The 56,054-nt window shown below is 66.4% G+C and carries 55 protein-coding genes (2 of these 55 cut by a window edge); 28 read left to right on the forward strand and 27 right to left on the reverse strand.

From position 1 onward, the window contains the following. The 3 genes from ACM61V_RS00980 to ACM61V_RS00990 all read right to left on the reverse strand — a co-directional run. Positions 1–200 carry the 5' portion of a hypothetical protein gene (locus ACM61V_RS00980; RefSeq protein ID WP_419713748.1) on the reverse strand. 133 nt of this gene lie to the left of the window's left edge, so the window shows 200 of its 333 coding nt (coding positions 1–200); it begins with the start codon at positions 198–200; the stop codon falls past the left edge of the window. A gap of 120 nt (positions 201–320) precedes the next feature. Further along, entirely contained in the window at positions 321–725 is a 405-nt protein-coding gene (locus ACM61V_RS00985) for a hypothetical protein (protein ID WP_137785239.1), read from the reverse strand. 105 nt (positions 726–830) lie between these two features. After that, positions 831–3,089 (reverse strand): NADP-dependent malic enzyme, encoded by a 2,259-nt coding sequence (locus ACM61V_RS00990; protein WP_137785240.1) that lies wholly within the window; start codon positions 3,087–3,089, stop codon positions 831–833. A gap of 297 nt (positions 3,090–3,386) precedes the next feature. Between ACM61V_RS00990 and mutS the strand changes: the two genes are divergently transcribed. Further along, positions 3,387–5,957: a DNA mismatch repair protein MutS gene (gene mutS / locus ACM61V_RS00995; RefSeq protein ID WP_137785548.1), complete on the forward strand. Its 2,571-nt coding sequence runs from the start codon at positions 3,387–3,389 to the stop codon at positions 5,955–5,957. A gap of 55 nt (positions 5,958–6,012) precedes the next feature. Here the strand turns inward: mutS and ACM61V_RS01000 are convergent, their stop codons facing one another. Together ACM61V_RS01000 and ACM61V_RS01005 are read right to left on the reverse strand one after the other, a co-directional pair. Then, positions 6,013–6,702 (reverse strand): PEPxxWA-CTERM sorting domain-containing protein, encoded by a 690-nt coding sequence (locus tag ACM61V_RS01000; protein WP_137785241.1) that lies wholly within the window; start codon positions 6,700–6,702, stop codon positions 6,013–6,015. Between the two features lie 135 nt (positions 6,703–6,837). Further along, entirely contained in the window at positions 6,838–7,653 is an 816-nt protein-coding gene (locus ACM61V_RS01005) for an LD-carboxypeptidase (protein ID WP_137785242.1), read from the reverse strand. Between the two features lie 57 nt (positions 7,654–7,710). Between ACM61V_RS01005 and ACM61V_RS01010 the strand changes: the two genes are divergently transcribed. The 9 genes from ACM61V_RS01010 (at position 7,711) to ACM61V_RS01050 (ending at position 16,348) form a co-directional block, all read left to right on the forward strand. Then, the gene (locus tag ACM61V_RS01010; RefSeq protein ID WP_419713749.1) at positions 7,711–9,117 is read left to right on the forward strand and encodes a glutamate ligase domain-containing protein; all 1,407 of its coding nucleotides are present in this window, start codon (positions 7,711–7,713) and stop codon (positions 9,115–9,117) included. A gap of 84 nt (positions 9,118–9,201) precedes the next feature. Then, positions 9,202–9,906 carry an alpha/beta hydrolase gene (locus tag ACM61V_RS01015; RefSeq protein ID WP_137785244.1) on the forward strand — a complete coding sequence of 235 codons (705 nt, stop codon included), beginning with the start codon at positions 9,202–9,204 and terminating at the stop codon, positions 9,904–9,906. After that, positions 9,903–10,628: a tetratricopeptide repeat protein gene (locus ACM61V_RS01020; protein ID WP_137785245.1), complete on the forward strand. Its 726-nt coding sequence runs from the start codon at positions 9,903–9,905 to the stop codon at positions 10,626–10,628. Before ACM61V_RS01015 ends, ACM61V_RS01020 begins: the two co-directional genes overlap by 4 nt. 23 nt (positions 10,629–10,651) lie before the next feature. Continuing rightward, on the forward strand, positions 10,652–11,101 hold the full coding sequence (locus ACM61V_RS01025) for a VOC family protein (protein WP_137785246.1): 450 nt from the start codon (positions 10,652–10,654) through the stop codon (positions 11,099–11,101). A gap of 5 nt (positions 11,102–11,106) precedes the next feature. Further along, complete coding sequence (locus ACM61V_RS01030; protein ID WP_137785247.1) at positions 11,107–12,165, forward strand: NAD(P)H-dependent flavin oxidoreductase; 1,059 nt, start codon at positions 11,107–11,109, stop codon at positions 12,163–12,165. Continuing rightward, positions 12,162–12,899, forward strand: coding sequence for a hydroxyacylglutathione hydrolase (gene gloB / locus ACM61V_RS01035; protein ID WP_137785248.1), 738 nt, complete (start codon positions 12,162–12,164; stop codon positions 12,897–12,899). Before ACM61V_RS01030 ends, gloB begins: the two co-directional genes overlap by 4 nt. Positions 12,900–12,941: 42 nt before the next feature. Then, positions 12,942–13,352, forward strand: a complete 411-nt coding sequence (locus ACM61V_RS01040; RefSeq protein ID WP_137785249.1) for a hypothetical protein — start codon at positions 12,942–12,944, stop codon at positions 13,350–13,352. A gap of 81 nt (positions 13,353–13,433) precedes the next feature. Further along, positions 13,434–14,753, forward strand: coding sequence for a cystathionine gamma-synthase family protein (locus ACM61V_RS01045; RefSeq protein WP_419713750.1), 1,320 nt, complete (start codon positions 13,434–13,436; stop codon positions 14,751–14,753). Positions 14,754–14,887: 134 nt separating this feature from the next. After that, positions 14,888–16,348: a flavin-containing monooxygenase gene (locus ACM61V_RS01050; protein ID WP_137785251.1), complete on the forward strand. Its 1,461-nt coding sequence runs from the start codon at positions 14,888–14,890 to the stop codon at positions 16,346–16,348. 4 nt (positions 16,349–16,352) lie between these two features. On the opposite strand, the gene ACM61V_RS01055 is transcribed toward ACM61V_RS01050, so the two are convergent. Then, complete coding sequence (locus ACM61V_RS01055; protein WP_137785252.1) at positions 16,353–17,081, reverse strand: class I SAM-dependent methyltransferase; 729 nt, start codon at positions 17,079–17,081, stop codon at positions 16,353–16,355. A 1-nt stretch (position 17,082) separates the two neighbouring features. Further along, complete coding sequence (locus ACM61V_RS01060) at positions 17,083–17,511, reverse strand: GtrA family protein (RefSeq protein WP_249341374.1); 429 nt, start codon at positions 17,509–17,511, stop codon at positions 17,083–17,085. Between the two features lie 99 nt (positions 17,512–17,610). On the opposite strand from ACM61V_RS01060, the gene ACM61V_RS01065 reads away from it, so the two are divergent. Beyond that, complete coding sequence (locus ACM61V_RS01065; RefSeq protein ID WP_137785550.1) at positions 17,611–19,389, forward strand: AcrB/AcrD/AcrF family protein; 1,779 nt, start codon at positions 17,611–17,613, stop codon at positions 19,387–19,389. Positions 19,390–19,404: 15 nt separating this feature from the next. Here the strand turns inward: ACM61V_RS01065 and ACM61V_RS01070 are convergent, their stop codons facing one another. From ACM61V_RS01070 to ACM61V_RS01115, 10 genes are all read right to left on the reverse strand, one after another. Beyond that, complete coding sequence (locus tag ACM61V_RS01070; RefSeq protein WP_137785253.1) at positions 19,405–20,022, reverse strand: MarC family protein; 618 nt, start codon at positions 20,020–20,022, stop codon at positions 19,405–19,407. 10 nt (positions 20,023–20,032) lie between these two features. Beyond that, complete coding sequence (gene folD / locus ACM61V_RS01075; protein ID WP_137785254.1) at positions 20,033–20,896, reverse strand: bifunctional methylenetetrahydrofolate dehydrogenase/methenyltetrahydrofolate cyclohydrolase FolD; 864 nt, start codon at positions 20,894–20,896, stop codon at positions 20,033–20,035. Next, on the reverse strand, positions 20,893–21,195 hold the full coding sequence (locus tag ACM61V_RS01080; protein ID WP_283214512.1) for a DUF167 domain-containing protein: 303 nt from the start codon (positions 21,193–21,195) through the stop codon (positions 20,893–20,895). Before ACM61V_RS01080 ends, folD begins: the two co-directional genes overlap by 4 nt. Beyond that, the gene (locus ACM61V_RS01085; RefSeq protein ID WP_137785256.1) at positions 21,192–21,497 is read right to left on the reverse strand and encodes a YggT family protein; all 306 of its coding nucleotides are present in this window, start codon (positions 21,495–21,497) and stop codon (positions 21,192–21,194) included. Before ACM61V_RS01085 ends, ACM61V_RS01080 begins: the two co-directional genes overlap by 4 nt. Positions 21,498–21,651: 154 nt before the next feature. Continuing rightward, on the reverse strand, positions 21,652–22,287 hold the full coding sequence (locus ACM61V_RS01090; RefSeq protein ID WP_137785257.1) for a PEPxxWA-CTERM sorting domain-containing protein: 636 nt from the start codon (positions 22,285–22,287) through the stop codon (positions 21,652–21,654). A 140-nt stretch (positions 22,288–22,427) separates the two neighbouring features. Continuing rightward, positions 22,428–23,327 carry an acetylglutamate kinase gene (gene argB, locus ACM61V_RS01095; protein WP_137785258.1) on the reverse strand — a complete coding sequence of 300 codons (900 nt, stop codon included), beginning with the start codon at positions 23,325–23,327 and terminating at the stop codon, positions 22,428–22,430. A 32-nt stretch (positions 23,328–23,359) separates the two neighbouring features. Continuing rightward, a complete protein-coding gene (locus tag ACM61V_RS01100) occupies positions 23,360–24,001 on the reverse strand; it encodes a queuosine precursor transporter (protein WP_137785259.1) in 642 nt (213 codons plus the stop codon). Between the two features lie 89 nt (positions 24,002–24,090). Further along, on the reverse strand, positions 24,091–24,546 hold the full coding sequence (locus tag ACM61V_RS01105) for a GNAT family N-acetyltransferase (RefSeq protein WP_137785260.1): 456 nt from the start codon (positions 24,544–24,546) through the stop codon (positions 24,091–24,093). Positions 24,547–24,551: 5 nt separating this feature from the next. Continuing rightward, positions 24,552–25,661: a M14 family metallopeptidase gene (locus tag ACM61V_RS01110; RefSeq protein ID WP_137785261.1), complete on the reverse strand. Its 1,110-nt coding sequence runs from the start codon at positions 25,659–25,661 to the stop codon at positions 24,552–24,554. After that, positions 25,658–26,266: a hypothetical protein gene (locus ACM61V_RS01115; protein WP_137785262.1), complete on the reverse strand. Its 609-nt coding sequence runs from the start codon at positions 26,264–26,266 to the stop codon at positions 25,658–25,660. Before ACM61V_RS01115 ends, ACM61V_RS01110 begins: the two co-directional genes overlap by 4 nt. Positions 26,267–26,397: 131 nt before the next feature. On the opposite strand from ACM61V_RS01115, the gene ykgO reads away from it, so the two are divergent. The 3 genes from ykgO to ACM61V_RS01130 all read left to right on the forward strand — a co-directional run bounded on the left by ykgO (position 26,398) and on the right by ACM61V_RS01130 (position 29,428). Continuing rightward, positions 26,398–26,523: a type B 50S ribosomal protein L36 gene (gene ykgO, locus ACM61V_RS01120; RefSeq protein WP_003046794.1), complete on the forward strand. Its 126-nt coding sequence runs from the start codon at positions 26,398–26,400 to the stop codon at positions 26,521–26,523. A 26-nt stretch (positions 26,524–26,549) separates the two neighbouring features. Beyond that, on the forward strand, positions 26,550–27,164 hold the full coding sequence (locus ACM61V_RS01125; protein WP_137785263.1) for an HAD family hydrolase: 615 nt from the start codon (positions 26,550–26,552) through the stop codon (positions 27,162–27,164). A gap of 101 nt (positions 27,165–27,265) precedes the next feature. Then, positions 27,266–29,428: a TonB-dependent receptor gene (locus ACM61V_RS01130; RefSeq protein ID WP_137785264.1), complete on the forward strand. Its 2,163-nt coding sequence runs from the start codon at positions 27,266–27,268 to the stop codon at positions 29,426–29,428. Positions 29,429–29,446: 18 nt separating this feature from the next. Here ACM61V_RS01130 and pyk read toward each other — a convergent pair whose 3' ends face one another. Then, complete coding sequence (gene pyk, locus ACM61V_RS01135; protein ID WP_137785265.1) at positions 29,447–30,901, reverse strand: pyruvate kinase; 1,455 nt, start codon at positions 30,899–30,901, stop codon at positions 29,447–29,449. Between the two features lie 43 nt (positions 30,902–30,944). Between pyk and ACM61V_RS01140 the strand changes: the two genes are divergently transcribed. The 3 genes from ACM61V_RS01140 to ACM61V_RS01150 all read left to right on the forward strand — a co-directional run bounded on the left by ACM61V_RS01140 (position 30,945) and on the right by ACM61V_RS01150 (position 33,058). Beyond that, positions 30,945–31,265, forward strand: a complete 321-nt coding sequence (locus tag ACM61V_RS01140; protein WP_419713751.1) for a DUF1244 domain-containing protein — start codon at positions 30,945–30,947, stop codon at positions 31,263–31,265. 108 nt (positions 31,266–31,373) lie between these two features. After that, entirely contained in the window at positions 31,374–32,681 is a 1,308-nt protein-coding gene (locus tag ACM61V_RS01145; RefSeq protein ID WP_137785266.1) for a metal-dependent hydrolase family protein, read from the forward strand. A gap of 137 nt (positions 32,682–32,818) precedes the next feature. Continuing rightward, positions 32,819–33,058: a DUF2312 domain-containing protein gene (locus ACM61V_RS01150; RefSeq protein ID WP_137785267.1), complete on the forward strand. Its 240-nt coding sequence runs from the start codon at positions 32,819–32,821 to the stop codon at positions 33,056–33,058. A gap of 62 nt (positions 33,059–33,120) precedes the next feature. On the opposite strand, the gene ACM61V_RS01155 is transcribed toward ACM61V_RS01150, so the two are convergent. Then, the gene (locus tag ACM61V_RS01155) at positions 33,121–34,416 is read right to left on the reverse strand and encodes a hemolysin family protein (RefSeq protein WP_137785268.1); all 1,296 of its coding nucleotides are present in this window, start codon (positions 34,414–34,416) and stop codon (positions 33,121–33,123) included. Between the two features lie 127 nt (positions 34,417–34,543). On the opposite strand from ACM61V_RS01155, the gene ACM61V_RS01160 reads away from it, so the two are divergent. Continuing rightward, complete coding sequence (locus ACM61V_RS01160) at positions 34,544–35,230, forward strand: OmpA family protein (protein ID WP_137785269.1); 687 nt, start codon at positions 34,544–34,546, stop codon at positions 35,228–35,230. A 15-nt stretch (positions 35,231–35,245) separates the two neighbouring features. On the opposite strand, the gene ACM61V_RS01165 is transcribed toward ACM61V_RS01160, so the two are convergent. After that, on the reverse strand, positions 35,246–36,091 hold the full coding sequence (locus tag ACM61V_RS01165; protein ID WP_137785270.1) for a LysR family transcriptional regulator: 846 nt from the start codon (positions 36,089–36,091) through the stop codon (positions 35,246–35,248). A 129-nt stretch (positions 36,092–36,220) separates the two neighbouring features. Between ACM61V_RS01165 and ACM61V_RS01170 the strand changes: the two genes are divergently transcribed. Genes ACM61V_RS01170 through ACM61V_RS01190 form a run of 5 tightly spaced genes read left to right on the forward strand, consistent with a single transcriptional unit; the run spans position 36,221 to position 41,784 of the window. Then, positions 36,221–37,336 carry an isovaleryl-CoA dehydrogenase gene (locus tag ACM61V_RS01170; protein WP_137785552.1) on the forward strand — a complete coding sequence of 372 codons (1,116 nt, stop codon included), beginning with the start codon at positions 36,221–36,223 and terminating at the stop codon, positions 37,334–37,336. Further along, a complete protein-coding gene (locus ACM61V_RS01175; RefSeq protein ID WP_137785271.1) occupies positions 37,333–38,934 on the forward strand; it encodes a carboxyl transferase domain-containing protein in 1,602 nt (533 codons plus the stop codon). Before ACM61V_RS01170 ends, ACM61V_RS01175 begins: the two co-directional genes overlap by 4 nt. An 11-nt stretch (positions 38,935–38,945) precedes the next feature. After that, the gene (locus ACM61V_RS01180) at positions 38,946–39,425 is read left to right on the forward strand and encodes a nuclear transport factor 2 family protein (RefSeq protein ID WP_249341376.1); all 480 of its coding nucleotides are present in this window, start codon (positions 38,946–38,948) and stop codon (positions 39,423–39,425) included. Next, positions 39,422–41,332: an acetyl/propionyl/methylcrotonyl-CoA carboxylase subunit alpha gene (locus ACM61V_RS01185; RefSeq protein ID WP_137785272.1), complete on the forward strand. Its 1,911-nt coding sequence runs from the start codon at positions 39,422–39,424 to the stop codon at positions 41,330–41,332. The genes ACM61V_RS01180 and ACM61V_RS01185 overlap by 4 nt, the downstream gene beginning before the upstream one ends. Next, positions 41,332–41,784, forward strand: a complete 453-nt coding sequence (locus tag ACM61V_RS01190) for a MaoC family dehydratase (protein WP_137785273.1) — start codon at positions 41,332–41,334, stop codon at positions 41,782–41,784. Before ACM61V_RS01185 ends, ACM61V_RS01190 begins: the two co-directional genes overlap by 1 nt. Before the next feature lie 46 nt (positions 41,785–41,830). On the opposite strand, the gene ACM61V_RS01195 is transcribed toward ACM61V_RS01190, so the two are convergent. Both ACM61V_RS01195 and ACM61V_RS01200 read right to left on the reverse strand, forming a co-directional pair. Next, positions 41,831–42,259, reverse strand: coding sequence for a nucleoside deaminase (locus tag ACM61V_RS01195; RefSeq protein WP_137785554.1), 429 nt, complete (start codon positions 42,257–42,259; stop codon positions 41,831–41,833). A gap of 64 nt (positions 42,260–42,323) precedes the next feature. After that, complete coding sequence (locus ACM61V_RS01200) at positions 42,324–42,554, reverse strand: hypothetical protein (RefSeq protein WP_137785274.1); 231 nt, start codon at positions 42,552–42,554, stop codon at positions 42,324–42,326. A 137-nt stretch (positions 42,555–42,691) separates the two neighbouring features. Here ACM61V_RS01200 and rpmB point away from each other — a divergent pair, with 137 nt between their 5' ends. Then, positions 42,692–42,985 carry a 50S ribosomal protein L28 gene (gene rpmB / locus ACM61V_RS01205; protein WP_137785275.1) on the forward strand — a complete coding sequence of 98 codons (294 nt, stop codon included), beginning with the start codon at positions 42,692–42,694 and terminating at the stop codon, positions 42,983–42,985. An 80-nt stretch (positions 42,986–43,065) separates the two neighbouring features. Here the strand turns inward: rpmB and ACM61V_RS01210 are convergent, their stop codons facing one another. Further along, positions 43,066–44,067, reverse strand: coding sequence for an esterase-like activity of phytase family protein (locus ACM61V_RS01210; protein WP_137785276.1), 1,002 nt, complete (start codon positions 44,065–44,067; stop codon positions 43,066–43,068). 91 nt (positions 44,068–44,158) lie between these two features. Here ACM61V_RS01210 and ACM61V_RS01215 point away from each other — a divergent pair, with 91 nt between their 5' ends. The 4 genes from ACM61V_RS01215 (at position 44,159) to infC (ending at position 50,464) form a co-directional block, all read left to right on the forward strand. Then, a complete protein-coding gene (locus ACM61V_RS01215; protein WP_137785277.1) occupies positions 44,159–44,533 on the forward strand; it encodes a glycine zipper 2TM domain-containing protein in 375 nt (124 codons plus the stop codon). 341 nt (positions 44,534–44,874) lie between these two features. Then, a complete protein-coding gene (thrS, locus tag ACM61V_RS01220) occupies positions 44,875–46,860 on the forward strand; it encodes a threonine--tRNA ligase (protein ID WP_419714236.1) in 1,986 nt (661 codons plus the stop codon). Between the two features lie 159 nt (positions 46,861–47,019). After that, the gene (locus ACM61V_RS01225; RefSeq protein WP_419713752.1) at positions 47,020–49,800 is read left to right on the forward strand and encodes a TonB-dependent receptor; all 2,781 of its coding nucleotides are present in this window, start codon (positions 47,020–47,022) and stop codon (positions 49,798–49,800) included. Between the two features lie 130 nt (positions 49,801–49,930). Next, complete coding sequence (infC, locus tag ACM61V_RS01230) at positions 49,931–50,464, forward strand: translation initiation factor IF-3 (protein WP_137785280.1); 534 nt, start codon at positions 49,931–49,933, stop codon at positions 50,462–50,464. A gap of 40 nt (positions 50,465–50,504) precedes the next feature. Here the strand turns inward: infC and ACM61V_RS01235 are convergent, their stop codons facing one another. The 4 genes from ACM61V_RS01235 to ACM61V_RS01250 form a co-directional block, all read right to left on the reverse strand. Next, positions 50,505–53,252 (reverse strand): [protein-PII] uridylyltransferase, encoded by a 2,748-nt coding sequence (locus tag ACM61V_RS01235; RefSeq protein WP_137785281.1) that lies wholly within the window; start codon positions 53,250–53,252, stop codon positions 50,505–50,507. 116 nt (positions 53,253–53,368) lie between these two features. Then, the gene (gene phbB, locus ACM61V_RS01240) at positions 53,369–54,091 is read right to left on the reverse strand and encodes an acetoacetyl-CoA reductase (RefSeq protein WP_137785282.1); all 723 of its coding nucleotides are present in this window, start codon (positions 54,089–54,091) and stop codon (positions 53,369–53,371) included. A gap of 33 nt (positions 54,092–54,124) precedes the next feature. Beyond that, positions 54,125–55,129: a ferrochelatase gene (gene hemH, locus ACM61V_RS01245; protein WP_137785283.1), complete on the reverse strand. Its 1,005-nt coding sequence runs from the start codon at positions 55,127–55,129 to the stop codon at positions 54,125–54,127. Then, positions 55,126–56,054: the end of a xanthine dehydrogenase family protein molybdopterin-binding subunit gene (locus ACM61V_RS01250; RefSeq protein ID WP_137785284.1), read on the reverse strand. Its footprint extends 1,285 nt past the window's final position; 929 of the gene's 2,214 nt are visible here — the last part of the coding sequence; its start codon lies off the right edge, out of view; it ends in the stop codon at positions 55,126–55,128. Before ACM61V_RS01250 ends, hemH begins: the two co-directional genes overlap by 4 nt.

Here is a 56,054-nt window from a genome sequence, read left to right on the forward strand (position 1 = left end):
CCCTGCAGATCGCGTAGTTGCCCACGCAGACGCAATGCCTCCGCACGGTTCAGGCTGCCAGAGCGAAGTCCTTGGTCTATCCGGGTGTCGAGGTTGCCGACGCGCTGGCTGATCGGCACCCACCGCCCCGGCTGGGCGACACTAGGCACAGCCGAGACTGCAAGACCGATCCCGGCCGCGATCATCGTCAATTTCTTCATGTTCATACTCCCTACACGGCCGATACGACGGCCACGGGCGAACCTGACTCAACACTGTCGCGCACATGTGCCGGGACGGCGACAAAATTGTCGCAATATGTCGCCGTCCTGGCGCTTAGATCAGCGGCAACGCACGTTGCTCTTGTCGACAGACTTGCCGAGAAGCGCGCCGCCCGCGCCCCCCAGCAGCGCGCCGAGCACGCCCGAACCGCCGGGCGCGATCGCCGCGCCCAACGCACCGCCGGCAATGCCGCCGACGATCAGGCCGGTGGTGCCGTCGTTGCGGCGGCAATAATAGCGGCCGTCCTGCCCGACATAGACGCGGTCGTTGTTGCTGAGACGACGCTCGCGGTAGCGCGGATTGTCGCGATAGTAACGATCGGCGTAATAGCCGTTATACGCGGGATCGGGACGGTTGTAATCGTAGCGGCGGTAGCCGTCGCCAGCGTAGCCGGGGCCTTCATCGCCGACACAACCCGTCACCATCACCGCCGCGCCAAGCGCGGCCAGAGCAACCTTCCTCATCACCTGTTCTCCATCGTTACCGACGGAAACAAAATGGTTACGCCCGCGAAAGGTTGCGCCGGCCAAATGGATTGCGGATGAATTCGGCCGTCGCCCGCAGCCGGCTCAACGGGCGATCCCGCCCGCCGCAAGCACCGCGAGCGTCACCAGCTCGCTGGCGGTGGATGTCATCGTCGCGATCTGCACCGGCTTTTCCATGCCGATCAGCATCGGGCCGATCATCGAATCCCCGCCCAGTTCGCGCAGCAGCTTGGCGGAGATGTTGGCCGATTGAAGCCCGGGCATCACCAGCACATTGGCCGGGCCAGACAGACGGGCGAACGGATAGTTGGCAAGCTGCTTCGGATTGAGCGCGACATCCGGCGCCATCTCGCCTTCATATTCAAAGCCCACCTTGCGCTCGTCGAGCACCCCCACCGCCGCACGGATATTCTCCAGCCACTGCCCCTCGGGATTCCCGAAGGTGGAATAGCTGAGAAAGGCGACGCGCGGCTCATGCCCCATGCGCCGCGCGACCTGCGCGGTCTGCTCGGCGATGTCGGCGAGTTCTTCCGGGCTCGGGCGTTCGTTCACTGTCGTATCGGCGATGAACACGGTGTGGCTCTGCCCGACGAGGATATGGATGCCGAACGGCGTGCGGCCGGGCTCGGGATCGATCACCCGCTTCACCTCGCGCATCGTGTGCGCCCACGTGCGCGTGATGCCGGTGATCATCGCGTCAGCCTGACCGAGCTGCAGCATCACGGAGCCGAAAATGTTGCGATCCTGGTTTATCATCCGCTCGCAATCGCGGCGCAGATAGCCGCGCCGCTGGAGCCGCTGATAGAGGAAGTCGACCATCCGGGGCACCAGCGGGGAATGGCGGCTGTTGTGCAGCTCATATTCCTCGGGGTTGTTGACGCCCAGTGCGCGCAGCCGGTCGGGCACGTCGTCCCGCCCGACGAGCACGGGCGTGCCATAGCCGCCTTCCTTGAACTGGATCGCGGCGCGCAGCACCACCTCTTCCTCGCCCTCGGCAAACAGCACGCGCTTGGGATGCGCGCGCGCGCCTTCATAGGCCAGGCTGAGGACGGAATTCGTCGGGTTGAGCCGCCCGCGAAGCCGCTGGCGATAGCCATCCATATCGAGGATCGGCTTGGTCGCGACGCCCGAATCCATCGCCGCGCGGGCCACGGCGACGGACACCACCTCCATCAGGCGCGGGTCGAACGGGGCGGGAATGATATAATCGGGGCCGAACACGTGGCGCACGCCATAGGCAAGCGCCACTTCCTCCGGCACGCGATCGCGCGCCAGCTCCGCGATCGCCTGCGCCGCGGCGATCTTCATCTCCTCGTTGATCGCCGAGGCGCGCACGTCGAGCGCGCCCCGGAAGATGAACGGGAAGCCCAATACGTTGTTGACCTGATTGGGATAATCCGAACGCCCGGTCGCGATGATCGCATCCGGTCGCGCGGCCTTGGCCTCCTCGGGGCGGATTTCCGGTTCCGGGTTGGCCATGGCGAAGATGATCGGCGCCTTCGCCATATCCTTCACCATTTCCGGCTTCAGCGCGCCGGCGGCGGAAAGGCCGAGGAACACGTCCGCGCCGACCAGCGCCTCGGTCAATGTGCGCCGCTCGGTAATGGCGGCGTGCGCGGACTGCCACTGGTTCACGCCGTCACGGCCCTGATAGATCACGCCCTTGCGATCGCACATCAGCACGTTGTCGTGCCGCACGCCCATCGCCTTGATAAGCTCGGTGCAGGCGATCGCGGCGGCGCCCGCGCCGTTTACCACCACCTTCACCTCGCTGATGTTCCGCCCGGTCAGCAGGCACGCATTGATGAGGCCAGCCGCCGTGATGATCGCGGTGCCATGCTGATCGTCATGGAACACCGGGATGTTCATCCGCTCGCGCAACGTCTGCTCGATGATGAAGCATTCCGGCGCCTTGATGTCCTCCAGGTTGATCCCGCCGAACGACGGCTCCAGCAGCGCAACGCAGTTGATGAAGGCGTCGACATCCTCGGTCGCCACTTCCAGATCGATCGAGTCCACGTCGGCGAAGCGCTTGAACAGGACCGCCTTGCCCTCCATCACCGGCTTGGAGGCCAGCGCGCCGAGATTACCAAGCCCCAGGATCGCCGTGCCGTTTGAAATCACCGCGACCAGATTGCCCTTGGTCGTGTAATCATATGCCGTCGCAGGATCCCGCGCGATCGCCTCCACCGGCACCGCCACGCCGGGCGAATAGGCCAGCGCCAGATCGCGCTGCGTCGCCATCGGCTTGGTCGCGACGATCTCGATCTTGCCCGGCCTTCCCTCGGAATGGAAAAGCAACGCTTCGCGCTCGGAAAACTGGACGCTGGTGGGCTCGGACATAGGGCAACCTTGCTGCGAGGGATTGGCAACGATCCTTTAGGCGCACCCCGTCATGATGCAACCGCTCGACGCCTGAAACAATCGTGCGCCTGATGCATGCCGAAGCGGGCCGCCTGTGTTACGCCCGGCGTTGTGGCAACGCACCGCCGCGTTCCCGGTGTGGAAAGCCGGTTGGGGCGAGCCGTTTCGCGCCGGCGAGCGGCGCCGTGGCTGCCGGGCATCGTCAACTCGCTGTTTCCCGGCGCCGATCGTCGCGGTATCGCCATCTGGATGACCACCGCCGCCGCACCCACGCCGATGATGGCGCAATATCTCTCGCTGAAGGGCGAGGCCGGCGATTGCCTGCTGTTCTACCGGATGGGCGATTTCTTCGAGCTGTTCTTCGAGGATGCGAAGATCGCCAGCGCGGTGCTCGACATCGCGCTGACCGCGCGCGGCGAGCATGATGGCCAGCCGATCCCGATGTGCGGCGTGCCCGTCCACGCCGCTACCGCCTATCTCCAGCGTCTCATCAAGGCCGGCCACCGCGTCGCCATCGCGGATCAGACCGAATCGCCCGAGGAAGCGCGCAAGGCGCGCGGATCGAAGGCGCTGGTCAATCGCGCGATCGTCCGTGTCGTTACCGCCGGCACGCTGACCGAGGAGGCGTTGCTCGACGCGCGCGCCACCAACTGGTGCGTCGCCATCGGCGAGGCGGCGGGCGAGATCGCGCTGGCGGCGGCGGATATCTCCACCGGCCGGTTCGAGGTGATCGCTTGCGCCCCGCAGGCGCTCGATGCCGAGCTGGCGCGGCTGGCGGCGGCGGAAGTGGTGGCGGCGGAGGGGAGCGAGGCGCCCGCCACCGTCTGGCGCCCACGCGCCGATTTCGACAGTGGCGCCGGCGACGCGCGGATGAAGCGGCTTTACGGCGTCGCCACGCTCGACGGATTCGGACAGTTCAGCCGCGCGATGCTGGCGGCGGCGGGCGGCCTCGTCGCCTATCTCGATCATACCGCCAAGGGCGCGCTGCCGTTCCTGCGTCCGCCGCGCGTCTCCAGTGCGAGCGCGGCAATGGCGATCGACGCCGCCACACGCGAGAGCCTCGAACTCACGCAAACGAGCTCCGGCGCGCGCAAGGGCAGCCTGCTCGACGCGGTGGACCGCACCGTTACGGGCGCGGGCGCGCGGCTGCTCGCGGCCGATATCGGCGCCCCGCTGATGAGCCGCACGGCGATCGATGCGCGGCTCGATCTGGTCCAGCTTTTCCATGACGACGGCGCGCTGCGCGAGCGGCTGCGCAGCGCGTTGCGGGCGTTGCCCGATGTCGGCCGCGCGGTCGGCCGGCTGGCGGCGGGGCGCGGCTCACCCCGCGATCTGGCCCAGCTCCGCGACGGGCTGGATGGCGCATGGATGCTGGGCGAGATGCTCGACCGGGTGGAGGCGGCCCCGCCCCTTCTCGCCGAACTGGCGCCGCAACTTCGCGGGCATGGCGCGCTCATCGACGTCCTCAAGCGCGCGATCGTCCCCGCGCCGCCGATCGAGGCCTCGGCGGGCGGCTATATCGCGGCGGGCTATGACGCCGCGCTCGACGATCTGCGCGATGCCGGCGCGGGCGGCCGCCGCGCGATCGCCGCCCTGGAGGCGCGGTATCGCGCCGACACCGGCACGCAGACGCTCAAGATCCGCCATAACGGCGTGCTCGGCTATCATATCGAGGTGCCGGCCAAATCAGCCGATGCCCTGATGAAGCCCGATTCCGGCTTCACCCACCGCCAGACGCTGGCCGGCGTCGTACGCTTCAACGCGCCCGATCTGCACGAGGTCGCCGCGCGCGTCACGCAGGCCGGGGCGCACGCGCTCGCCGCCGAAGCCGCGCACCGCGAAGAGCTGACCGCACAGGCGCTCGTCCGCTGCGAGGAGATCGCCGCCACCGCCGATGCGCTCGCCCGGCTGGATGTCGCCGCCGCCGCTGCCGAGCGCGCGGCGGAGGGCGCATGGGCGCGGCCACATCTGGTCGAGCATCCGTGTTTCGAGGTGTCGGGCGGCCGTCATCCGGTGGTCGAGGCGGCGGTGGCGAAGGCCGGCGAGCGCTTCGTCGCGAATGACTGCGCTTTATCCGAAACCTCGCGACTGTGGCTCGTCACCGGCCCCAACATGGGCGGCAAATCCACCTTCCTGCGGCAGAATGCGCTGATCGCAGTGCTGGCGCAGGCCGGCTGCTACGTTCCCGCGAACAAGGCAACGCTCGGGCTGGTCGATCGCCTGTTCAGCCGCGTCGGCGCGTCGGACAATCTCGCGCGCGGGCGCTCCACCTTCATGGTCGAGATGGTCGAGACGGCCGCGATCCTTGCGCAGGCCACGCCACGCAGCTTCGTGATCCTCGACGAGGTGGGACGCGGCACCTCCACCTATGACGGCCTCGCCATCGCCTGGGCGGTGGTGGAGGCGATCCATGAGGAAAATCGCTGCCGCTGCCTGTTCGCGACGCATTATCACGAGCTCACCCGGCTCGCCGAACGCTGCGACGCCCTGAGCCTTCACAATGTTCGCGCGCGGGAATGGAAGGGCGAGCTGGTGCTGCTCCACGAAGTGGCCGATGGCCCGGCTGACCGCAGCTATGGCCTCGCGGTGGCGCGCCTCGCCGGCATGGCCCCCGCGACCGTGGCACGCGCCAAGGCGGTCCTGGCGAAGCTGGAGGCCGGACGCGCGAAAACGGGCGGGCTGGCGGCCGGGCTGGATGACTTGCCCCTGTTCGCCGCTTCCCTGCCGGAGCCTGAGCAGGAAGCCGATGCGATCCGGCGCGAAGTGGAGGCGCTCGACATCGACGCGCTCACCCCGCGCGAGGCGCTCGAGACGCTATACCGGCTGAAGGCACTGGCACGGGAATAGAAAAAGGGCCGTGGATCGCGCCACGGCCCCTTCTGTGGTTCGTGTCGCGAGCCGATCAGGCGGCGATGGTGGCAAGCTGTTCGGCCTTGCGGCGACGCATCGCGCCACCGACCACGCCGAAGCCCAGGATCATCAGCGCCCAGGTGGCAGGCTCCGGCACAGCGCCGCCCGCAGCGCCGGAGCCGAAATTGTCTGCCGCGGCCGCGCCGTAGAAGCCAAGGCCGATTCCGGTGCCGCCGGGAGTATAGCGATAGTCATACGTGTAGACCTGCTGCGTGCCGCCAGTCGGATCGATCGTCAGCGTCGCGACGGTTCCCACGAATGACGCGGTGACGTGTGCGGAGGTGAAGGTACTGTTGAGGCTGCTAAAGATACCGGTAGAGTTATTATTGCCGGTATAGAAGCCGTAGGTGTTGAACGCGCCGCCGCCGTTGTTCTGCACCTTGATGAAATAATTGTCCCCCGCGCCATAGCCGAGCACCGCCGCGATATAGCTGGTGCCGCTGGTCAGCGATGACAGATCGAAGCTGACGGTGTTGCCCGATCCGCCGTTGAACGTCGCGAGTGACAGGCTTGAACCGGTCGCCTTGCCATCGACGATTGACGAGCTTCCGGACTGCTGGGTCCAGCCCGAACCGAGCGTCGCGGCGTCGGGACGGTTGAAATCATCGAGCGTCGCCGCGCCTGCTGCGGTGGAAAGCATGGTGGCGGCCGCAAACGCGACGGCAACAAGATTCTTCTTCATCGCTACATTTCCCTGTTGTGACGAGAAGACCGCATAAGCAACTTACGACATGCTTCAAATCGTATACTTGTTGTTAATGATGCTGGCATTTCCCATATTGACACATGATTACCCTGGCTTAGCAGTCGACCACCATCACCCCAACCCGAACGGCACCACGCAATTCGCTTGCGTATGCCCGATCTCGGCATGCCCCAGAAACGGCACCCCCATGTCGCGACACCAGCGCTGCAGCATCGCATCGAGCGGCTCGCCCCATGGCGGGTCATTCTCCTTGACGTCGCTCACCGCGCCCAGTCGCACCCCGGCGATGCCGCGCAACTGGGTGGCGTTCGCCATCGTGAACAGCATCCGATCGATATTGTAGAGCGGCTCGGACACTTCCTCGATCAACAGCACATGGTCGGCGAGGTCTGGCAGCCACGGCGTGCCGATCAGGCTGTTGAGTATCGCCAGGTTGAATGCCACCGCTGGTTTGGTGCCCAGCCCCGGCTCCAGCCCCTGCCGATCGCCGGTCAGCCAGCCCAGGGTGCGCGCGATCGTGCGATCGCCGCCGTCGCGCAGCGCGTCGATCGGCATCGGCCCATGCGCCGGCCGCCCGATCCGCCGCGCGTAGAGCGCCGCGAGCATGAAGCCCATGTCCGAATAGCCGATATAGGCCTTGCTCCGCGCCGCCGCCGAAAGCTGCGGCATCGCGGCGGCGAGAATGCGGTTCGAGCCATATCCACCGCGACCAAACCAGATCGCGTCGAACGCGGCGTCGTTGGCGAATTCCACGAACGCCGCCGCGCGGCGCGCGTCCGGCCCGGCGAAATGGCCGCCGTCGCTTTCAAAACATTGCGGGTGGAAGACGAGATCGACCGCGGGATAGGCGAGCGCCGCGAATGCCGCGGTGCGCTCGGCGGCAAGTGGATCGAGCGACTTTGCCGGCGAGACGATCCCGATGCGCACTGATCCAAAACCCCGCTGACGGTTGAGCCAATTCCCGATCCGGGATAGCGCCGCACGATGCACGACGGCAACCTCGCAGCCACGCGTTACTTCCTCGTCGGGATCGGCGGATCGGGCATGATGCCCCTCGCGATGATCCTCGCGGGCCGTGGGGCAAGCGTCGCCGGATCGGATCGCTCGCTCGATCAGGGGCGCGTGCCCGCCAAGTTCGACGCGCTGAAGGCGCTGGGGATCGCGCTGCACCCGCAGGACGGATCGGGGATCACCACGCCCGACCAGATCGTCGTCGCCTCGGCGGCGGTGGAGGCGACGGTGGCCGATATCGTCGCGGCGGAGCGGCTCGGCTGCCGGCGCCTGTCGCGCGCGGCGCTGAACGCGCGGCTGTTCAACGAAAGCGCGCTGCCGATCGGCGTCGCCGGCACCTCTGGCAAATCGACCGTCACCGGAATGATCGCGACGATCCTGCACGCGGCCGGGAGAGATCCCACGGTGATGAACGGCGCGGTGATGAAGGATTTCGCCGCGCCCGATCGCCCCTTCGCCAGCGCCTTGGTCGGCGCCGGGGATGCCTATGTCAGCGAGGTGGACGAGAGCGACGGATCGATCGCGCTCTATGCGCCGCGCATCGCGGTGCTCAACAACGTCAGCCTCGATCACAAGTCGCTGGACGAGCTCAACCAGTTGTTCGGCGATTTCATCGGCAAGGCGGCGCACGCGATCGTCAACATCGACAATCCCGACGCGGCGACGCTCGCCCTCGCCGTGCCACGCGGGCGGGTGACCAGCTTCGGTATCGCGCACGATGCCGATCTGCGCGCCACCGATATCGTCGAGGAGCCGTTCGCGGTGCGCTTCATGCTGGGCGGCGCGCCGGTCCGGCTTGCGGTGCCGGGGCGGCATAACGTGTCGAACGCGCTCGCGGCGATCGGCGCGGCGATGGCGGCGGGGGTGACGCTGGAACAGGCGATCGCCGGGGTCGAGCGCTTCACCGGGCTCAAGCGCCGCTTCGATCTGGTCGGGCAGGCGGGCGGCGTCGCGGTGATCGACGATTTCGGGCACAACCCGGACAAGATCGCCGCAACGCTCGATACGCTTCACGCCTTCCCCGGCCGATTGCTGGCGCTGTTCCAGCCGCATGGCTACGGCCCGCTGAAGGTGATGCGGCGCGAACTGGTGGCGATGTTCGCGGAGAAGCTGGCCCCGGGCGATCACCTGGTGCTGCCCGATCCCGTCTATCAGGGCGGCACCGTCAATCGCGAGGTGACGAGCGCGGATATCGTTCGCGATATCGCGCAGGCCGGTGCCGATGCGCGCCATATCGCGGATCGCGACGCGGCGGCGGCGCATCTTGTGGCCACGGCGCGTCCGGGCGACCGCATCGTGGTGATGGGTGCGCGCGATGATACGCTGCCGCTGCTCGCGGCGAGGATGGTGGAGGCGCTGGCTGCTCACAAAGCCGGTTGACCTGCAATCCTGGCACCGCTTGATCGGCTGTATGACGAGCGGGGCGGGTAGCGCTTCCCATGCCCGCATCCTAGATACGCCGTCATGCGCCCTCGTCTCGCTTTCCGCCACACTCCGGGCACCGGCCCGACCGTGATCTTCCTGCCCGGCTACGCCTCCGACATGGAAGGAACGAAGGCGGTTGCGCTGGAACATTGGGCAAAGGCGCGCGGACAGGCATATCTCCGTTTCGATTATGGCGGCTGCGGCGCGAGCGAAGGCACGTTCGAGGAGCAATCCTTCGCCGACTGGCGCGACGATGCGCTGGCGATGATCGACGAGGTGGCGCATGGCCCGGTGGTGCTGGTCGGCTCCTCGCTCGGCGGCTGGATCATGCTCTCCGTCGCGAAGTTGCGGCCCGATCGAGTCGTCGGTTGCGTCGGCATCGCGCCCGCGCCGGATTTCACCGATTGGGGCTTTTCCACCGACGAGAAGATGCGCCTGCTTCAGGAAGGGCGGATCCGGCGCGCCAATCCCTACGGCCCCGAACCGACCGTCTATACCGCCCGCTTCTGGCAGTCGGGCGAGGCCAACCGCCTGATGTTCGGCGAAATACCGATCGATTGCCCGGTGCGGCTGGTGCAGGGGCAGCGCGATCCCGACGTGCCGTGGCACCGCGCAGGGCGGCTGGCGGAACTGCTCCGTTCAGCCGACGTGCAGACCGTGCTCATCAAGGATGGCGACCACCGCCTGTCGCGCGATGGCGATATCGCGCTGATCGTTCGCGCGGTGGAGGAAGTGCTCGGATGATCGCGATGCTCGCGCTGCTGCTCGCCGCCGACGATCCGGCCACGCGTTGCCTGCCGCTGTCGCGCGCCGATCCGGTCGCGGCGGAGCGGATGGCGGAACGCTGGTCGCTTTCCGGCGGGGCGGCGAAGGCGAAGCAGTGCCTCGGCCTAGCGCTCACCGAACAGGGGCGGTTCGGCGAGGCGGCGGCGGCCTTTGCCGATGCCGCGAGACAGGCGGAAGCGGCGCACGATACGATGGCCGCGACCTACTGGGCTGAGGCCGGCAATGCCGAACTCGCGGCGAACCAGCCCGCCAGGGCGCGCACCGCGCTCGATGCGGCGCTCGCGGCCGGAACGTTGCAGGGAATGGAGCGCGGCGAGGCGCATCTCGATCGTGCCCGCGCGCTGGTCGCCGTCGGCGATCTGGCGGCGGCGCGCACCGATCTTGACGACGCCACGCGCGACGCGGCGGACGATCCGCTGGCCTGGCTGCTCTCCGCCACGCTCGCGCGCCGAACGAACGATCTGCCGCACGCCAGGCTCGCCATCGCGGAGGCGCTCAAGCGCTCGCCGGATGATGCGCAGGTGCAGCTCGAGGCCGGCAACATCGCCGCGCTTTCGGGCGATGCCGCCGGCGCCAGAACCGCATGGAACGCGGCGCACCGGATCGCCCCCACCGCCCCGGCGGGGGTTGCGGCGGCGCAGGCGCTGGCCCAGTTTGAGGGCGAAAAGCCCGCGAAATGACCCCACCGCAACGGGAGCCGAGCATGAAATATCTCCACACGATGATCCGCGTGAGCGATCCCGACAGGACGATCGCCTTCCTCGAGGTGCTCGGGCTGAAGGAGGTTAGGCGGATGGAGAATGCCGCCGGGCGCTTCACGCTCATCTTCCTTGCCGCGCCCGGAGACCTGAACGCCCCCGGCGAGCGCGCCGAGGCGGAGGTTGAGCTGACCTACAACTGGCCGACCGAGGGCGAAGCGCCGGAAACCTATACCGGCGGCCGGAATTTCGGCCATCTCGCCTATCGTGTCGATGATATCTACGCCACCTGCGAGCGGCTGATGGCGGCAGGCTATACGATCCACCGCCCGCCGCGTGACGGCCACATGGCGTTCGTGAAAACGCCCGACGGTATCTCGATCGAGCTGTTGCAGGAAGGCGTGCTGCCGCCGCAGGAGCCGTGGGCATCGATGGCCAATACCGGAACTTGGTAATCCCCATGCGCGCGTCGGACGATTTCTTCACCTCGCTCGGCGCGCGCTGGCCCGTCATTCAGGCGCCGATGGCGAATTTCGCCGATTCGGCGCTTGCGATCGCCACGATCCGGGGCGGCGGGGTGGGATCGCTCGCCGGCGCGATGTTCGCGCCGGACCGCTTACTGGCCGAAGTGGCCACGGTGCGCGCCGCGGCGCCGGGTCCGCTCAACCTCAATTTCTTCTGTCACGCGCCCCCGCCCGACACCGACGAGAGCGCCTGGCGCGCCACACTCGCGCCATTCTACGCGCAAGAGGGCGTGCGCGATGACCCGGCGACCACGCCCGTGCGTCGCGCGTTCGATGCCGATGCCGCCCGTATCATCGAGGAGGTCAGGCCGGAGATCGTCAGCTTCCATTTCGGATTGCCTGATCCCGCGCTGCTCGCCCGCGTCCGCGCGACCGGCGCGCGGGTGACCGGCAACGCCACCACCGTTGCCGAGGCGCGCTGGCTGGTGGCGGCGGGCTGCGATGCGATCATCGCGCAAGGATTCGAGGCCGGTGGCCATGCGGGCTACTTTCTCGCCGATCATCGCCCGGTCGGCACGTTCGCGCTGGTCCCGCAGATCGTCGACGCGGTGGGCGTGCCGGTGATCGCCGCCGGGGGGATCGCCGATGCGCGCGGCGCGGCGGCCGCAATCGCGCTGGGCGCGTCCGGGCTTCAAGCCGGCACCGCCTATCTGCTCACCCGCGAGAGCAACGCCAGCCCCGTGCATCGCGCCGCGCTGGCGGCGGCGGGGAGCGAGGGCAGCGTTTTCACCAACGTCTTTTCCGGCCGGCTCGCGCGTGGCCTGCGCAACCGCCTGATCGACGCGATCGGCCCGGTGAACTCGTCGGCCCCACCCTTTCCGCTCGCCGGCAGCGCGATCGCGCCGCTCCGCGCCAGCGCGGAGGCCGATGGCCGCGGGGATTATTCGCCGCTGTGGGCAGGGCAGGCCGCCCCGCTCGCGCACATCCGCAGCGCCGCCGACCTCACCGAAATGCTGGGCGCCGCTGCGCTCGCCGCCCGAAGGAGCCTTGCATGACGAACCGCCTCGACGTGATTCGCGTACCCGTCCTCAGCGACAATTACAGCTGGCTCGTCCACGATCCCGACACCGGGGAGACGATGGTGATCGATCCGGGCGAGGCGCAGCCCGTTCTGGATGCCGCTGCCACGCGCGGGTGGACGATCACGCAGGTGTGGAACACGCACTGGCATCCCGATCATGTCGGCGGAAACGGGGCGATCGTCGCCGCGACCGGCGCGATCATCACCGGCCCCGAAGCGGAGCGGGCGAAGATCGGCCATCTCGATCGCGGGGTCGGTGAGGGCGATGTGGTGACGCTGGGCACGCACGAGGCTGTGGTGTTGGCGGTGCCGGGTCACACCGCGGGCCACATCGCCTTTCACTTCGCGGGCGACGGCGCGGTGTTCACCGGCGATACGCTGTTCGCGATGGGTTGCGGACGGCTGTTCGAGGGCGATGCGGCGCAGATGCTGGCGAATATGCGCCGCTTCGCCGCGCTGCCGGATGAGACGCTGGTCTATTGCGGACACGAATATACCCAGTCGAACGGCCGCTTCGCACTGGTGGCGGAGCCGGATAACGACGCTATCCGTGAGCGGATGGTGGCGGTGGATGAAGCGCGCGCGGCGGGCGAGGCCACCGTGCCCACCACGATCGGGCTGGAGCGCGCCACCAATCCCTTCCTGCGCGCGCCCGATGCCGCGACGCTCGCGGCGCGGCGCCACGCAAAGGATGAATTTCGCGGCTGATGTCGCTATATCGTCGGGTGCGGGGCCGAAGGAGTTGATACCATGCGTATGATCCTCATTCCACTGGCCGCCGCCGCGATCGGGGCGGGCGCGATCGCCATTGCCGCCCCGGGCAACCGGAATGATCGCGCGGCCGCCGATGAAGCCGCCTTTCAAAAGGAGGTATCCGGGCTTGTGCCGGGCAAGCCGGTTGACTGCATTGGCACCCGCCTCAACAACGGCTCGGTAAAGGCGATCGGTTCGCGGCTGATCTACCGCATCAACAGCAAGCGGGTTTACGTCAACGAGACCAACGGCGGCTGCGAGGCGGTCGCACGCGGCGACGCGCTGGTCACCCGGCAATTCTCCACGCAATTGTGCCGCGGCGATATCGCGCGCACGGTGAACATGCCCGCGCGGATCGACAGCGGCACTTGCACGATGGGCAGTTTCATACCCTATCAAGCACGCTGAATTTCCGGCAGAGACCCGATCATCACGGGCCGCGCGATCGCTTGCACGGCAAGCTGGCGGCCCCTCGTTCGGAGATCATGAATGACCAATGAAACCGAAGTCGATCTGACCTGCATTGCGGCGCGCGTATCGCCCCGGCCGGAAATCGAAAAGATCGGCGGCCGCAAGCTCAAGCCGTCGACGCTGATGATGGGGCACGGCTATGATCCGGCGCTGTCCGAAGGCGCGCTGAAGCCGCCGATCTTTCTCACCTCCACCTTCGTCTTCCCCAATGCCGCTGCCGGAAAGCGTCATTTCGAGGGGGTCACCGGCAAGCGGCCCGGCGGCGCCGAGGGCTTGGTCTATTCACGCTTCAATGGCCCGAATCAGGAGATTCTGGAGGATCGCCTGGCCATCTGGGAAGAGGCCGAGGATGCGCTCGCCTTCTCCTCCGGCATGTCGGCGATCGCCACGCTGTTTCTGTCGATGGTCGAGCCGGGTGACACGATCGTCCATTCCGGTCCGCTCTATGCCGCCACGGAAACGCTGATCGGCCGCATCCTCGGGCGGTTCGGGGTCAAATGGCTCGATTTCCCGGCCGGCGCGACGCGCGAGGAAATCGACGCGGTGATGAAGGAGGCGGCGAAGGGCAAGGTCGCGCTGATCTATCTGGAAAGCCCCGCCAACCCGACCAACGCGCTGGTCGACGTGGAGGCGGTGGCGGCGAGCCGGGATGCGATCTTCGCCGACGCCGAGGCGAAGCCGCCGATCGCGATCGACAACACCTTCCTGGGCCCGCTGTGGCACAAGCCGCTGCGGCATGGCGCGGATATCGTCGTCTATTCGCTCACCAAATATGCCGGCGGCCACAGCGATCTTGTCGCCGGCGGGGTGCTGGGCACGAAGGCGCACATCAACACGATCCGGCTGATGCGTAACACGATCGGCACGATCTGCGACCCCAATACCGCGTGGATGCTGCTGCGCAGCCTGGAAACGCTGGAACTGCGCATGAGCCGAGCGGGCGAGAACGCGGAGAAGGTATGCGCCTTCCTCGCCGATCATCCCAAGGTGGAACGTGTCGGCTATCTCGGCTTCCTGGAGGGCGGGAAGGATGCGCGCCAAGCCGATATCTATCGGCGCCACTGCTCCGGCGCAGGCTCCACCTTCTCCTTGTACCTCAAGGGCGGCGAGGCCGAATCGTTCCGCTTCCTTGACGCGTTGCGCATCGCCAAGCTGGCGGTGAGCCTGGGTGGCACGGAAACGCTGGCGAGCCATCCCGCCGCGATGACGCATCTGTCGGTGCCCGATGCGCGCAAGCAGGCGCTCGGGATCACCGACAATCTCGTCCGTATCTCGATCGGCGTGGAGGATGCGGACGACCTGATCGCCGATTTCGCCCAGGCGCTCGACGCGATCTGATCGCAACGGCGGGGCGGGGAAGCACCCCCGCCCCGCTATTTAACGCGAGCGACTTAATCCCTCTTCCCTCTTGGGCTTTGACACGGCATCCTGCGCATCAACGCGGCGATGACCGCGCACGGAGAGCGAAGAGAATGGCGAAGCGAATCGCAGTGGTCGGCGCGGGCATGGGCGGGCTGTGCGCCGCAATCCTGGCGCGACAGGCCGGCCATGATGTGACCATCTACGAACATGCCGATTCGGTCGGCGGCACCTGGCGCGCCAATCGCTACCCCGGCGTCGCCTGTGACGTGCCGGCGATCCTCTATCAGTTCAGCTTCGCGCCCAATCCGATGTGGAGCCATCACTACGCCCGCGGGCCGGAAATCCACGCCTATACCAAGTCACTGGTGGATCAATTCGGGCTGGCCCCGTCGCTCCACCTTAACGAAGGGGTGACGAAGGCGACGTGGGACGAGGAGACGCGGCAGTGGACGATCGAGACTGAAAAGGGCGCGACCGGGGCGTTCGACGTGATCGTACCGGCGCTGGGGCAGCTCAGCCGCCCGACTTTTCCCGATATCGCCGGTGTCCACGATTTCGCCGGCGCGAAGTGGCACGCCGCCGACTGGCCCGAATCCCCCGATCTCAAGGGCAAGCGCGTGGGCGTGATCGGCTCGGCGGCGAGCGCGGTGCAGCTCATCCCCGAAATCGCCAGGGAAGCCGGGCATCTCGTCGTGTTTCAGCGGACCGCCAACTGGTGCGTCCCGCGCAACGACGTGCCGCTGACGCCCGAGGCCAAGACGCTGCTCGCCACCAATATCGACGTGGCGATGAAGCTCGGCGCGATGCAGCGCCAGATGATCTTCGATCAGGCGGACAATTTCTCGTGGCAGGCGTTTCAGTGGACGCCGGAGGGCCGCGCCGCGTCCACCCGCACCGCGCTCGATCATCTCGAGGCGCAGGTGCCGGACGCGGAGCTGCGCCGCAAGCTCACCCCCGATTATCCGATCGGCTGCAAGCGCATCCTCATCACCGACGATTTCTATCCCGCGCTGATGCGCGACAATGTGACGCTGGAAACCGCGCCGATCGAGCGGATCGAGGCTGGCGGTGTGCGCGTGGCGGGTGGATTCCACGATCTGGACGTGCTGGTCTTCGCCACCGGCTTCGAGACGACACAATGGAATTGGTCGATGGCGGTGACGGGCAAGGGTGGGGAGACGCTTGCGCAGCGCTGGCAGGACGGGCCGGAAGCCTATCTCGGCATCATGGTCTCGGGCTTCCCCAACATGTTCATCCTCTATGGCCCCAACACGAACCTCGGCCACAATTCGATCAGCTTCATGATCGAGGCGCAGGTGAACTACATGCTCAGGACGCTTGCCGCGCTGGAGAATGAAGGCGCGGCGGCGGCGGATGTCACGGCGGAGGGGCAGCGGCGCTTCTATCAACGGATCGAACAGGCGTTGTCCGCCACCGTGTGGGCCGATCCGCATTGCAACAGCTGGTACAAGGCTTCGAACGGGCGCATCTATCAGAACTGGTCGGGCAATTGCGCCAGCTACGCCGAGGCGACCGCCACCATCGATCGGGAGGAAGTGGCCTTCGCCTGAAGGCTCAGGCCGGCTCCGCGAACGTCGCGATCGATACGCCCGGCGGCATCGGAACGCGGCCGACGAGATGCCGCTCCAGCCGGAAGATCGTCTCGAACAGGCGGTTGAGCGGCGCGGGCGGCGGCGTGTCGTCGCTGTCGTCGCGGCCGGTGATGCGGCCGGCTACCCGCGCGCCCGCCGCGAGCGGAAACAGCAGGGAATTGAAATAGCCCAGCTTGCGCGGCTTGAGCCCGGCGTCGGTGATCGCCTTCGCCAGCGTCGCCTTGGAATAGCGGCGATGGTGGTGGTTCACCACGTCGTGTGCGCTCCACATCCATTGATGCGCCGGCACGGTAATGAGGATGCGGCCCCCCGGCGCGAGCCGCTCGCGCATCGCGCGCAGCGCCGCTACGTCATCCTCGATATGCTCCACCACGTCGAGCACGGCGATCAGATCATAATGCGCCTTGGGCACCCCCGGCAGCACCGGCAGCGGCGCCTCGCCCACGTCCCTGCCCAGCCGCTGGCTCGCGATCGCGCGGGCGGCGGGGTCGATCTCGATCGCATCCACCTCGCCGAACTGCGCCAGCATCGGCAGATTGTGCCCGGTGCCGCAGCCGATCTCCAGGATCTTCGCCTGTCGCGGCAGCCTGCCTTCGCGCGTGATGAAGTCGGCGAGGATGTCGCGGCGGGCGCGATACCACCAGTGCGTGGAATCGTGCGCCGCCATGCGGTCATAGATTACGCGATCCATATCAAGCGAACACCAGCCAGCGATTGAGGATGAAGGTGAAGATCGTCGCGAGCGCGACCGCCGGAAGCAGCGGCGCCCATGCCGGGAAACCCAGCCACGCGGTGCCGATCCAGGTGATGACGGCGTTGAGCGCCATGCCCGACGCCTGCACCGCGACGAACTTCACCTGCTGCGCGGCGCCGGGCTGGCGCGTGCCGTGCCCCCTGAAGCTCCAGCGGCTGTGCAGGAAGAACCCCGCCGTCACCGCCACGGCGAACGCGAACGGCACCGCATAGACGGCGTGCGCGCGGGAGAAGACGAAGAAGGTGAGCGGCAGATAGACCGCCGAATAGATCACCGTCGACAGGCCGCCCGCGATCCCGAAACGCACCAGTTGCCAGAATATCTCGCGCGTGCGCGGTGATCGGAAATGCCTGCGAACCGCTTCCACGCCTTGCCCTTTGCGCCGGCCGCGATACAGCGGCGAACCGGCATTTCACCGCCCCGGCGTCTAGAGGCACCGGAGCCATGAGGAAAGTCCCCTTTGACGATGCGCGACGCACGGTCGTTTCTGCCGGCACTCGACAGGCACTGGCTCCGCCTCACCCTGCTCGCATGGGCGGTTATCGCGCTCTGGTATGTGATCCAGCGCTGGGCGGCGATCCACTGGCTGTCGCTGGGCGACACCGACGACAATATGCGCCTGATGCAGGTCCGCGCGCTGCTCGATGGCCAGGGCTGGTACGATCTGCGCAATTACCGGCTCAATCCGCCGGGCGGCTTCAACATTCACTGGACCCGCCTGGTCGATCTGCCGATCGCCGCGCTGATCCTGCTGTTCCGTCCATTCCTCGGCACCGGCGAGGCGGAGCGGCTTGCCTGCGGCATCGCGCCGCTGCTGCCGCTGTCGCTTGCGCTGGTGGGGCTGGCGGCGACGACGCGTCGGCTGATCGCGCCGGTCGCATGGCCGCTGGCGATCGTGTTCATGCTCTGCTCGACGGTCGCGCTGATGATGTTCATGCCCGAGCGCATCGATCATCACGGCTGGCAGCTCGCCATGCTTAGCCTGACGCTGGCGGGGCTGTGCGATCCGAAAGGCGCGCGCGGCGGCGCGGTCGTCGGCATCGCCAGCGCGGTATCGCTGACGATCGGGCTGGAAATGCTGCCTTACGCGGTGATCGCCGGCGGGATCATCGCGCTCCGCTGGGTGTGGCAGGTGGAGTCGCGTGATCGGCTCACCACCTATGCGTTGACGATCGCGGGCGGATCGGCGGCGGGCTATGCCGCCTTCGCTTCCTACGACAATCGCGTGGCGCGATGCGACGCGCTGACCCCGGTGTGGCTCTCCGTGATGGTGCTGGCGGGCGCGTTCCTGCTCGTCATGGCGATGCTTTCCCCCCGTCGCGCGGGCGTGCGGCTGACGCTGGCGGTGATCGCCGGTGCAGTGATCGCGGGCGCGTTTGCGCTGGTATTCCCGCAATGCCTCGGCCGCCCGGAGCAGGTTTCGGACGAACTATATCGCAACTGGCTCGGCAATATCCGTGAGGCGAAGCCGATCTACCAACATGCTTTCCGCATCGGCTTTCCCGTCGCGGCGCTGCCGGTGATGGGGCTGATCGGCGCGGGAGTGGCGACATGGCGCGCGCGGCGGACCCCGGAGCTGCTGATCGGCTGGGCCTGCGTCGCGCTATTCGCCGCCTTCGCCTGCGCGATGTTGCTGTGGCAGATCCGCGCGGGGCCAGCGGCGCAGATGCTGGCGGTGCCGGGCGTCGCCGCGCTCGCATGGCTGATCTTCCCGTGGCTGCTCGGCCATCATTCCGTGTTCGTGCGGGTGTTCGGCACGGTTGGCGGTTTCGTGATTATCTCCGGTCTGTTCTCGGGCCTCGCCTTGCGCTGGTTCGATATCGACAAGCCCAGCCCCTATGTGAACCGCGTCAACAAGGCGTCTGGCCGGTGCGTCACGCTGCCCGCGATGCAGCCGCTGGACAAGTTGCCGGCGCAGACGATGTTCACTTTCGTCGATCTGGGGCCGCGCCTCATCACGCTGACGCATCATTCGGCGATTGCCGGGCCCTATCATCGCAATGGCGATGCGATCCTCGACGTGCAGCATGCCTTCAGCGGATCACCCGAGCAGGCCCGCGCGATCATGAAGCGCCATCGCGCAACGCTGTTGCTGGTCTGCCCGAACATGGCCGAATCGACGATCTACCGCTCGCGGGCGCCGCACGGCTTTTACGCCCGGCTGGCCAGTGCCGAGAAGTTTCCGTGGCTCACGCCGGTGCCCCTGCCGCGTAATTCGCCGCTGCGGGCGTTCCGCATCGATTGAGCGGGCGGCGCTCGCTCAACGCAGCTGCGATTGAATACCGTCGATCACGAACTGTACCGCGAGCGCGGCGAGCAGCACGCCGAGCAGCCGCGTGATCACGGCCTCGATCTTCGGCCCCAGCACGCGCATCAGGCTCCCCGCCGCCAGCAGCGCCGCGAGCGTAAGCCCGAGGTTGAGCCACATCGCGCCAAGCACCACCAGGCTGCGCTCGATCCCGTCGTTGCGCGCCATCAGCAGCATGACCGATGCGATCGATCCCGGCCCCGCGATCATCGGCATCGCCATCGGGAAGATCGAGACGTCCTCCGCCTCCGCCTGCGTCACCTTCGCCGCGCGATCCTCGCGCCGCTGGGTGCGCTTCTCGAATACCATCTCGAGCGCGATCAGGAACAGCATGATCCCGCCCGCGATACGGAAACTGGCCAGTTCGATGCCCAGGCCATGCAACAGCTTCTCGCCGAACAGCGCGAAGATCGTCAGAATGACCGCCGCCACGCCGACCGCGCGGATCGCCATCGCGCGGCGATGCACCGCCGTCGCCCCGGCGGTCAGCCCGGCGAAGATCGGTGCGCAGCCGGGCGGATCGATCACCACGAAAAACGTGGCGAACGCGGAAATGAACAGCTCGATCATCGCGGCGCGCTCAGATGTCGAACGCCACGCCCTGCCGCCGGCACGCCGAAACCAGCGTGTTGCGGAGCAGGCAGGCGATCGTCATCGGCCCGACGCCGCCCGGCACCGGGGTCATCGCGGCGGCGACGTGCGCGCAGGCCGGATCGATATCTCCCACCAGCCCCGCTTCGGTGCGGTTGATGCCGACATCGATCAGCGTTGCGCCCGGCTTGATCCAGTCCGCCCGCACCATGCCGGCGCGCCCCACTGCCGCGACGACGATATCCGCGCGGCGGACCGCATCCGGCAGGTCGCGCGTGCGCGAATGCGCGACGGTCACGGTGCAGCTTTCGCGGATCAGCAGCTGCGCCATCGGCTTGCCGACGATGTTCGATCGGCCGATCACCACCGCATCCAGCCCGGAAAGGTCGCCCAGCTCGTCCTTGAGCAGCATCAGGCAGCCGAGCGGCGTGCAGGGCACGAATCCCTCTAGCCCGGTCGCCAGCCGCCCGGCGTTGACGGGATGAAAGCCGTCGACATCCTTGTCCGGGTCGATGCGGGTGATGACGTTGCGCTCGTCGATATGCGCGGGGAGCGGCAATTGGACGAGGATGCCGTCCACGGTCGGATCGGCATTGAGGCGATCGACCAGTGCGATCAGATCGGATTCGCTGGTGGCTTCGGGCAGGCGATGCTCGAAACTCTCCATCCCGGCGGCAAGCGTGGCCTTGCCCTTGGAGCGGACATATACGGACGAAGCGGGATCCTCACCCACCAGCACCACGGCCAGCCCGGGCTTGCGCCCGCCTGCGGCCAGTAACGTCGCCGCGCCTTCCGCCACGCGCGCGCGCAGCCCGGCGGCGAATGCTTTTCCGTCGATTGTTTTTGCAGTCATGGGCCGTCGCCATAGAGCGCGCGGGCGCGTTCGGCCAGCGCCTGCGCATCGCCGCCGATCTTCACCCGCTTCAATCGGGCATTTTCGCCGGCGATGATCCGCACATCGCGCCTGGCCACCGAGAAGGATTTGGCGATCAGCACGATAAGCGCCGCATTGGCGGCGCCGTCGACCGGCGCTGCCGCAAGCCGGGCGGCAAGATGGTCAGCCGTGCCGGCCGTCAGCGCATCGTATCCGCCACGGGGCGTGACCCGCACCGACAGGACGATGCCGTCGGCGATCTGCCTCCAGCCGGTCAGGCGCCGCCCGTCACGACGCTGATGGCGATATTGCCGAGAACGATGCGCAGGATCGCGATCAGCACCAGCACCGCCGCCGGCGCCAGATCAAGCCCGCCGAGGTTCGGCATGATGCGCCGGATCGGGCGATAGAGCGGTTCGGTCAGGCGATCGAAGCCATATGCCATGCTGCGCACGAAATTGGACTGCATGTTCACGACGTTGAACGTGATGAGCAGCGACAGCACGAATTGAATGACGATGATCCACCATGCGACGTTCAGCAGCACCTGCAGGATCTGGATGATGGTGAGCGTCAGCACGCGTGCCCTCTCATTGGTTGATATGTGGCACGTGCCTAGCCCAACCGGGCACTCGCCGACAATGGGGCGCACGCGCACGCTCCATGCGGCAACGCCATAAGAAAAAGCCGCCGGCCGATGGCCGACGGCTTCGTCTCAATGATTGCCCGAAGGATCAGGCGGCGTAGGCAACGCTCACGCGGCGGCGGCGCATCGCGCCACCGATCGCGCCGAAGCCCAGGATCATCAGCGCCCAGGTCGCCGGTTCCGGCACCGCGCGCGCCAGATTGTCGAACTCGAACGAATTCGACGACGAGGTGAAGGTCGCACCGGTGATGAGCGGGCCGCCATTGGCGTTGTACGAAACGACGCCGTTGGTCTCGCCGCTGATCTGGCTGCCGCTCGGGAAGGACAGATCGTTGATGATCTGGCCGCCGATGTAGGTCAGCGACGAATTGTCCGCGAAGTGCAGCGTCAGCGTGTTGTAGGTGTCGAGCGAGCCGAGCACGAACGAGAAGATCGAGGTCGCCCCGAAGTTCACCGTCCAGGTCCCGCTGCCGAGCACCGAACCGAAGTTGCCCGTGCTGCCATAGGCAGGACGCGCGCCGTTACCGCCGGAAGAACCGAGCGCCAGCGCGCCGGTGCCGCCCGGCAGGGTCGAACCATCGGCGAAGCTGTCGAAGTTCTGGAAAACGGTCGTCCCGGCGGCGGTGGCACCGGAGCCACCAGCGAACGAGACGGTCGGCGCCGCCTGGGCGCTTACCGAGGTGGCGGCGAGCGCGACTGCGCCCAGAATTGCATAATTCTTCATAAACCTGCTCCCACTGTTGCAAACACGAGCGCCAGGACCCTGAATGTTATTATGCGACTCGGCTTATTGTTGGCCTACGCGATTTTCAAAAATCCGAATAGTACGTTAACGACAGCCACGCCCAAAATGGGACACTTCTGCTAGCGCCGGATCAGCGTTCCCGCGCCGCGCCGCGTGAAAATCTCCAGCAGCATCCCGTGCGGCACCCGCCCGTCGAGCACGACGGCGGCATCCACGCCCGATTCGACGGCTGCGACACAGGTTTCCAGTTTGGGGATCATTCCGCCCGAAACCGTGCCGTCGGCGCGCAGCCGCGCGATATCGTCGGGCTTCAGATCGGTCATGAGATCGCCCTGCTTGTCCAGCACGCCCGCCACATCGGTGAGCAGGAAGAAGCGTGACGCGCCCAGCGCCGCGGCGATCGCGCCCGCCATCGTGTCGGCGTTGATATTATAGGTGTGGCCGTCCGCCCCGGCGGCGATCGGGGCGATCACCGGGATGATCCCGTCGCGCACCAGCGAATCGATCAGCCGCCGGTCGACCGCCACCGGCTCGCCGACGAAGCCCAGATCCACCTTGCGTTCGATGCCCTGCAGCGGGTCCGGCTGATTGCGGCCGACCTTCTCGGCCTGAACCATCCCGGCATCCTTGCCAGAGATCCCCACCGCACGGCCACCGGCGCGGGAAATCCAGCCGACGATTTCCTTGTTGATCGATCCCGCCAGCACCATTTCGGCGACCTGCGCGGTTTCGGCGTCGGTAACGCGCAGGCCATCGACGAAGCGCGATTCGACCCCCAGCCGCTTGAGCATCGATCCGATCTGCGGCCCGCCGCCGTGGACGACGACCGGGTTTATGCCCACCGCCTTGAGCAGCACGACATCCTCGGCGAAATCGCGCTGCGCTTCCGGATCGCCCATCGCGTGGCCGCCGTATTTCACGACGAACGTCTGCCCGGCATAGCGCTGGAGATAGGGCAGCGCCTCCACCAGCGTTTCGGCCTTGGCGAGCAGATCGGGCGCGGGGGAATGATCGGTCATGCGCGCGCGCTTACGGGCGAAAGCGCCATCGCTCAAGCCGCGCGATCAAGCTTCCGCCCCAGCGCCACGAACAGGTAGATCAGCGGCGGCACCAGGATCACCGACAGCGTGACCTTGGCCAGCATCTGGCCCAGCAGCAGCGCCCCGATCGGAAACACGCCCCAGAAGGCGATGGTCACGAACAGCAGCGTGTCGACGATCTGGCTGAGCACGCTGGCGATGCCGGCACGCAGCCACAGCAGCCGCCCTCCGCCGCCCTCACCCTTGAGCTTGGCGAAGATCGTGACGTTCAGCGTCTGCGAGGTGCCGTAGGCGACGATGCCGCCCAGCCAGATGCGCGGCGTGCCCGTCATCATCATTTCGAACGCGGAAAGCCGTGCCGGGTCCATCTCGGGCGAGGCGGGCACGGCGAGCACCACCAGCGTCAACAGCAGCGAGACGATCAGCGGGATGAAACCGATCCGCACCAGCCGTGTCGCGATCGCCGCGCCATGCAGTTCCGCCACCGCGCTGGATGTGACCACCAACAACAGAAACGCGAAGATCCCCGCCTCCACCGCAAGCGGCCCGAGCGCGACCTGCTTGTTGCCCAGCACGCCCGCGATGCAGACCATGCCGCCGTAGAAGATGGATAGGGCGAAAAGCGAAGGCGGGATGCCACGGGAAGCGTTCATCGCGCCGTGCTAACAGAGGCGCGCGCGGGATGCGATATCGATCGACCCGCCGGCCGCTATCACCGGGCCGGTCGCGCGCGCCGCCCCGATCACAGCGCGAGCGTCATGAAGCGGTTGTGTCGGCTCGGCGGATAACCGCCAAACGGCCGGCAATCGACAAAGCCCGCCGCTTCATACATCCGGTTCGCCGCGTCGAACATCGGCGCGGTGCCGGTCTCCAGGCTGACGCGGGCCAGCCCCTCCGCCCGCGCCAGCGCGATCAGATGCGCGAGGATCGCCCGCGCGACACCGCGGCGCAGGTGCGCGGCGGCCGTGCGCATCGATTTCACCTCGGCGTGATCCGCATCGAGCCGGCGCAGCGCGCCGATGCCGAGCAGTTCCTCGCCCTCCCACATCGCCCAGAACGAGATATCGGGGCGATCTAGCGCCGCCGCGCCCATCGCATGCGCGTTATCCACCGGGGTGGCGCCGCGCGCCTCGGCAAGGTGGTGCGCGATCAGCGCCTGCACGCGCGGATCGCTCAGCCCACCGGCGCGCAGCTCCATCCGCGTCAGATCGCGTCGATCATGCCGGCCAGCGTCTCCAGACACGAGACGGCAAGGCGGCGCGAGCGCTCCGCGCTCCAGCCGAATTCGGCATCGGCGTTCGGTGCGTGATCCTTGAACGGCATCTCCAGCGTCACCGATACCGCGCCGAAACGCTCGGCCAGCTGGTTGGTGGACATGGACAGATTGGCCTTGCCCGGCGCGGATTTCTCATAGCCTTTCTCGGTCTGGAAATCCGGCGTCGCGGCCGCGAGCCGGCGGCCGAATTCATAGAATTTCGCGCCATGCGCCTCGGTCCAGGAAGGAATGCCCTCGAACCCGGCGATGAAGTTCGCGGCGATCGCCTCATCACCATGCACGTCGATCGCGAAATCGACGCCGGTTTCGTCCATCGCCTGCAGCACGCAGCGCACTTCCGGGCTGCGCTCCGGCGTCGGCGCATGCCATTCGCGATTGAGGTTCACGCCGGCCGCGTTGGTGCGAAGGTGCCCGCGCCGCGTGCCGTCCGGGTTCATGTTGGGCACGACATGCACCGTCGCCTGGGCTAGCAGATCGCGCGCGGCATCGCTGGTCAGCCAGTCGAGCGCGCCGTCCATCCACCATTCGGCCATCGATTCGCCAGGGTGCTGGCGAGCGTAGAGCCACACCTGTTTCGCGCCGCTGCCGACGCGGAAATAATCGATCGGCTGGCCATCGAGCGACAGGCCCAGTTCGCGATGGGTAACCCCGGGGCGCCGGGCGATGCGCGCGATCAGGTTCGCATGCATCTCCATGGTAAAGGGCGCGAAATAGGCGAACCATGCCACCTGCGCATCGCCCCGCCATTCAAACTCCAGCACGCCATTGTCGTAACGCGTCGGGATCATCCGCCACGTCTCGCGATCGACCGAAACGCGCGCCTGATAGCCCGGCCAGCCGAACGGATAGGCCGAGCCGCCGGCGTTCAGGATACGGAACGTCGCGGGCTTTCCTTCCAGCCCGGCGGCGCGGAAATAGAACCATTGATAGAAATCGGACTGGTGATCCTTCACGATCTCCAGATCGATCCGATCGCCGTTGATGCCGATGACGCGAATGTTGCCGCCATCGAAGGCGGAATTGATGCTGAGGGTCATTTCACCTCGATAGTCCGCCCGCTTTCGCCGGGAAAGCCCGTGAACAGCGCGCGCGACAATCGTTCCGCGATCCCCTGGGTATCCACATTGGGCGCGCTGGTGTCGGTCAGTGATTGTGCCTGCCCCTCCCACACGGCGTCCGCGCCGTGGCGGATGCGCACCGACAGCTCGGTGACGATGCCCACGCGGTCGCGCTGGCCACCGATCGGGAAGCTGACACCGCCGCCCAGCCCTACGCCGCCGTTGCGCCCGCCGCTGAACGATCCGCCCCCGATACCGATCGAGAACGGCGAACGCTTGGGCGGCAGCGGGCGCTCGGCGCGGCTGAAGGCGACGGTGGCGAGATAATCGCCGCGCGTGCCCGGCGGCGGGCTGGTAAAGCCGGCCCGCAGCAGCTCCGCCTCCACGGCGGCGGCATAGGTCTTGTATTCGATGCTCGCGACGCTCCCGCCCGGCAGCGGCTCCACCGTGATCGTGCCGCGCTGCGCCACCGCATCGTAATGATAGCGTGACACCTGAACCGGGAAGGAAGTCGGCGCGGTCGCGCATCCGGCCAGCCCGACCGTCCCGAGCGCGATCACCATTGCGACGAATTTACTGCGCATCTACCGAATCCTTATATCTGCGACACCGTAACGCACATGCTTCGTCGCGCGCTCCGGCTTGACTTGCAAGGCCCCGAGCACTAGGCGGCCACGCTTTCACCAGAACCCCGTATTCAAGAAGCGAATCCACCATGAAGATCCGCAACAGCCTGAAGTCGCTCAAGGACCGGCATCGCGATAACCGCGTGATCCGCCGCCGCGGCCGTACCTATGTCATCAACAAGACGAATCGTCGCTTCAAGGCGCGTCAGGGCTGAACCAGCCCTTTGGGGGAAGGCGAATCGTGCCCAACCCCGGCAGCGTCGTTTTCGATGTCGGCCACGTCCTGTATGATTGGGACCCGCGGGTCCTGTATCGGCGCCTCATCCCCGATGATGAGGCGCTTGACGTGTTCCTGGGCGAAATCTGCACGCGCGAATGGCATTTCCAGCATGATGCCGGGCGCGATTTCGCGGATACGTCCGCCGAGCTGACCGCGCGCCATCCTGAGCATGCCGATCTGATCGCCGCTTGGGGGCCACGCTTTTCGGAACAGATTCCGGGGCCGATGCCCGGCATGGCCGAGCTGGTCGCCGATCTCGATGCGGCGGGCGTGCCGCTCTACGCGATCACCAATTTCAGCCACGAATTCTTCCCGCCCTTCCGGGACAGGGAAAGCGCGCTGTTCGATCGCTTCCGCGCTATCGTCGTGTCCGGCGCGGAAAAGCTGACGAAGCCCGATGCCGCCATCTACCGCCTCGCGCTCGATCGATTCGGGATCGCCGCGGCGGACGCGGTGTTCGTCGATGACCGTCAGGATAATGTCGATGGCGCGGCGGCAGTGGGAATGCACGCGCTGCTGTTCACCGGCGCCGCGCAATTGCGCACCGATCTCAGGGCGCTCGGCTTTCCGCTCTAACGGGTCGGCGCGCGCCGCCATTTAATGCTTGCGTGGATCCGCGCGAACCCGTAGCGGCCGACTACCGGGAGTGATGTTATAGTATCACATTGGGAGTCGCCATGCGACCTTCGCTCCTTGCCGGCATTGCGTTTCTTGCTCTCGTCCCGGGTGCCGCCCTAGCCGAAACCACGCCGTCCGACGACGGCGGCGGGACCACCCCCAAGGATATCGTCGTCACCGCCAAGCGGCTGGATGACGCCCGCGCGCATATCCAGCCGAGCCTTGGCGCGACCAGCTATGGCGTCGATGCGGCCGCGATCCAGAACCTGCCCGGTGGCGACAACCAGCAATTCAACCAGATCCTGCTCCAGCTTCCCGGCGTGGTGCAGGACGGCTTCGGCCAGTTCCATGTCCGCGACGATCACAACGGCCTGCAATATCGCATCAACGGCACGGTGCTGCCCGAAGGGCTGGCGGTGTTCGGCCAGACGCTGTCGCCACGCCTCGTCAGCAAGGTCGATCTGCTCACCGGCGCGCTCCCGGCGCAATACGGGCTGCGCAGCGCCGGGATCATCGACATCACCACCAAGAGCGGGATGTTCCAGAACGGCGGCAGCGTGTCGATCTACGGCGGCAGCCACGACACGATCGAGCCAAGCTTCACCTATGGCGGATCGAGCGGACAGACGAACTATTTCGTTTCGGGCGATTATCGCCATGACGCGCTGGGAATCGAAAGCGTCGATGGCCGCTCGAACCCTATCCACGATTCGACCGATCAGTATCAGGCCTTCGCCTATGTCGATCACATCATCGACGATCATAACCGGGTGTCGTTCGTCGGCGGCTATTCGAATCAGTGGTTCCAGATTCCGAACCCCGCCGGGCAGCAGCCGGGCGGCCAGTGGAGTGTCGGCGGCCAATCGGCCTTCCCCAGCGAAAAGCTTGACGAACGGCAGCTGGAGCGCACCGGCTTCGGCCAGCTGAGCTGGCTGCATGACGATGAGCCGCTGACGGTGCAGGCATCGCTCTTCGCGCGCTATTCCTCGCTCGCCTATCGTCCCGATGTGCTTGGCGAACTGTTGTTCAACGGGCAGGCGCAGGCGGCGTTCAAGCAGGATCTGGCGCTCGGCGGGCAGGTGGACGGCGTCTATCATCTGGGCGCGGCGCATACGCTGCGCGGCGGGCTGCTGCTGATCCACGATCACAGCACGAGCAACACCACGACGCACGTCTTTCCCGTCGTCACCGATCCGGCGTCGCCCGATGTCGGCGCGCAGGCGGGCGAGCCGGTTTCGATCATCGACAACAGCTCGGCGAACGCCACGACGTTCAGCGCCTATCTCCAGGACGAGTGGAAGCTGTCGCCGGCACTGACGCTTAATTACGGCGCGCGCTACGATCGCTTCGCCGGTTTCCGCACGGAGCAACAGCTCAGCCCGCGCGTCAATCTGGTGTGGCAGCCGGATTCCTCGCTCGCCGTCCATGCCGGATACGCGCGCTATTTCGTGCCGCCGCCGTTCGAGCTGGTCGGCACCGCCAGCCTCGACAAATTCGCCGGCACCAGCGCCGCGCCGATCGTGACGCTGAACACCACGCCCTTCGCCGAGCGTCAGCATTATTTCGACATCGGCTTTCAGGCGAAGCCGAGTGGCTCGTTCACCTATGGCGTCGATGCTTATTACCGCATCTCGAAGAACCTGATCGACGAAGGGCAGTTCGGCGCCCCGATCATCCTCACCCCGTTCAATTACGCGCAGGGGCGGATCGGCGGCGTCGAGGCGAACGCGACCTATTCACATGGCGGCTGGAACATCTACGCCAATTTCGCGGTGGCCAAGGCCAAGGGGCGCGACATCATCTCCAGCCAGTTCGCATTCGCGCCGGACGAGCTGGCCTATATCGCCAACCACTATATCTACGTCGATCACGATCAGACCTACACCGGCTCGGCGGGCCTCACCTATACGTTCAAGCACGGCGTGCTCGCGCAGACCGCGCTTGGCGGAACGATGACCTATGGCTCCGGCCTGCGCACCGATCTGGTCCTGCCCGATGGCAGCGACGTGCCCAATGGCGCGCATCTGCCCGGTTACGCCCAGTTCAATCTCTCCGCGAGCCATCATTTCACCGGGCCGAACCTCGATGTGCGGCTCGATATCATCAACGCGCTCGATCACATCTATGAGATCCGCGACGGCAACGGCGTGGGCGTCGGTGCGCCGCAATATGGCCCGCGCCGTGGCTTGTTCGTCGGGCTCACGAAGAGCTTCGGGGGATAAGCCGGGGCCGCGGCCGGCTCAGCGATGGTCCTTCAACTCGTCGCCGACCAGCCGCACGACGTGCAGCACATTGGTGGCACCCGGCGTGCGGAACGGCACGCCGGCCATCACGATCACGCTGTCCCCCGCCGCCGCCACCCGGTGGCGCAGCGCCATGCGCTTCGATTTCGCGACCATCTCCTCGAACGATTCGACATCGCGGGTGTGCGCGGCGTGGACGCCCCACAACAGGCCCAGCCGCCGCGCCGTTTCCAGCCGCGGCGTGAGCACCAGCAACGGCACCGAAGGCCGCTCGCGCGCGATGCGGCGCGCGGTGGAGCCGGAGGTGGTGAAACAGATGATCGCCTTCGCCGATACGGTGCGGGCGATGTTCTTCGCCGCTTCCGCCAGCGCGTCTGCGGTGGTGGGGTCGGGGCGCATCACGGTGAAGTGCACGCGATCCCCGTGCATCGGATCGCGCTCCACCGCGTCGCCGATCGCGTTCATCATCGCTACCGCCTCGATCGGCCAGTCGCCCGCCGCGCTCTCCGCCGAGAGCATGATCGCATCCGCGCCGTCATAGATCGCCGTCGCCACGTCCGAGACTTCGGCGCGCGTCGGCGACGGTGATTTTATCATCGATTCGAGCATCTGCGTCGCCACCACCACCGGGCGGCCCATGCGGCGCGATACCTCGACGATGCGTTTCTGGAGCGGCGGCACGGATTGCGGCGGCAGCTCGACGCCCAGATCCCCGCGCGCGACCATCACGCCGTCGCACATGTCGACGATTTCCTCGAGCCGGTCGATCGCGGCCGGCTTCTCGATCTTGGCGAGCAGCGCCGCCTTCCCGCCGATCAGCCGCCGCGCCTCCGCCAGATCCTCCGGCCGCTGGACGAAGGAAAGCGCGATCCAGTCCACCCCATGCTCGCACGCGAAGGCGAGATCGCTGCGATCCTTCTCGGTCAGCGCCGCCATGGGCAGCACCACGTCCGGCACGTTTAGCCCCTTGTTGTCGCTGAGCGGCCCGCCGACCTCCACCCGCGTCACGATGCGATCGGGCGTGTGCGTCACCACGCGCAGCACCAGCTTCCCGTCGTCGAGCAGCAGCCGCGCGCCCGCCTCGATCGCGGCGAAGATCTCGCGATGCGGAAGCTGAACGCGCGTCGCGTCTCCGGGCACGGCGTCGCGATCGAGAACGAACGTCGCCCCCGTTTCCAGCAGCGCGCGACCGCCGGTGAAGCGGCCGACACGCAACTTCGGCCCCTGCAGGTCCGCCAGGATCGTGGTCGGCCGGCCGAATTTCTTTTCCAGCCCGCGGATCGCCGCGATCACGGGTATCTTCGATTCCTGATCGCCATGGCTCATGTTGATGCGGAAGGCGTCCGCGCCCGCCTCGAACAGCGCCGCGATCATCTCCGGCGTATTGCTCGCCGGCCCGAGCGTCGCGAGCACGCGTACCTTGCGGCTGCGGGGGCTGATCGCTCTGGTCATCTTGGTCCTCGTTTTACCCTTGCTCCCGCCTTAGAGTCATTTGATGACCGATCAAACCAGGAGTGAGACGATGGACCCGATCGATGCGATCGACGATGCGACCGCCGCGGCCGCGTTCCGCCGGCTGGTGCGCCATCTGCGCCACCGCGACGATGCCCAGAACATTGACCTGATGGGGCTCGCCGGCTTCTGCCGCAACTGCCTGTCGGACTGGATCGGCGAGGCGGGCGGGCTGGCGCGGGAGGATGCGCGCACGGCGATCTACGGCATGCCCTATGCCGATTGGAAAGCGGGCCATCAGCAGGAGGCGACGCCCGAGCAATTGCGCCGGATGGAGGAGAGCGTCGCAAAAAACGCCTCGTGATGACGCGGGCGTGAGCGGATGGCTTGTCGAACCTCGCGTCTCTCCCCTATCCCTTCGGCAACGAAGGGGCGCGCCTGAAAGCGCCCCGCCAACGGGAGTTTGAGGGGAATGCTGAAGACGTTGCTGATCGCGCTCGCGGTCTCCATTGCGGCGCCCGCCGCCGCGCAGACGGCCGCGCCCGGGAAGGTCATCTATATCCACGCCGGTGCGCTGCTCGACCGGCCCGGGCAGGCGCCGCGCGGCAAGAGCACGATCATCGTGCAGGACGGCAAGGTGGTCGAGGTTCGCGACGGCTTTCTCGTTCCCCCCGCCACGGCCGAGCTGATCGAGCTGCAGGACAAGTTCGTCATGCCGGGTCTGGTGGACATGCATGTGCACCTGTGGGGTATCGGCGGCGATCCCGTGCGCGCGCGCCTGGCAGAGATGACGCAGGACGACGCCGACGACCTGATCGTCGCGGAGGTGAATGCCCGCAAGACGCTGGACGCCGGCTTCACGACCGTGCGCGATCTGGGTGGCAATCCACGCGGTATCCGCGCGCTGCGCGACGCGATCGAGCGCGGCGATCTCGAAGGCCCGTCGATCATCAACGCGGGCCAGATGATATCGATCACCGGCGGCCACGGCGACGGCACGAACGGCCTGGCGGAGGAATGGGCCGATGCCGTCCACAAGCATCAGATCAACACCTGCGACGGGCCGGACGATTGCCGCCGCGCGGTGCGCGCGCAGATCGGGCTCGGCGCGCAGGTCATCAAGTTCGCGGCGACCGGCGGCGTGCTGTCGAACGTCGCGGGCGGCCTCGGCCGCGCGATGACGCCGGAAGAGATGCGCGCGATCATCGATACCGCGCACGGCTTCGGCCGCAAGGTGGCCGCGCACAGCCACGCGGCGGAAGGCACCAGGGCGGCGCTCGAGGCCGGCGTCGATACGATCGAGCACGGCACCTTTCTCGATGATGAGACGATCCGGCTGTTCAAGGCGAAGGGCGCCTATCTCGTCCCGACGATGATCGCCCCGGTCACCGCGCTGGCGCAGGCGCGCGGCGGGGCGCTGCCGCCCGCGACGATCCCCAAGGCCGAAGCCGCCGCCGCCGCCGCGCTGGCCAGCCATCGCAAGGCGATCGCCGCCGGCGTCAAGATCGCGTTCGGCACCGATACCGGCGTATCGAAGCACGGCGAGAATGCGCAGGAGTTCGCGCTGATGGTGAAGGCGGGGATGACCCCCGCCGCCGCGATCCGCGCCGCCACCATATCGGCGGCGGACGCGCTGGGGCGCGACGATATCGGCACGCTCACACCCGGCAAGCGCGCCGACATCATCGCGGTCAGCGGCTCTCCGCTGGAGGATGTGACGCGCCTCGAGCATGTCGCGTTCGTGATGCATCGCGGCATCGTCGCGCACGCCGCGCAATAAGCGTCGGCCATCATCGGCGCGCTCGCCCGGGGCGGCCCTGCGGCCGTTCCGGGCGAAGTGCTCTTCGGCGTTCGCGCGGCGTTGTCCTCGGCCGCTTTGGCCCTTATCGCGGGCGAAAATCCCGAACGGAGTGATTCATGACCGACAACGTTTCCGCCGACCAGCTGCGCCTGTTCATCGAGCGCATCGAGCGGCTGGAGGAAGAGAAGAAGGCCTTCGCTGACGATATCCGCGACGTTTACAGCGAAGCCAAGTCGACCGGCTTCGACGCCAAGACGATCCGCGCGATCGTGCGCCTGCGCAAGATGGAGAAGCATGCCCGCGACGAGGCCGACGCGCTGCTCGAAACCTATCGCAACGCCCTCGGGATGGCCTGAGCCGCCCGGTGGGCACGGGGGGCGCCGAGCGATGCTCCGCCCCCTCCCCTCGCCGCGGCGTGCTACGCGCGGCTGACCAGCAGCTTGTCGATCCGCCGTCCGTCGAGATCGACCACCTCGAACCGCCAGCCCTGTTCGACGAAGCTCTCGCCCTCGTCCGGCAACCGGCGGAGCACCGCCAGCGCCAGCCCGGCGGCGGTGGCGTAATCGCGGTCCTCCGGCAGATCCATGCCGAGCCGCTCGGCCAGCAGGTCCGCCGCCATCGTTCCCGCCACGAGCAGCGAGCCGTCCTCCCGCTCCACCACATCGGGGCCGTCGCCCGCATCGGCATCCGATACGAACGCCCCCGCGATCGCCGCGAGCAGGTTGGCGGGCGTCACAATCCCTTCGAAATGGCCGTATTCATCATGGATCAGCGCCATCGGCACCTCTGCACGGCGCAGCGTGTTGAGCACATCCATCGCGTCGATCTGATCCACCACCACCGGCGCCTTGCGCACCAGCCGGGCGAGATCGAGCGACTCGCCGTTTGACAGGGCCGCGGCGATATCGCGCGCCTGCACCACGCCGATCACCGCATCGATCGATCCTTCCGCCACCGGCAGGCGGCTGTGCGCGGTCGCGAGCATGCGCGCGCGGATCGCCGCATCGTCGAGCGCGACGTCGAGCCAGTCCACCTCGGTGCGCGGCGTCATCACCTCGCGCACCGGTCGGTCGGCAAGCCGCACCACGCCCGAGATGATCGAGCGTTCATGCTCCTCGATCACGCCTGATTTCGATGCTTCCGCGACGATCAGATGCAGTTCCTCCGCCGTCACCTGATCGGCGTTCTCGCGGTTCAGCCCGAGCAGGCGGAAAACGAGCGCGCTGGTCGAATCGAGCAGCCAGACGATCGGCTTGCCCGCAACCGCCAGCCACATCATCGGCACCGCGACGATCGCGGCGATCGGCTCCGGTGAGCGCAGCGCGATCTGCTTGGGCACCAGTTCGCCGACGATCAGCGAGGCGAAGGTGGTGAGGCCGATCACCAGCGCGAAGCCGAGGTTCTCCGCCAGATGATGGCTCATGCCGAGCAGCTCGAGCCGCGCGGCGGTCGGCTGGCCGAGGCTCGCGCCCGAATAGGCGCCGGCCAGAATGCCGATCAGCGTGATGCCGATCTGAACGGTGGAAAGGAACTTGCCGGGGTCGGCGGCAAGCACGGCGGCGGCGCGCGCGCCCGATTTCCCCGCGCGTGCCATCGCCTCCAGCCGCGCCTTGCGCGCCGAGACGATCGCCAGCTCGCTCATCGCGAATACGCCATTGAGCGCCACCAGCGCGAGGATGATAAGGACGTCGATCCAGGGGAACGGCGGTAACATGGTCTCATCCAGTCATGGCGATAAAAGGCGGGGACCACAACCGTTCTTGTCATCGCCGGTTCATCGCGATGGCGGAACAAGTGGCCATATGCGCGGGTTCACCCGGCCAGGAATACAGGGGAGCATGATGGGATTCCGTTCGACGATCGCCGCCGGCGCGGCGCTGATGGCATTGCTAGGCACGACCGCGGGCTGCACCACCGATCCAGAAACCGGGCAGCAGCGCCTGTCGAAGACGGCGATCGGCGGTATCGGCGGGGCGCTGGGCGGCTATCTGCTCGGTGATCTTGTCGGCGGGCGGCATGATCGCACCGAGAAGATCGTCGGCGCCGGGCTCGGCGGTATCGCGGGCGCGGCAATCGGCGCGTACATGGACAAGCAGGAGCGTGAATTGCGCCAGCGCACCGCCGGCACCGACGTGCAGGTGATTCGTCAGGGTGACGATCTGCTGCTCAACATCCCGTCGGGCGTGAACTTCGCCTACAACAGCGCGACGGTGGAGCCGCGTTTCCAGCAGACGCTGGACCAGGTGGCTGGCGTCTTGTCCGATCAGCAGAACAACCGCACCTATATCGACATCTACGGCCACACCGACGCGAACGGCAGCGACGCCTATAACCAGGCGTTGTCGGAGCGGCGCGCGGCGGCGGTGGCGCTGTATCTCGAATCGCGCGGCGTGCAGGCGGCGCGGGTCGCCACGCGTGGCTTCGGCAAGACCCAGCCGATCGCCTCGAACGAGACGGAGGAGGGGCGCGCGCAGAATCGCCGTGTCGAGATCAAGATCGTGCCGATCGCGCAAAGCGACATCGGCTGATCGGCACGGCGCCGGTCAGCCGATCGCCTCCGCCAGCCGCTCGACCAGCGGGTGCGCGAGCAGCGAGGCGTCCGCGGCGAGCAGGCCAAGCTGGCGGACGTGATCGAATTCGGCCAGTTGACGCATCACGACACCCGCCCCGCCGAACGACGCCGGGGCGACGGTGACGCCCAGCCCGGCGGCCACCAGCGCGCGCGCGCGATCGTCGCTGGTGGTGCGCGCCGGGAAGAACGGGCGCACCCCGCGCGCGGTGAAATAGCGGCTCGTCTCGCTCAGCAACTCGCAGTGGCGGCGCACGATCATCGGCTCGTCCACCAGTTCCTCCGCCGCGATCTCCTCACGGGCCGCGAGCGGGTGAGCAGCGGAAAGCGCCATCATATAGCGCTCGCCGATGATCGGCCGCGCCGCGAACCGCGGGTTGCCGCGCAGGATGCCGAGTGCCACGTCGATCCGCCCGCGCGACAGGTGATCGACCAGCTCGCGCTCGCGCCCCTCGATCAGTTCCACCTCGTCGCCGTCGCGCGGCACGCTGCCGACGAAATCGGCCACCCACCGGGTCGGGGCGCTCGCGAGCACGCCGATCCGCAGCCGCCCCGTCACCCGCGCCGCGCTCGCCTCGCGCTCGGCCTGTGCGAACTCCGCCTCGATCCGCCGCGCACGGGCGACCAGCCGCGCGCCCGCCTCCGTCAGCGCAACCCGGCGGTTGGTGCGCGTGAACAATTGCCGCCCGAGCGCTGCCTCCAGCTTGGCGATGCCGGCCGACAGCGTCGGCTGTGACACATTGCATGCGGCGGCGGCGCGCGAGAAATTGCCCTGATCGATCACAGCGAGAAAATAGCGTAGCAGATAGCGGTCGATCATAGACGCCATCTATGACATGCCGCCGCGCCTTTCAATTTTCCTCGCGCGCGCCGGGCGGGTAGAAAGGCTGCACCAGTGCGGAGAGGAAAGACCGTGGAAGACCTGCATTCTCTCGGCGAGACCGCCGACATGATCCGAGCGACGACGCAGCGCTTCGCCAGCGAACGGATCGCGCCGATCGCGGCGCAGATCGATCGCGAGGATTCGTTTCCGCGTCACCTGTGGCCGGAAATGGGCGCGCTCGGGCTGCACGGCATCACCGTGGAGGAGGAATTCGGCGGGCTGGGCCTCGGCTATCTCGATCACGTCGTGGCGTGCGAGGAGGTGAGCCGCGCCTCCGCCTCGATCGGTCTCAGCTATGGCGCGCATTCGAACCTGTGCGTCAACCAGATCCGCCGCTGGGGGAACCCGGAGCAAAAGGCGAAATACCTGCCGAAGCTGGTATCGGGCGAGCATGTCGGCAGCCTCGCCATGTCGGAGGCGTCGGCCGGGTCGGACGTGGTGTCGATGAAGCTGCGGGCGGATCGTGTCGAGGGCGGATGGCGGCTTAACGGCACGAAGTTCTGGATCACCAACGCGGCCTATGCCGACACGCTCGTCGTCTATGCCAAATCCTCGCCGGAGGCGGGATCGCGCGGGATCACCGCTTTCCTGATCGAGAAGGATTTCGCCGGTTTCTCGATCGGGCAGAAGATCGACAAGCTGGGGATGCGCGGCTCGCCAACCGCGGAGCTGGTGTTCGACGATTGCCTCGTGCCCGACGAGAATGTGATGGGGCCGGAGAATGGCGGGGTCGGCGTGCTGATGAGCGGGCTGGATTACGAGCGCGTCGTGCTCTCCGGCATCCAGCTCGGCATCATGCAGGCGTGCCTCGATGTGGTGCTGCCCTATGTTCGCGAGCGCAAGCAGTTCGGCAAGCCGATCGGCGCGTTCCAGCTGATGCAGGGGAAGGTCGCGGACATGTACGTCGCGCTCAGTTCGGCGCGCTCCTATGTCTATGCCGTTGCCAAGGCGTGTGACGCCGGCCGCACCACGCGCTTCGACGCGGCGGGCGCGATCCTGCTCGCCTCCGAAAGCGCGGTGAAGGTGGCGGGCGAGGCGATCCAGGCGCTGGGCGGTGCGGGCTATACCAGGGACTGGCCGGTGGAACGCTATTGGCGCGATGCCAAGCTGCTCGATATCGGCGCGGGAACGAACGAGATCCGCCGCATGCTGGTGGGCCGCGAACTGGTGGGCGCGGCGTGAGCGCCCCCGTCCTCGATACGAAGCTGTCGGCGGACAGCGCCGATTTCCGCGCCAATGCCGCGCACAATCGCGCGCTGGCCCAGGAACTGCGCGCCGATGTCGCGAAGGCGGCGCTGGGCGGGAACGAGAAGAGCCGCGAGCGCCACACGGCGCGCGGCAAGCTGCTGCCGCGCGATCGCGTCGAGCGGCTCCTCGATCCCGGCTCGCCGTTTCTGGAGATCGGCCAGCTCGCCGCGTTCGATCTGTACGAGGGCGAGGTGCCCGGCGCGGGGATGATCGCGGGGATCGGCCGCGTTTCCGGCCGCCAGTGCATGATCGTCTGCAACGACGCGACGGTGAAGGGCGGAACCTATTATCCGCTCACCGTGAAGAAGCATCTGCGCGCGCAGGAGATCGCCGAGCAGAACCGCCTGCCGTGCATCTATCTCGTCGATTCGGGCGGGGCGAACCTGCCGCATCAGGCCGAGGTGTTTCCCGATCGCGAGCATTTCGGGCGCATCTTCTTCAATCAGGCGAACATGAGCGCGCAGGGCATCCCGCAGATCGCCTGCGTGATGGGAAGCTGCACAGCGGGCGGGGCATATGTCCCCGCGATGTCGGACGAAACGGTGATCGTGCGCAATCAGGGCACGATCTTCCTTGCCGGCCCGCCGCTGGTGAAGGCCGCCACGGGCGAGGAAATCTCGGCCGAGGAACTGGGCGGCGCGGAAACGCACGGGCGCAGATCGGGCGTGGTCGATCATGTCGCGGAGAATGACGAACACGCGCTGACCATCGTCCGCGATATCGTCTCCACGCTCCAGCCGCAGACGCCCGCAGCCGTCAATCAACGCGCGCCACGCGCGCCGAAGTTTGACGCGGAAGAGCTATACGGCATCGTGCCGCAGGACGTGCGCGCGCCCTATGACGTGCACGAGGTGATCGCGCGGCTGGTGGACGGCAGCGAATTTCACGAATTCAAGGCGCTGTATGGCTCCAGCCTGGTGTGCGGCTTCGCGCATATCTGGGGCCTGCCGGTCGCGATCCTCGCCAACAATGGCGTGCTGTTCAGCGAATCGGCGCAGAAGGGCGCGCATTTCATCGAACTCGCCTGCCAGCGGCGCATCCCGCTGCTGTTCCTCCAGAACATTTCCGGCTTCATGGTCGGCGGGAAATACGAGGCGGAGGGGATCGCCAAGCATGGCGCGAAGCTCGTCACCGCCGTCGCCACCGCCAGCGTGCCCAAGATCACCGTGCTGATCGGCGGCAGCTTCGGCGCGGGCAATTACGGGATGTGCGGCCGCGCCTATTCCCCGCGGTTCCTGTTCACCTGGCCCAACAGCCGCATCAGCGTGATGGGCGGCGAACAGGCGGCCAGCGTGCTCGCCACCGTGCATCGCGACGCGGACAGGTGGACGCCGGACGAGGCGGAGGCGTTCAAGGCCCCGATCCGCCAGCGCTACGAGGATGAGGGCAATCCGTGGCATGCCACCGCGCGGCTGTGGGACGATGGCATCATCGATCCCGCGCAGACCCGCGACGTGCTCGGCCTGGCGCTGGCCGCGACGCTCGACGCCCCGATTCCCGAAGCGCCGCGCTTCGGCGTGTTCCGCATGTGATGGGAGAAACCATGATCGCCCCGCTTCTCGCCCTGCTGCTCCAGGTCACACCCGTCGCCCCGATCGTGAAGGGCACCGGATTGCCGCCGTCCACCGGCGAGGAACAGGCGGTGCTGGCGGTCGCGACCAACCTGTTCGAAACGCTGAGCGCGCGCGACAAGGCGAAGGCGCTCACCTTCTTCCGCCCCGATGGCGCGGCGCAGGCGGTGGTCGAGAATCCCGATGGCTCGCGCAGCTACCGGCATATGACCTGGGCGCAGTTCATCGGCGGCATCCCCGATAGCGGCCCGCGCTTCGTGGAGCGGCTCACCGGCCCCGCGGTCGAGATCGACGGCGATATCGCGATGATCTGGAGCGATTATGTCGCAACGATCGACGGCAAGGTCGCGCATTGCGGCGTCAACCACTTCGACCTGATCCGGGAAGGCGGCCAGTGGAAGATCCTCAACATCACCTGGACACAACGGACAACGGGATGCGCGGCGGCATGATCAAATCGCTCCTCATCGCCAATCGCGGCGAGATCGCGTGCCGGATCATCCGCACCGCGCGGGCGATGGGCGTGCGTACGGTGGCGGTCTATTCCGATGCCGACGCGAACGCGCTGCACGTGCGGCAGGCGGACGAGGCGGTGCATATCGGCCCCTCCCCGGCGCGCGAAAGCTATCTCGTCGGCGAGCGGATCATCGCCGCGGCGCGGGCGAGCGGGGCGGAGGCGATCCACCCGGGCTATGGCTTCCTTTCGGAAAACGCCGATTTCGCGCAGGCGGTGATCGATGCCGGCCTGGTCTGGGTCGGCCCGAAGCCCGCCAGCATCCGCGCGATGGGCCTCAAGGACGCCGCCAAGCGGCTGATGCAGGAAGCCGGCGTTCCCACCACGCCCGGCTATCTCGGTGACGATCAGGCTCCCGGGCGGCTCCGGGCCGAAGCGGACGCGATCGGCTATCCCGTGCTCATCAAGGCGGTCGCGGGCGGCGGCGGCAAGGGGATGCGCCGCGTGGAGCGGGGCGAGGATTTCGCCGACGCGCTTCTCTCCTGCCAGCGCGAGGCGGCGTCCTCGTTCGGCGACGATCGCGTGCTGCTGGAGAAATACATCCTCTCGCCGCGCCACATCGAGGTGCAGGTGTTCGGCGATACGCATGGCAATGTCGTCCATCTGTTCGAGCGCGATTGCTCGCTCCAGCGCCGCCACCAGAAGGTGATCGAGGAAGCCCCCGCCCCCGGCATGGACGAGGCGACCCGCGCGGCGATCTGCGGCGCGGCGGTGCAGGCGGCGCGCGCGGTGGATTATGTTGGCGCTGGCACGATCGAGTTCATCGCCGACGCGAGCGAGGGCCTGCGCGCCGACCGCATCTGGTTCATGGAAATGAACACGCGGCTTCAGGTGGAGCATCCGGTGACGGAGGAGATCACCGCCGTCGATCTGGTCGAATGGCAGCTCCGCGTCGCCAGCGGCGAGCCGCTGCCCAAGCGGCAGGAGGAGCTGTCGATCAACGGCTGGGCGATCGAGGCGCGGCTGTATGCGGAGGATCCCGCGAAGGGGTTTCTGCCGAGTCCCGGAAAGCTCAATCATTTACGACTGGATCACCGTATCCGCATCGAAAGCGGGGTTGAGGAGGGTGATGTCGTCACCCCGTTCTATGACCCCATGATCGCAAAGCTCGTGGTGCATGCTGATACCCGTGAAGAAGCAAGGCTGGTGTTGATGGCGGCCCTCGATGCCAGCTATGTCGCACCGACAAAGACAAATGCCGGCTTTCTATATGCTTGCCTGGCGCACCGAGATTTCGCGGCTGGAGCAGTTGATACCGGATTGATCTCACGTGCCGGCGACGCGCTTTTGCCGTCCCCCGCTCCATCGCCGGAAGCAGTCGATGCAGCAGCCCGACGTTATCGCCTCGATTTTCTCGACTGGACTGAGATTAATTATACGCCCGCTGGCGTTCGGTTAGCAGCATTGTTTGGATTTCGTCTAAATAGTCACACAAAAGAGAGCATCAATCTCTATTACAGCGGCAAACATCTGGTTGGCTCCAGTAAGAATTACACCCGGCCTCACGGCATTTGCACTACAATGACACGTGATAGCGAGATTTTGGTTACCGAGAGGGGGGAGACTTATCTTTTTTCTGTTACTCAGCGCCCCAATTTATCTGCCGCCGGCGCCGCTGCAGACGGCGCGATCCTCTCGCCCATGCCGGGCCGCATCATCGCGGTGGAGGTGGCGGCGGGCGATACCGTCGCCAAGGGCCAGAAACTCGTCACGCTGGAGGCGATGAAGATGGAGCATAGCCTCGTCGCGCCGTTCGACGGGACGGTGGCGGAACTCAACGCCGCCGCCGGCGGGCAGGTGAGCGAGGGCGCGCTGCTGGCGCGGATCGAGCGGGGAGAAGGCTGATGGCCGGGCGCTTCTACGACGAATGGCGGGTGGGCGACCGGATCGAGCATGAGATCCGCCGCACCGTGACCGAAACGGACAATCTGCTGTTCTCCACCATGACGCACAATCCGCAGCCGCTGCATCTCGACGTGGAGGCGGCGAAGGCGAGCGAATTCGGCCAGATCCTCGTCAACGGCACCTTCACCTTCGCGCTGATGGTGGGGCTGTCGGTGGGCGATACGACTCTCGGCACGCTCGTCGCCAATCTCGGCTACGACAAGCTCGTCATGCCAAAACCCGTGTTCATCGGCGACACAATGCGCGCGACCAGCGAGGTGATCGCGGTGCGTGAGAGCAAGTCCCGCCCCGATGCGGGGCTCGTCACCTTCACCCACGAACTTGTCAATCAGCGCGATGAAATCGTCTGCCGGTGCGAGCGATCGGCGCTGCTCAAGCGTCGGGCGGCCTGATCGTTCAGCGGGAAGCGCGCCGGAGCGCTCATCGCAGCGAGCGCACCTAGCGCCGCGCGGCGAAGAAATCCCGCAGCAGCGTGCCCGCTTCACGATCGCCGATGCCGGCGAATATCTCGGGCCGGTGATGACAGGTCGGCTGCGCGAAGAAGCGTGGGCCATGTTCCACCGCCCCGCCTTTCGCATCGGCCGCGCCGTAATAGAGGCGCGCGATCCGCGCATGGGCGATCGCGCCCGCGCACATCGCGCATGGCTCGAGCGTCACCCACAGGTCGCAATCCTCCAGCCGGTCGCGACCGATCAGCGCCGCCGCCGCGCGAATCGCCAGCATCTCGGCATGGGCGGTGGGATCGTGCAGCGCGCGCGGCGCATTGGCGCCGGTGGCGATCACCGCGCCATCGCGCACCACCACGGCGCCGACCGGCACCTCGCCCTGTGCGGCAGCAACGGCCGCCGCATCGAGCGCGGCCCGCATATGAGGCGGAAGCGGGAACATCGCTCCCCGCCTACCGCCCGCCATGCGAGATTGTCTATCGAGACTATTGAGCGTTGTCGGCCGGCTTCTGGACCGAGACCTTCGGCACTTCGATCGTCTTCTTTTCGGTGCCCACGTCGATCTTGCCCACATCGGCCTTGAACGCCGGGGCCTGCCCGCCCTCCAGATGCGGCAGTTGCGCGGTGCGCGTCTGGTCGAGGTTGATGAACCCGGTCATGATGCCGACCAGGGCCACGAGGGCGACGACGCCCAGCAATACCAGAACAGCGCGCATGAATTTCTCTCCCGTGTTGATGCGATCGTGAAACAACGTCGCGCGCGGCCGGGAGTTGCACGCGCCGCGCTTGACGAAATGGCGGGGTCGCGTTAGGGCCGCGCTCTTTCCGGGCAACCGAAATTCAGGATTATATCATGTCGCGCATCTGCGAGCTGACCGGCAAGGGCCGGCAGGTGGGGAACAACGTTTCCCACGCCAACAACAAGACCAAGCGCACGTTCCTGCCGAACCTGCAGAACGTCACGCTGATCTCTGACACGCTGGAGAAGAGCGTGCGTCTGCGCGTATCGACCCACGGTCTGCGCTCGGTGGAGCATAACGGCGGCCTCGACAACTGGCTGGTGAAGACCGGCGACGAGAAGCTGTCGCTGCGTGCACGCCGCCTGAAGCGCGATATCGTGAAGAAGCGCGGCGCCGTCGCGGCGTAACGCTTTCGATTCGATTGCCGGCCGATCTGCGCGGCCCGCCCTCCCCAGCGGATGGCGGGCCGTGTGGCGTTTGCCGCGCGTCATCGCAGCCGGAATTTCATCAGATAGCTGCGCCGCAGCGGCATCTGATCGTTGTCGGTGGTGATCCACAGCATCGTCGCGCCGTGCTCGCGCGTGATCGCCAGCCCCTCGCAATTCTCGCTTGTCACCGGCGCAGCGAGCGTCGCGATCTCCCGCCCGCCGAGGCTGGCCCCGGCGCGAATCGCGGCGCGCGGGATCACCACCAGCTTCGCGGAGAAGCGCAGCCAGCCGTGATGGCGCCGATTGAGCACGATCAGATCGCCCGATGGCAGCACCGCCGCGTCGCTCGGGTCGTACCCCGCCGGCGGACGGTAGCGAAACCGCTCGATTCGCGTCGTCGCCCCGGCGGGGTCGCCCTGAAACAGCAACGCCGGCCGCGTCGCGCCGTGCGCGCGCTCCGCGATCGCGACGAACCTGCCATCGCGAAAGCGCGCGAGCGATTCGGCGCCGCTGTTGCCCCACCATGGCGCCATCGCGCGCGGCGCGCGATGCGCCTCGCCGGTTCGTAGCGTGGGATCGAAGCGCCAGATCTCGTTCGCCCGCTCGAACCCCACCCAGGCGCGGCCGGTCGCGGGATCGATCGCAAGCGATTCGCTGTCGCGATCCTCTTTCGACCAGCCCCGCCCCGGCCCGGCGCCGAGCGCGCCGGTTTCGCTGGACGCCGCGCCGTGCGCGATCCGCAGCAGCAGCCAGTTGCCCGAATCGCTCAGCAGCGTCGCGCGCCCGTCGGTCAGCGCCAGCGCGGAAAAGCCGCCGAAGCCCGCGGCCGGGCTGTCGATCGTCACCGCGGCCACCGGCTCCAGCCGCCCGATCCGCCCGGGCCAGCCGCCGCGCGGCACATAGCGCCGCACATGCACCGTCGCCCCCGGTGAAAGGCGCGCGACCGGATCGATCCCCGCGAATCCCGGCACGATCAGCAAGACGGCGGCGATGGAGGCGAACAGCGGGCGCACGCGATCCCGATAGCCCGGCGAACCCTGAACGGTCGATAACGGGCGCATTCAGGATCGGTTCGCGGCGAATCGGGCAGATAGTGTTTCGCCGATCCGGGAAACGCTCCCGCCATCGGCCGGAATTTTCGGGAGACGTTCGATGTTCAAGAAACTTTCACTGGCCGCCGTCGCCCTTTCGATCGGCGCGGCAACCATGGCCCCGAGCGCGGCGGAAGCGCAGCGCTATTACGGCGGCGGCTACGGCAATGGTTACGGCAACGGCTATTATGATCGCGGCTACAACGATCGCGGCTATGACCAGCGGCGCTACGACGACCGCCGCTACCACTATCGCGAGCGCCGCTGCTCGAGCGGCGGCACCGGCACCGTGGTCGGCGCGATCGCCGGCGGCTTGCTCGGCCGCACGATCGACACGCGCGGCGACCGCCTCGGCGGCACGCTGATCGGCGGCGTCGCGGGTGCACTGGCGGGTCGCGCGATCGATAAGTCTGGCAATCCGCGTTACTGCCGCTAAGCGGCACGCCCCTTTCCTCGGGTAGCGTATCGAGGACATTTCCCTCCAGTGGCGTAGCGAGGGCGCGGGCCCGTCTCCCCAGCGGAGGCGGGCCCGTTGTCGTATCGGGCCGAGCGCGCTATATCGCGCCCATGCGCCACGTTTCGCCATCGCGGACCAGCACTACCCCCGGATCTCCGGGGGGCCTGACGCGCATCGGCTGACGATCCGCGCTTCAGGCACCTTCCCGGGATCGGGAAGGAGCACGCGCCCGGCCTTCCCGTTTCCTGCCGCTTTCCCCGGGGCGTCGCGATGTGCATAAGCCCGCGTGAATCGACAGGATACGCCTTCACATGAACGACATGATCTCGATCTCGCTGCCAGACGGCTCGGTCCGCGCGATGCCGCCCGGCACCACGCCGGCGGATGTCGCCGCCGCGATCGGGCCGGGGCTGGCGAAAGCGGCGCTTGCCGCGCGGGTGGACGGCGAGCTGCGCGATCTCAATCGCCCGATCGAGCATGACGCGGCGCTCGCGCTCGTCACGGCGCGCGACGAGGCGGACGCGCTGGAGCTTGCCCGCCACGATTACGCGCACGTGCTGGCGGAGGCCGTGCAGGAATTGTTCCCCGGCACGCAGATCACCTTCGGCCCCTCCACCGACGACGGCTTCTATTACGATTTCGCGCCGAAGGATCGCCCGTTCACCGAGGAGGATCTGCCCGCGATCGAGGCGCGGATGCGCGCGATCATCGCGGCCGACAAGCCGCTGCGCCGCGAAGTGTGGTCGCGTGAGCAGCTCATCAGCCGCTGGAAGCAGCAGGGCGAGACGTTCAAGGCCGAATGGGCCGCCGAACTGCCCGGCGACGAGGAGCTGACCGTCTATTGGTCCGGCGACGACTGGCTCGACATGTGCCGCGGGCCGCACCTCGCCTCGACCGGCAAGCTCGCGCCCGATGCCTTCAAGCTGACGCGCGTGTCCGGTGCTTACTGGCGCGGCGATCAGAACAACGCGATGCTCAGCCGCATCTACGGCACCGGCTGGCTCAACAGGAAGCAGCTCGATCAGCATCTGTTCCGGCTGGAGGAGGCCGCCAAGCGCGATCATCGCAAGCTCGGGCAGGAGATGGACCTGTTCCACCTTCAGGCGGAGGCGCATGGCAGCGTGTTCTGGCATCCCAAGGGCTATGTCATCTGGCGCGAGCTTGAGGCGTATATGCGGCGCGCGATCGACGGCGCGGGGTATCGCGAAGTCAAGACCCCGCAGGTGATGGACGCGCGCCAGTGGGAGCAATCCGGCCATTGGGGCAAATATCGCGAGAACATGTTCGTCATCCCCGACGAAGTGCCCAATACCGAGGATGAAGGGCCGATCGTCTCCGATCACGCCGAATGGATGGCGTTGAAGCCGATGAACTGCCCCGCGCATGTCCTGATCTTCCGTCAGGGGATCAAGTCGTATCGTGATCTGCCGCTGCGCCTTTACGAAAACGGCTGCTGCCATCGCAACGAGCCGCATGGCGCGCTCCACGGGCTGATGCGCGTGCGCCAGTTCACGCAGGACGACGCGCATATCTTCTGCCGCGAGGATCAGATCGTCGATGAGGTGCAGGCGTTCTGCAACCTCGCCGATCGCATCTACAAGGATTTCGGCTTCACCTATTCGATCAAGCTCGCGCTGCGCCCGGAGAAGCGTTTCGGCAGCGACGAGATGTGGGACAAGGCGGAGAACGAGCTGCGCGACGCGGTCGCCGCCGCCGGGCTCAACACGCCGGAATATGGCTGGGAAGAACTGCCCGGCGAGGGCGCCTTCTACGCGCCGAAGCTCGAATGGCATCTGACCGACGCGATCGGGCGGACATGGCAGGTCGGCACGATCCAGTCGGATCGCGTACTGCCCGAGCGGCTCGATGCAAGCTACATCGCGGAGGACGGCCAGCGCCATCGCCCGGTGATGCTGCACCGCGCGATCTTCGGCTCGTATGAGCGGTTCATCGGCATCCTCGTCGAGCATTTCGCGGGAAAGCTGCCACAATGGCTCGCCCCGGTGCAGGCGGTGGTGGCGACGATCGTGTCCGACGCGGACGATTATGCGGTGCAGGTGGCCGCGGAACTGCGCAAGGCGGGGCTGCGCGTCGAGACCGATCTCCGCAACGAGAAGATCAACTACAAGGTGCGCGAGCACAGCATGGCCAAGGTGCCCAACCTGCTCGTCGTCGGCAAGCGCGAGGCGGACGAGGGAAGCGTGGCGCTGCGCCCGCTCGGCGCGGATGCAAAGCAGGAGGTGCTCGGGCTGGCGGCCGCCATCGAGCGGCTGCGCGATGCCGCGCGGGCGCCGGACCTCACCTGACGTTTACGTCAACGTCGCTGTCGCTTTGTGGCGAAAAGGGCGCAGCGCGCGCAATAAACGTGAAACCGGCATGACCGCGCCGTGACATGCGGCCCGGCTCGCGCATAACCTGCCGCCCGTGACCCCGTTCAAGAAGGGTCCGACCGGGAGATGGATTTTATGCGCAGTGCTGTTCTGCCGCGCCTGTTGTCGTGCGCGGCGCTCGTGGCCTCAACCCCCGCCGTTGCCCAGCAGGCGGCACCCGCCGAAACCGCCGCCGAGCGTGCGCCGGACAGCGCCGGCGATGTGATCGTCACCGCAACGCGCCGCGCCGAATCGCTGTCGAGCGTGCCGATCGCGATCTCGGCGGTGTCCGGCGATACGCTCCAGAACACCGGCGCGACCGATGTGCGCGCGCTCAACCAGGTCGCCCCCTCGCTGCTCGTTTCCGGCGCGACGAGCGAGGTGAATTTCACCGCGCGCATCCGCGGCATCGGCACGGTGGGCGAGAATGCCGGCCTCGAAAGCTCGGTCGGCCTGTTCATCGACGGCGTCTATCGCAGCCGCACCGGCGTCGGCCTCTCCGAACTCGGCGATATCGAGCGGATCGAGGTGCTGCGCGGGCCGCAGGGCACGTTGTTCGGCCGCAATTCCACCGCCGGCCTCATCAATATCGTCACCAAGGGGCCGGAGCTCGATGGCTTTCATGCCAAGGGCGCGATCACCTACGGCAATTACGATTACTGGCGGCTCGACGGCGGGCTGAACGCGCCGCTGTCGGAAACCGCCGGGATCCGGCTCGATGGCGTGTGGCAGCGGCGTGATGGCTATATCAAGGCGCTCACTCCCGGCCAGCCGGATATCAACGATCGCAACCGCTGGCTGGCGCGCGGCCAGTTCCTGTTCGAGCCGTCGAGCGATCTCAAGGTGCGCCTGATCGCTGATTATTCGAAGCGCGATGAGAATTGCTGCGGCGGCGTGCTGCTCGGCCCGACGCGCAGCCTGACGCGCCAGGCGGGCGGCGGGGTGGCGATCTCGCCGAACACGCTGCTGCCGCTGCTTCAGGCGCTCGGTGCCAATTATCCGACGATTCCGAACGGCGAGCGCTTCGTCTATGGCGTGCCCAACACGCCGGGGGTGCCCTATACGTCCAAAAGCGAGGATTGGGGCGTTTCCGGCGAGATCAACTACAAGCTCGGCAGTGCCAATCTCACCTCGATCACCGCCTATCGCGATTACAAGAACCGGCAGGGGCAGGATGGCGATTTCAACGCGCTCGATATTCTCGACCGGCAGAACCTCAACCGCCGCTTCCGCCTGTTCAGCCAGGAACTGCGCCTGCAGGGCGAGGCGCTGGACGGCCGGCTCGACTGGCTGATCGGCGGCTATTACTCCACCGAACGCCTAACCACCTCCGACGACATAAAATATGGCAAGGATTACGAGCGTTTTGCCAACTGTTTGCTAATGGCCAATGTACTACCGGGGGCAGTTCTCCCGTCGAATCAATATTGCATAAACGTGCCCGTGGTGCAGGGGACGATTGCAGCGCTGCCGCCGGGCACCGCGCGCTCTACGTTGCAGGCGCTTATCGCCAATCCGGCCCGCCCCGGCTTCGGCAGCCTGGCCGCAGCGCTAGGCCAACCCGCCATTTCGATCAATGGCACCGGAGCGAATGGGTCGAACTTCCGGCAGGACAGCTCGAACATTGCGGTGTTTACGCACAATACTTTCGACATCATACGCGACAAGCTGATGCTGACGATCGGCGCGCGCTACACGCACGAGCGCAAGAACCTGCAAGGCAACGCCAATTCTAACAACGCGCTCTGCCCGCTGATCGTGAATTCACCATTCCAGTCGCTGGCGTCGCTGGCGTGCGTCATCAACGGGACTGCCGTCAGCATCCCGGCCGGGTCGACCGGCTCGCGCTTCAGCGATGGCGAGTGGACGGGAACGGCGGTTCTGTCTTTCAAGCCGATCGAGCGGCTGATGATCTACGCCTCCGCATCCAAGGGTTACAAGGCGGGCGGTTTCAACCTCGACTATTCCGCGCTCGATCGACCGTGCTACACGGCTTATGATGCGACCTGCGCCGCGCGGCTCGCGCTTCCGGCGAACTCGCCGGGTAACGGCCGGCCTGAGGCTGCCGATCTCGCCTTCGCCAGCGAAAAGGTCAACGCTTATGAAGTCGGGCTGAAATGGAACGGGCCGGGCGTGGATATCAACCTTGCCGGCTTCTACCAGGAATATAGCGATTATCAGCTCAACACGTACAATGGCGTGAATTTTGAGGTCACGAACATTCAAGCCTGTAAGGATAATCTGAACGGCGGGGATCGGGATGCCTCGACCGTTACCGGATCGTGCGCGCCCAATCGCCTGCGGCCGGGCGTTATCTCCAAGGGCTTCGAGATTGAAGCGTTCATACGGCCAATCCGGCAGGTGTCGGTCAACATGGCGCTCACTTACACCGACGCCCAATATCGCAACAATCTGGTAGGGACCGGCGGGCGTCCGCTGTCGCCAGTGTTGTTCCAGCTTCCCGGTAACGAGGTATCCAACGCGCCGCGCTATACGGTCACCACAGGGGTGAGCTGGTCGCCGCAGCTCAGTGACAAGCTTTCGGCGCTATTCTATGTCGACGCGCGCCTGCAAAGCGATACCAACACCGGCTCCGATCTCGATCTGGAAAAGGTGCAGGATGCGTTTGTCGTCGTAAACGGCCGCGTCGGGATTTATGGCCCGGTAAAGAAATGGGGCGTTGAATTCTGGGCACAGAACATTTTCAACCAGCGCTACTTCCAGATCGGCGCGGATATGCCCCTTCAGGGCAGTGGCACTTATCGTTCAGTCGCGGCTCCGGCATCGTCCGGATTTGCGGGCTCGGCCAACCAACTGTTCGTCGGCTTCCCCGGTGAACCGCGCATGTACGGTGTCACGCTGCGCGGCAGCTTCTGAACAAGTGTGACTTCAGAGCACGGCCGTCGCTCCATTCGGGGCGTCGGCCGTTTCATATCTTCCGATTCCGCGCAGGAAGCCCTATATCGAGCGCAGTGAGTCAGCAGGAGAAGTACCTATCCGTCCGCCCATGATGCGCCGCCCGATGCAGGCGCCGCCAATGAATGGCCCCCGTTTCAACGAATGGATTCAGAGCCCCAAGGTCCGCGTGATCGATCATGAGGGCGAGAATCTTGGCGTGATGTACACGCGTGAGGCCATGGAGCAGGCGCGCGATGTTGGCCTCGATCTGGTCGAGGTGTCGCCCAATGCCGACCCGCCCGTCGCCAAATTTCTCGATGTAGGCAAATACAAGTACGAGGCGCAGAAGAAGGCGAACCTCGCCCGCAAGTCGCAAAAGACGCAGGAGATCAAAGAGATCAAAATGCGTCCGAACATCGATGATCACGATTACGATACCAAGATGAAGAAGGTGGTCGAGTTCATCGAAGAGGGCGATAAGGTTAAGGTGACGATGCGCTTCCGCGGCCGAGAGCTCTCTCACGGTCAGATCGGTATGGCGGTGCTGCAGCGCGTTGCGGAGCAGGTGGCGGAAGTGGCCAAGGTTGAAGCCTATCCACGAATGGAAGGCCGCCAGATGCTGATGGTCCTCGCACCGAAGTAGTTTTGGGTACGCCCCTCTCCGCTGGAGGGGGGCGTGTGCCTCACGCCGCCAATTCGCTTGGCATGCCGGCTGCCGCATCCAGCAGCCGCCGCTCCAAAGCCTTTACACGCCCGGAAGCAGCGATCTTGTCCCCGGTAAGATCGGTCAGATAGAAAGTATCCACCGCGCGCTCGCCGTATGTGGCGACATGTGCCGAATGGATCGTCACTTTCGATTGGAACAGCGCGTGGGCGAGTTGACTGAGCAGTGCCGGCCGATCGCGTGCGTTCACTTCCACGACCGTGAAGCGGTTGGAAGCGTGATTGTCGACCAGCACGTTTGGCTCGATCGGAAAGGCATCGGCGCGCACCCGCGGCAAGGGCTTCGCCTTCAGCCGGTCGATCAGCCGGCTTCGGTTGGCGAGCGCATCCTCGATCGCGGTGCGCAATCGGTTGAGCTGCCCGGCTTCGTCGAAGGGGCGACCGATCGGATCCTGCACGAGAAAATTGTCCAATGCCATGCCATCGCGCGTCGTGTGGATGCGCGCATCGATGATATTGCCGCCGGCGAGATGGATCGCACCGGCTATGCGATAGAAGATGCCCGGATGATCGGCGGCATAGACGGTCACCAATGTCGCGCCGCGATCGGGATAGACCTGAGCGTCGATCGCGAGCTGCTCATCACCGGTGGCGGCGATGAAACGCGCGTTATGCGCGAGTACATCCTCTGGTTCCGCGATCCAATACGGCTCCGGCATCTGCCGCACGAATTTCGCCAGCGCCGTTTCATCCCAGCCCAGTGAGCGCGCAAGATTGGCCTGCTTTCCCGCGATCCGCTCGGCGCGCCCGCGTTGCTTGTGGCCGAGCCGCAGCACTTCCTCCGCCGCTTCGAAAAGATCGCTAAGCAACTGCCGCTTCCAGCCGTTCCATGTCGCCGGACCGACCGCGCGGATATCCACGACCGTAAGCGCCAACAGCATACGCAGCCGCTCGGGCGACTGAACGACTGCCGCGAAATCCAGGATCGTCTTGAAATCTGCTAGGTCGCGCTTGAAGGCTGTTGCCGACATCAACAGATGGTTTCGTACCAGCCACGCCACAGTTTCCGTCTCAGCAGGGCCAAGTCCGAAACGCGGGCACAAGCGCTCCGCCACTGCTGCGCCCAGAATTGAGTGATCGCCGCCGCGGCCTTTCGCGATATCGTGCAGCAGCACGGCCACGTAAAGCGCGCGGCGCGATACGATTTGCTTGAAGATTGCAGTTGAGAGCGGATGCTCGCCGGCGAACTCGCCGCGCTCGATCCGGCTCAGCAGTCCGATCGCGCGTATTGTATGCTCGTCGACCGTATAATGGTGATACATGTCGAACTGCATCTGCGCGACGACGCGGCCGAAATCGGGCACAAAACGACCGAAAACCCCCGCCTCGTTCATCCAGCGCAGCACTAGCTCGGGATCATTCCGGCTCGCGACGAGATCGAGGAACAGCGCATTTGCGCGCGGATCATCCCTGATCTCATCAACCAGCTTGGCATCACGCGCGGCGATACGCATCGCCATCGGATGGATCTCCAGCCGGTGCACGTCGGCAAGCTGGAATATCTCGATCAGCCGCACGGGATCCTCGGCGAAGAAATCGTCGCGCGGCAGCGCCAGCCGTCCGCGATCGAGGACGAAACCACTCAGCTTGCGCGGCCGCCTGCGGATGGTCGGAAGCCCGAAGCGACGCCCGCGCGCAGCAAACTGTTCATCAAGATGGGCGAGGAACACCCCCGTCAGCGATCCCACCGCCTTCGCCTGCAAGAAGTAATATTGCATGAAGCGCTCGACGCCAGGTTTACCCGGCCGATCCGAAAACCGCATCCGTTCGGCGATCTCACGCTGCACGTCGAAGGTCAGGCGGTCCTCTGCGCGTCCGGTGATCAGGTGGAGGTGGCAGCGCACTGCGCAAAGGAAATTATCCGCGCGATGAAACAGGCGATATTCGGCCGGGGTGAACAGCCCCTTTTCGACCAGATCGGCGGCGCGATCCACGTCATAGACATATTTGCCAATCCAGAAGAGCGCGTGGAGATCACGCATCCCGCCCTTGCCCTCTTTCACATTGGGTTCGACGACATAGCGGCTGTCACCCATTTTGAGGTGGCGCTGATCACGCTCCGCCAGCTTGTCCGCAACAAACTGTCGCTCGGTATCGCGCTGTACCTCGGCCTTGAAGCGGCGCGAGGCTTCATCCGCCAACGCTTCATCGCCCCAGACATAGCGCGCCTCCAGCAACGCTGTACGGATCGTCACATCCCCTTTCGCCTGCCGCACCATCTCATCGAGCGATCGGCTGGAATGCCCGACCTTCAGCCCCAGATCCCACAGGACATAGAGCATCGATTCTATCACCTGCTCCGCCCATGGCGGCTGCTTCCACGGCGTGAGAAAGGCGATGTCCACATCCGAGAAGGGTGCCATCTCGCCGCGCCCGTACCCGCCGACTGCCAGTAGCGCGAGCCGTTCAGCCGCCGTCGGATTGCTCAGCGGATAAAGTCGCTGGGTGACGAGATCAAACAGCACACGCAGAATCTGATCGATAAGGAACGCCTGCCCATTGGCTGCTTCCAGCCCGCGCGAGGGATGCTCGGTAAGCCGCCGTGCGATCTCGACGCGGCCTGCGTCGAGCGCGCTCTTGAGTTCTACGGTGACCGCGCGGCGCAGCGTGGCCTGGTCAGCGATATCGAGCGCGGCGAGACGATCTGAAAGCTCGCGACGATCAATGATCGCGCGACGGTTCGGCAGGTTATCGAAGCGGCTCGGCATCTTTCTACGCGGTTACAGGAAACCGGCCGGGCGGTCGATGCGCGTGAACGCCTTTTCGCGGCGGCAGCGGCGCGGGAGCCAGGCCCGCGTCGCTGGAAGACACGCCGCGCACTACGTCAGTACATGTGCTGCCCGCCGTTGATGCTCAGCGTCGACCCAGTTACAAACCCCGCCTCTTCCGAGCACAGGAAGGCTACGCCGCGCGCAATCTCTTCCGCCTGCCCCAGCCGACCGACCGGAATCTTGGCAACGATTTTCTCCAGCACATCGGGCGGCACCGCCGCGACCATATCGGTATCGATATAGCCTGGCGCGATCGCGTTCACCGTCACGCCGGTCCGCGCGCCTTCCTGTGCAAGCGCCTTTGTAAAGCCGTGGATGCCTGATTTGGCGGCGGCATAGTTCACCTGGCCATATTGGCCCGCCTGCCCGTTGATCGAGCCGATGTTCACGATCCGCCCCCATTTGCGCTCGCGCATGCCGGGGAACACCGCCTTGGCCATGTTGAAACAGCCGCCAAGGTTGGTGTCCATGACCTCCTTCCACATCTGGTAGGTCATTTTCAGGATCGTGCCATCGCGGGTGATGCCGGCATTGTTGACGACGATGTCGATCGGGCCGAGTTGCTGGGCAACTTCCGCACAACCCTGCTGGCAGGCATCGTAGTCGGCAACATCCCACTTGTAGGCGACGATCCCGGTGCGTGCGGTGAATTCCCGGGCGCGATCGTCGTTGCCGGCATAATTAGCCGCCACCGCGATCCCCTTGTCCCGTAGCGCGACACTGATCGCTTCGCCGATACCCCGGGTTCCACCCGTCACGACTGCAACTCGCGCCATTAGGACTCTCCTCTCCATGAAGTGGACTTGAAACTACGAGTGGGCGACCCATCCTTCAAGTTCTCGCGAAAGGATTTTCCGAAGCATTTCCAAACCTGTCGGGGTGTCGTTAAGGCATGGGAGATAGGCGAAATCCGTTCCCCCGGCGGCGGCGAACGTCTCACGCCCGCGAATCGCCAGCTCTTCCAGCGTCTCGATACAGTCGGCGGAAAAGCCCGGCGCCACGATCGCGATGCGCTTGACGCCCCTGCCAGGCAATGCGGCCAGAACCGTATCGGTCGCCGGCTCAAGCCATTTTGCGCGCCCGAACCGGGACTGAAACGTGATCGTCACCTCCCGTCCCAAAGCCTCGCCCAGCAGCCGCGCCGTTTTCTGGCAGTGGCAGTGATAAGGATCGCCCAGCGACAGGGTGCGCGCAGGCATGCCGTGGAAGCTGACGAGGAGCGCATCGGGCACGAAATCCAGCCCGGCCAACGCGGCCTCCACCGATTGCTTCAACGCATCGATGTGCGCGGGATCGTCGTAATAAGGCGGCAGCGTGCGGATTGCCGGCTGCCACCGCATCGCCGCCAGCGTGGCGAACGCGCTGTCGTTGGCGGTCGCGGTGGTGGCGGCGCAATATTGCGGGTAGAGCGGCGCGAGCAGTATCCGCTCACATCCGGCCGCCTTCAGCACCTCCAGCCTCTCCCCGATCGCGGGCGTGCCATAACGCATCGCCCAGTCGACGATCACGCCCGGGCCGAAAGCGTCGCGCAAGCCCGCCGCCTGCGCCCGCGTGATAGCGGCGAGCGGGGAGCCATCGGCACGCCACACCTGCGCATATGCATGGGCGGATTTCTTCGGCCGTGTCATCAGGATCGGGCCGCGCAGGATCGGCTGCCACAGCAACTTGGGCAATTCCACCACACGTTGATCGGATAGGAACTCTGCCAGATAGCGCCGCACAGATTTGGTGTCGGGCGAGTCGGGCGTACCAAGATTGATGAGCAGCACGCCGACGCGCGGCGCTGCTAGCGCTGGATGATCTGCCGGCCTCACGCAGCATGCCCGAGCGGCAGTGCGCGCAGGCGCTTGCCGGTTGCGGAATAGAGCGCGTTGGCGATCGCGGGGGCGACCGCGACCATGCCTAGATCGCCGATTCCGCCCGGTTCCGCGTTGCTCGCGATAAGCTCAACAGTGATGTCCGGCGTATCGGCGAGCCGGGGGAGCGCGAGTTCGCCAAAGCGATGGGCGGTGACGAGGTTGCGGTCGATATGCACGCCAGCGGACGTGGCCGCAGCCAGACCGAATATCAACCCGCCTTCGATCTGCTGGCGAATGATATCCGGGTTTACCTGCCGTCCGCAATCGACCGCGGCGACCAGTCGGTTCACGCGCGGGCGACCTGCCTGATCCATCTCGGCCTCGGCGAGCACCGCGATACAGCTTCCTGCCATTGTGTGACAGGCGATGCCCTGCCCGCTGCCATCTCCCCCGCCATCCCATCCGCCAAGCGCAGCGGCGGTGGATAAGCATCTGGCGAGCCGCGCATCTCCGCCAAGCATGCCGATGCGGAAGGACATCGGCTCCATACCCGCTTGGCGCGCCAGTTCGTCAAGGAAGCTCTCCGTAAAGAAACAGGTGTAGCCGTGTGCGCCGCCTTTCAGGTGACCGCCGGGCAGCCCGATTTTCGCTGGATGATGCTCCACGATGCAACCAGGCAAGCGATAAGGCGGCAATGAGCCGGCGACCGCATAGCCGTCCGCTCCCGCGGGAAGCGCCAGCGCCGCCGCAACCAGCGCGTCGCTTGGCATCAGTCTTGCGGCAAGTTCGCGTCCGGTGGACGGGGCGGCGATTTGTGTGCGCCAAGCGATAATAGCGCCGTTCGAGGCGAGCCGCGCGGTCATTCGAGCTTTCGCTGGCGCGCGGAAGCGGTCCCGCGCCAGCGCCTCGCGTTGAGACCACACCAGTTGCACCGGGCGCC

It is taken from the genome of Sphingomonas sp. TX0543 (genome assembly GCF_048565505.1).
Lineage (GTDB): Bacteria > Pseudomonadota > Alphaproteobacteria > Sphingomonadales > Sphingomonadaceae > Sphingomonas.

Coding starts and splice junctions, on each gene's coding strand:
- ACM61V_RS00985 (WP_137785239.1), bottom strand. CDS start 725: ATGAGGAAGGTTGCTCTGGCCGCGCTTGGCGCGGCGGTGATGGTGACG.
- ACM61V_RS00990 (WP_137785240.1), bottom strand. CDS start 3,089: ATGTCCGAGCCCACCAGCGTCCAGTTTTCCGAGCGCGAAGCGTTGCTT.
- mutS (WP_137785548.1), top strand. CDS start 3,387: ATGATGGCGCAATATCTCTCGCTGAAGGGCGAGGCCGGCGATTGCCTG.
- ACM61V_RS01000 (WP_137785241.1), bottom strand. CDS start 6,702: ATGAAGAAGAATCTTGTTGCCGTCGCGTTTGCGGCCGCCACCATGCTT.
- ACM61V_RS01010 (WP_419713749.1), top strand. CDS start 7,711: ATGCACGACGGCAACCTCGCAGCCACGCGTTACTTCCTCGTCGGGATC.
- ACM61V_RS01015 (WP_137785244.1), top strand. CDS start 9,202: ATGCGCCCTCGTCTCGCTTTCCGCCACACTCCGGGCACCGGCCCGACC.
- ACM61V_RS01020 (WP_137785245.1), top strand. CDS start 9,903: ATGATCGCGATGCTCGCGCTGCTGCTCGCCGCCGACGATCCGGCCACG.
- ACM61V_RS01025 (WP_137785246.1), top strand. CDS start 10,652: ATGAAATATCTCCACACGATGATCCGCGTGAGCGATCCCGACAGGACG.
- ACM61V_RS01030 (WP_137785247.1), top strand. CDS start 11,107: ATGCGCGCGTCGGACGATTTCTTCACCTCGCTCGGCGCGCGCTGGCCC.
- gloB (WP_137785248.1), top strand. CDS start 12,162: ATGACGAACCGCCTCGACGTGATTCGCGTACCCGTCCTCAGCGACAAT.
- ACM61V_RS01040 (WP_137785249.1), top strand. CDS start 12,942: ATGCGTATGATCCTCATTCCACTGGCCGCCGCCGCGATCGGGGCGGGC.
- ACM61V_RS01045 (WP_419713750.1), top strand. CDS start 13,434: ATGACCAATGAAACCGAAGTCGATCTGACCTGCATTGCGGCGCGCGTA.
- ACM61V_RS01050 (WP_137785251.1), top strand. CDS start 14,888: ATGGCGAAGCGAATCGCAGTGGTCGGCGCGGGCATGGGCGGGCTGTGC.
- ACM61V_RS01055 (WP_137785252.1), bottom strand. CDS start 17,081: ATGGATCGCGTAATCTATGACCGCATGGCGGCGCACGATTCCACGCAC.
- ACM61V_RS01065 (WP_137785550.1), top strand. CDS start 17,611: ATGCGCGACGCACGGTCGTTTCTGCCGGCACTCGACAGGCACTGGCTC.
- ACM61V_RS01070 (WP_137785253.1), bottom strand. CDS start 20,022: ATGATCGAGCTGTTCATTTCCGCGTTCGCCACGTTTTTCGTGGTGATC.
- folD (WP_137785254.1), bottom strand. CDS start 20,896: ATGACTGCAAAAACAATCGACGGAAAAGCATTCGCCGCCGGGCTGCGC.
- ACM61V_RS01090 (WP_137785257.1), bottom strand. CDS start 22,287: ATGAAGAATTATGCAATTCTGGGCGCAGTCGCGCTCGCCGCCACCTCG.
- argB (WP_137785258.1), bottom strand. CDS start 23,327: ATGACCGATCATTCCCCCGCGCCCGATCTGCTCGCCAAGGCCGAAACG.
- ACM61V_RS01100 (WP_137785259.1), bottom strand. CDS start 24,001: ATGAACGCTTCCCGTGGCATCCCGCCTTCGCTTTTCGCCCTATCCATC.
- ACM61V_RS01105 (WP_137785260.1), bottom strand. CDS start 24,546: ATGGAGCTGCGCGCCGGTGGGCTGAGCGATCCGCGCGTGCAGGCGCTG.
- ACM61V_RS01110 (WP_137785261.1), bottom strand. CDS start 25,661: ATGACCCTCAGCATCAATTCCGCCTTCGATGGCGGCAACATTCGCGTC.
- ACM61V_RS01115 (WP_137785262.1), bottom strand. CDS start 26,266: ATGCGCAGTAAATTCGTCGCAATGGTGATCGCGCTCGGGACGGTCGGG.
- ykgO (WP_003046794.1), top strand. CDS start 26,398: ATGAAGATCCGCAACAGCCTGAAGTCGCTCAAGGACCGGCATCGCGAT.
- ACM61V_RS01130 (WP_137785264.1), top strand. CDS start 27,266: ATGCGACCTTCGCTCCTTGCCGGCATTGCGTTTCTTGCTCTCGTCCCG.
- pyk (WP_137785265.1), bottom strand. CDS start 30,901: ATGACCAGAGCGATCAGCCCCCGCAGCCGCAAGGTACGCGTGCTCGCG.
- ACM61V_RS01140 (WP_419713751.1), top strand. CDS start 30,945: ATGACCGATCAAACCAGGAGTGAGACGATGGACCCGATCGATGCGATC.
- ACM61V_RS01145 (WP_137785266.1), top strand. CDS start 31,374: ATGCTGAAGACGTTGCTGATCGCGCTCGCGGTCTCCATTGCGGCGCCC.
- ACM61V_RS01150 (WP_137785267.1), top strand. CDS start 32,819: ATGACCGACAACGTTTCCGCCGACCAGCTGCGCCTGTTCATCGAGCGC.
- ACM61V_RS01155 (WP_137785268.1), bottom strand. CDS start 34,416: ATGTTACCGCCGTTCCCCTGGATCGACGTCCTTATCATCCTCGCGCTG.
- ACM61V_RS01160 (WP_137785269.1), top strand. CDS start 34,544: ATGGGATTCCGTTCGACGATCGCCGCCGGCGCGGCGCTGATGGCATTG.
- ACM61V_RS01165 (WP_137785270.1), bottom strand. CDS start 36,091: ATGATCGACCGCTATCTGCTACGCTATTTTCTCGCTGTGATCGATCAG.
- ACM61V_RS01170 (WP_137785552.1), top strand. CDS start 36,221: ATGATCCGAGCGACGACGCAGCGCTTCGCCAGCGAACGGATCGCGCCG.
- ACM61V_RS01180 (WP_249341376.1), top strand. CDS start 38,946: ATGATCGCCCCGCTTCTCGCCCTGCTGCTCCAGGTCACACCCGTCGCC.
- ACM61V_RS01185 (WP_137785272.1), top strand. CDS start 39,422: ATGATCAAATCGCTCCTCATCGCCAATCGCGGCGAGATCGCGTGCCGG.
- ACM61V_RS01190 (WP_137785273.1), top strand. CDS start 41,332: ATGGCCGGGCGCTTCTACGACGAATGGCGGGTGGGCGACCGGATCGAG.
- ACM61V_RS01195 (WP_137785554.1), bottom strand. CDS start 42,259: ATGCGGGCCGCGCTCGATGCGGCGGCCGTTGCTGCCGCACAGGGCGAG.
- ACM61V_RS01200 (WP_137785274.1), bottom strand. CDS start 42,554: ATGCGCGCTGTTCTGGTATTGCTGGGCGTCGTCGCCCTCGTGGCCCTG.
- rpmB (WP_137785275.1), top strand. CDS start 42,692: ATGTCGCGCATCTGCGAGCTGACCGGCAAGGGCCGGCAGGTGGGGAAC.
- ACM61V_RS01210 (WP_137785276.1), bottom strand. CDS start 44,067: ATGCGCCCGTTATCGACCGTTCAGGGTTCGCCGGGCTATCGGGATCGC.
- ACM61V_RS01215 (WP_137785277.1), top strand. CDS start 44,159: ATGTTCAAGAAACTTTCACTGGCCGCCGTCGCCCTTTCGATCGGCGCG.
- thrS (WP_419714236.1), top strand. CDS start 44,875: ATGATCTCGATCTCGCTGCCAGACGGCTCGGTCCGCGCGATGCCGCCC.
- ACM61V_RS01225 (WP_419713752.1), top strand. CDS start 47,020: ATGCGCAGTGCTGTTCTGCCGCGCCTGTTGTCGTGCGCGGCGCTCGTG.
- infC (WP_137785280.1), top strand. CDS start 49,931: ATGATGCGCCGCCCGATGCAGGCGCCGCCAATGAATGGCCCCCGTTTC.
- ACM61V_RS01235 (WP_137785281.1), bottom strand. CDS start 53,252: ATGCCGAGCCGCTTCGATAACCTGCCGAACCGTCGCGCGATCATTGAT.
- phbB (WP_137785282.1), bottom strand. CDS start 54,091: ATGGCGCGAGTTGCAGTCGTGACGGGTGGAACCCGGGGTATCGGCGAA.